This is a genomic window from Anaerosalibacter massiliensis (genome assembly GCF_024623155.1).
Taxonomy (GTDB): domain Bacteria; phylum Bacillota; class Clostridia; order Tissierellales; family Sporanaerobacteraceae; genus Anaerosalibacter; species Anaerosalibacter massiliensis.
In genome coordinates this window covers 1-57,105 of sequence record NZ_JANJZL010000014.1, presented here as the reverse complement: position 1 = coordinate 57,105, position 57,105 = coordinate 1, and the positions used below count along the sequence as shown (strand labels likewise).

Annotated in this window: 52 protein-coding genes, 3 tRNA genes, 1 rRNA gene, 1 pseudogene and 2 other annotated features; of the genes and pseudogenes, 51 read left to right on the top strand and 6 right to left on the bottom strand. The window is 30.4% G+C overall.

What is annotated here, in order from left to right:
* Positions 1 to 554: 554 nt before the first annotated feature.
* Together NSA23_RS14415 and NSA23_RS14410 are read left to right on the top strand one after the other, a co-directional pair.
* Positions 555 to 1,889 carry a uracil-xanthine permease family protein gene (locus NSA23_RS14415; RefSeq protein ID WP_257490662.1) on the top strand — a complete coding sequence of 445 codons (1,335 nt, stop codon included), beginning with the start codon at positions 555 to 557 and terminating at the stop codon, positions 1,887 to 1,889.
* 395 nt (positions 1,890 to 2,284) lie between these two features.
* Positions 2,285 to 3,958: a PucR family transcriptional regulator gene (locus tag NSA23_RS14410; protein ID WP_042683280.1), complete on the top strand. Its 1,674-nt coding sequence runs from the start codon at positions 2,285 to 2,287 to the stop codon at positions 3,956 to 3,958.
* A 102-nt stretch (positions 3,959 to 4,060) separates the two neighbouring features.
* On the opposite strand, the gene NSA23_RS14405 is transcribed toward NSA23_RS14410, so the two are convergent.
* On the bottom strand, positions 4,061 to 4,756 hold the full coding sequence (locus tag NSA23_RS14405; protein ID WP_042683281.1) for a cyclase family protein: 696 nt from the start codon (positions 4,754 to 4,756) through the stop codon (positions 4,061 to 4,063).
* A gap of 307 nt (positions 4,757 to 5,063) precedes the next feature.
* Between NSA23_RS14405 and NSA23_RS14400 the strand changes: the two genes are divergently transcribed.
* From NSA23_RS14400 to NSA23_RS14315, 18 genes and pseudogenes are all read left to right on the top strand, one after another.
* Positions 5,064 to 6,662, top strand: coding sequence for a dihydroorotase (locus NSA23_RS14400; RefSeq protein WP_081915286.1), 1,599 nt, complete (start codon positions 5,064 to 5,066; stop codon positions 6,660 to 6,662).
* A gap of 67 nt (positions 6,663 to 6,729) precedes the next feature.
* Positions 6,730 to 7,332, top strand: coding sequence for a cysteine hydrolase family protein (locus tag NSA23_RS14395; protein WP_042683282.1), 603 nt, complete (start codon positions 6,730 to 6,732; stop codon positions 7,330 to 7,332).
* 87 nt (positions 7,333 to 7,419) lie between these two features.
* Positions 7,420 to 7,977, top strand: coding sequence for a UbiX family flavin prenyltransferase (locus NSA23_RS14390; protein WP_257490661.1), 558 nt, complete (start codon positions 7,420 to 7,422; stop codon positions 7,975 to 7,977).
* Positions 7,978 to 7,993: 16 nt separating this feature from the next.
* Positions 7,994 to 9,361 carry a UbiD family decarboxylase gene (locus tag NSA23_RS14385; RefSeq protein WP_050069897.1) on the top strand — a complete coding sequence of 456 codons (1,368 nt, stop codon included), beginning with the start codon at positions 7,994 to 7,996 and terminating at the stop codon, positions 9,359 to 9,361.
* Between the two features lies 1 nt (position 9,362).
* Positions 9,363 to 9,626, top strand: coding sequence for a BMC domain-containing protein (locus tag NSA23_RS14380; protein WP_042683284.1), 264 nt, complete (start codon positions 9,363 to 9,365; stop codon positions 9,624 to 9,626).
* Positions 9,627 to 9,646: 20 nt separating this feature from the next.
* Positions 9,647 to 9,976, top strand: a complete 330-nt coding sequence (locus NSA23_RS14375) for a hypothetical protein (protein ID WP_042683285.1) — start codon at positions 9,647 to 9,649, stop codon at positions 9,974 to 9,976.
* Between the two features lie 14 nt (positions 9,977 to 9,990).
* The gene (locus tag NSA23_RS14370) at positions 9,991 to 10,359 is read left to right on the top strand and encodes a BMC domain-containing protein (protein WP_042683286.1); all 369 of its coding nucleotides are present in this window, start codon (positions 9,991 to 9,993) and stop codon (positions 10,357 to 10,359) included.
* A gap of 2 nt (positions 10,360 to 10,361) precedes the next feature.
* Positions 10,362 to 10,640, top strand: a complete 279-nt coding sequence (locus NSA23_RS14365; protein ID WP_257490660.1) for a BMC domain-containing protein — start codon at positions 10,362 to 10,364, stop codon at positions 10,638 to 10,640.
* Positions 10,641 to 10,659: 19 nt separating this feature from the next.
* The gene (locus tag NSA23_RS14360; protein ID WP_257490659.1) at positions 10,660 to 11,430 is read left to right on the top strand and encodes a flavoprotein; all 771 of its coding nucleotides are present in this window, start codon (positions 10,660 to 10,662) and stop codon (positions 11,428 to 11,430) included.
* Between the two features lies 1 nt (position 11,431).
* The gene (locus NSA23_RS14355) at positions 11,432 to 11,701 is read left to right on the top strand and encodes a EutN/CcmL family microcompartment protein (protein WP_042683289.1); all 270 of its coding nucleotides are present in this window, start codon (positions 11,432 to 11,434) and stop codon (positions 11,699 to 11,701) included.
* 60 nt (positions 11,702 to 11,761) lie between these two features.
* A complete protein-coding gene (gene ade, locus NSA23_RS14350) occupies positions 11,762 to 13,573 on the top strand; it encodes an adenine deaminase (protein WP_042683290.1) in 1,812 nt (603 codons plus the stop codon).
* 134 nt (positions 13,574 to 13,707) lie between these two features.
* Positions 13,708 to 15,027 carry an NCS2 family permease gene (locus NSA23_RS14345; RefSeq protein ID WP_042683291.1) on the top strand — a complete coding sequence of 440 codons (1,320 nt, stop codon included), beginning with the start codon at positions 13,708 to 13,710 and terminating at the stop codon, positions 15,025 to 15,027.
* A 64-nt stretch (positions 15,028 to 15,091) separates the two neighbouring features.
* The gene (locus tag NSA23_RS14340; protein WP_257490658.1) at positions 15,092 to 15,967 is read left to right on the top strand and encodes an FAD binding domain-containing protein; all 876 of its coding nucleotides are present in this window, start codon (positions 15,092 to 15,094) and stop codon (positions 15,965 to 15,967) included.
* Entirely contained in the window at positions 15,964 to 16,440 is a 477-nt protein-coding gene (locus NSA23_RS14335; RefSeq protein ID WP_257490657.1) for a (2Fe-2S)-binding protein, read from the top strand. Before NSA23_RS14340 ends, NSA23_RS14335 begins: the two co-directional genes overlap by 4 nt.
* Positions 16,437 to 17,702 carry a xanthine dehydrogenase family protein molybdopterin-binding subunit gene (locus tag NSA23_RS14330; protein WP_257490656.1) on the top strand — a complete coding sequence of 422 codons (1,266 nt, stop codon included), beginning with the start codon at positions 16,437 to 16,439 and terminating at the stop codon, positions 17,700 to 17,702. The genes NSA23_RS14335 and NSA23_RS14330 overlap by 4 nt, the downstream gene beginning before the upstream one ends.
* A complete protein-coding gene (locus NSA23_RS14325; RefSeq protein WP_257490655.1) occupies positions 17,699 to 18,724 on the top strand; it encodes a xanthine dehydrogenase family protein molybdopterin-binding subunit in 1,026 nt (341 codons plus the stop codon). The genes NSA23_RS14330 and NSA23_RS14325 overlap by 4 nt, the downstream gene beginning before the upstream one ends.
* A gap of 156 nt (positions 18,725 to 18,880) precedes the next feature.
* Entirely contained in the window at positions 18,881 to 19,804 is a 924-nt protein-coding gene (gene ftcD, locus NSA23_RS14320; RefSeq protein ID WP_042683296.1) for a glutamate formimidoyltransferase, read from the top strand.
* A gap of 260 nt (positions 19,805 to 20,064) precedes the next feature.
* Positions 20,065 to 20,226, top strand: a pseudogene (locus tag NSA23_RS14315) (hypoxanthine phosphoribosyltransferase); the annotation flags it as partial.
* Between the two features lie 56 nt (positions 20,227 to 20,282).
* Here NSA23_RS14315 and dapB read toward each other — a convergent pair.
* Genes dapB through NSA23_RS14300 form a run of 3 tightly spaced genes read right to left on the bottom strand, consistent with a single transcriptional unit; the run spans position 20,283 to position 22,942 of the window.
* Positions 20,283 to 21,041: a 4-hydroxy-tetrahydrodipicolinate reductase gene (gene dapB, locus NSA23_RS14310; protein WP_042683297.1), complete on the bottom strand. Its 759-nt coding sequence runs from the start codon at positions 21,039 to 21,041 to the stop codon at positions 20,283 to 20,285.
* Between the two features lie 12 nt (positions 21,042 to 21,053).
* On the bottom strand, positions 21,054 to 21,932 hold the full coding sequence (gene dapA / locus NSA23_RS14305) for a 4-hydroxy-tetrahydrodipicolinate synthase (RefSeq protein WP_042683298.1): 879 nt from the start codon (positions 21,930 to 21,932) through the stop codon (positions 21,054 to 21,056).
* Between the two features lie 11 nt (positions 21,933 to 21,943).
* Positions 21,944 to 22,942, bottom strand: coding sequence for an aspartate-semialdehyde dehydrogenase (locus NSA23_RS14300; protein WP_042683299.1), 999 nt, complete (start codon positions 22,940 to 22,942; stop codon positions 21,944 to 21,946).
* Positions 22,943 to 23,073: 131 nt separating this feature from the next.
* Here NSA23_RS14300 and NSA23_RS14295 point away from each other — a divergent pair, with 131 nt between their 5' ends.
* The 13 genes from NSA23_RS14295 (at position 23,074) to thrS (ending at position 32,983) form a co-directional block, all read left to right on the top strand.
* Entirely contained in the window at positions 23,074 to 23,985 is a 912-nt protein-coding gene (locus tag NSA23_RS14295; RefSeq protein WP_050069898.1) for a type II CAAX endopeptidase family protein, read from the top strand.
* A gap of 56 nt (positions 23,986 to 24,041) precedes the next feature.
* The gene (locus NSA23_RS14290) at positions 24,042 to 24,242 is read left to right on the top strand and encodes an alpha/beta-type small acid-soluble spore protein (RefSeq protein WP_042683300.1); all 201 of its coding nucleotides are present in this window, start codon (positions 24,042 to 24,044) and stop codon (positions 24,240 to 24,242) included.
* A 37-nt stretch (positions 24,243 to 24,279) separates the two neighbouring features.
* A complete protein-coding gene (locus tag NSA23_RS14285; RefSeq protein ID WP_306419587.1) occupies positions 24,280 to 25,023 on the top strand; it encodes an SIR2 family NAD-dependent protein deacylase in 744 nt (247 codons plus the stop codon).
* 3 nt (positions 25,024 to 25,026) lie between these two features.
* The gene (locus NSA23_RS14280; RefSeq protein ID WP_042683301.1) at positions 25,027 to 25,767 is read left to right on the top strand and encodes a class I SAM-dependent DNA methyltransferase; all 741 of its coding nucleotides are present in this window, start codon (positions 25,027 to 25,029) and stop codon (positions 25,765 to 25,767) included.
* 140 nt (positions 25,768 to 25,907) lie between these two features.
* Entirely contained in the window at positions 25,908 to 26,108 is a 201-nt protein-coding gene (locus NSA23_RS14275) for a cold-shock protein (RefSeq protein ID WP_154484491.1), read from the top strand.
* Positions 26,109 to 26,205: 97 nt separating this feature from the next.
* Positions 26,206 to 27,075, top strand: a complete 870-nt coding sequence (gene hslO / locus NSA23_RS14270) for an Hsp33 family molecular chaperone HslO (protein WP_042683303.1) — start codon at positions 26,206 to 26,208, stop codon at positions 27,073 to 27,075.
* 50 nt (positions 27,076 to 27,125) lie between these two features.
* Positions 27,126 to 27,201 (top strand) — tRNA-Phe (locus NSA23_RS14265).
* 135 nt (positions 27,202 to 27,336) lie between these two features.
* Positions 27,337 to 27,411 (top strand) — tRNA-Gly (locus NSA23_RS14260).
* A gap of 135 nt (positions 27,412 to 27,546) precedes the next feature.
* Positions 27,547 to 27,620, top strand: a tRNA-Cys gene (locus NSA23_RS14255).
* Between the two features lie 54 nt (positions 27,621 to 27,674).
* Positions 27,675 to 28,421 (top strand): DUF6873 family GME fold protein, encoded by a 747-nt coding sequence (locus NSA23_RS14250; RefSeq protein ID WP_257490654.1) that lies wholly within the window; start codon positions 27,675 to 27,677, stop codon positions 28,419 to 28,421.
* Between the two features lie 80 nt (positions 28,422 to 28,501).
* A complete protein-coding gene (gene ytxC / locus NSA23_RS14245) occupies positions 28,502 to 29,338 on the top strand; it encodes a putative sporulation protein YtxC (RefSeq protein WP_257490653.1) in 837 nt (278 codons plus the stop codon).
* A 91-nt stretch (positions 29,339 to 29,429) separates the two neighbouring features.
* Positions 29,430 to 30,743 (top strand): histidine--tRNA ligase, encoded by a 1,314-nt coding sequence (gene hisS, locus NSA23_RS14240; RefSeq protein ID WP_257490652.1) that lies wholly within the window; start codon positions 29,430 to 29,432, stop codon positions 30,741 to 30,743.
* Positions 30,744 to 30,815: 72 nt separating this feature from the next.
* Positions 30,816 to 31,019, top strand: a binding site (T-box leader).
* A 53-nt stretch (positions 31,020 to 31,072) separates the two neighbouring features.
* Positions 31,073 to 32,983: a threonine--tRNA ligase gene (gene thrS, locus NSA23_RS14235; RefSeq protein WP_042683307.1), complete on the top strand. Its 1,911-nt coding sequence runs from the start codon at positions 31,073 to 31,075 to the stop codon at positions 32,981 to 32,983.
* Between the two features lie 30 nt (positions 32,984 to 33,013).
* Here thrS and NSA23_RS14230 read toward each other — a convergent pair whose 3' ends face one another.
* The gene (locus tag NSA23_RS14230) at positions 33,014 to 34,567 is read right to left on the bottom strand and encodes an ATP-dependent metallopeptidase FtsH/Yme1/Tma family protein (protein WP_042683308.1); all 1,554 of its coding nucleotides are present in this window, start codon (positions 34,565 to 34,567) and stop codon (positions 33,014 to 33,016) included.
* A gap of 167 nt (positions 34,568 to 34,734) precedes the next feature.
* Here NSA23_RS14230 and pepV point away from each other — a divergent pair, with 167 nt between their 5' ends.
* The 14 genes from pepV to NSA23_RS14160 all read left to right on the top strand — a co-directional run bounded on the left by pepV (position 34,735) and on the right by NSA23_RS14160 (position 52,489).
* The gene (gene pepV / locus NSA23_RS14225) at positions 34,735 to 36,132 is read left to right on the top strand and encodes a dipeptidase PepV (RefSeq protein ID WP_042683309.1); all 1,398 of its coding nucleotides are present in this window, start codon (positions 34,735 to 34,737) and stop codon (positions 36,130 to 36,132) included.
* Positions 36,133 to 36,336: 204 nt separating this feature from the next.
* Positions 36,337 to 36,891, top strand: coding sequence for a translation initiation factor IF-3 (gene infC, locus NSA23_RS14220; RefSeq protein WP_246119233.1), 555 nt, complete (start codon positions 36,337 to 36,339; stop codon positions 36,889 to 36,891).
* A gap of 18 nt (positions 36,892 to 36,909) precedes the next feature.
* Positions 36,910 to 37,104, top strand: coding sequence for a 50S ribosomal protein L35 (gene rpmI / locus NSA23_RS14215; protein WP_042683310.1), 195 nt, complete (start codon positions 36,910 to 36,912; stop codon positions 37,102 to 37,104).
* Positions 37,105 to 37,139: 35 nt separating this feature from the next.
* Positions 37,140 to 37,490, top strand: a complete 351-nt coding sequence (gene rplT, locus NSA23_RS14210) for a 50S ribosomal protein L20 (protein WP_042683311.1) — start codon at positions 37,140 to 37,142, stop codon at positions 37,488 to 37,490.
* A gap of 102 nt (positions 37,491 to 37,592) precedes the next feature.
* Positions 37,593 to 38,942: a TrkH family potassium uptake protein gene (locus NSA23_RS14205; RefSeq protein WP_042683312.1), complete on the top strand. Its 1,350-nt coding sequence runs from the start codon at positions 37,593 to 37,595 to the stop codon at positions 38,940 to 38,942.
* A gap of 15 nt (positions 38,943 to 38,957) precedes the next feature.
* A complete protein-coding gene (locus NSA23_RS14200; protein ID WP_042683313.1) occupies positions 38,958 to 39,614 on the top strand; it encodes a potassium channel family protein in 657 nt (218 codons plus the stop codon).
* Positions 39,615 to 39,618: 4 nt separating this feature from the next.
* A complete protein-coding gene (locus tag NSA23_RS14195) occupies positions 39,619 to 40,416 on the top strand; it encodes a TrmH family RNA methyltransferase (RefSeq protein WP_042683314.1) in 798 nt (265 codons plus the stop codon).
* 119 nt (positions 40,417 to 40,535) lie between these two features.
* Positions 40,536 to 41,558: a phenylalanine--tRNA ligase subunit alpha gene (pheS, locus tag NSA23_RS14190; protein ID WP_042683315.1), complete on the top strand. Its 1,023-nt coding sequence runs from the start codon at positions 40,536 to 40,538 to the stop codon at positions 41,556 to 41,558.
* 18 nt (positions 41,559 to 41,576) lie between these two features.
* The gene (gene pheT / locus NSA23_RS14185; protein WP_042683316.1) at positions 41,577 to 43,973 is read left to right on the top strand and encodes a phenylalanine--tRNA ligase subunit beta; all 2,397 of its coding nucleotides are present in this window, start codon (positions 41,577 to 41,579) and stop codon (positions 43,971 to 43,973) included.
* A 104-nt stretch (positions 43,974 to 44,077) separates the two neighbouring features.
* Positions 44,078 to 44,647 carry a cell division protein ZapA gene (locus tag NSA23_RS14180; protein ID WP_050069899.1) on the top strand — a complete coding sequence of 190 codons (570 nt, stop codon included), beginning with the start codon at positions 44,078 to 44,080 and terminating at the stop codon, positions 44,645 to 44,647.
* A gap of 5 nt (positions 44,648 to 44,652) precedes the next feature.
* Complete coding sequence (locus NSA23_RS14175) at positions 44,653 to 47,091, top strand: U32 family peptidase (protein ID WP_042683317.1); 2,439 nt, start codon at positions 44,653 to 44,655, stop codon at positions 47,089 to 47,091.
* A gap of 39 nt (positions 47,092 to 47,130) precedes the next feature.
* Entirely contained in the window at positions 47,131 to 49,509 is a 2,379-nt protein-coding gene (locus NSA23_RS14170) for an endonuclease MutS2 (RefSeq protein WP_042683318.1), read from the top strand.
* Positions 49,510 to 49,565: 56 nt separating this feature from the next.
* Positions 49,566 to 49,767 (top strand) — a binding site (T-box leader).
* 40 nt (positions 49,768 to 49,807) lie between these two features.
* Entirely contained in the window at positions 49,808 to 51,508 is a 1,701-nt protein-coding gene (gene argS / locus NSA23_RS14165) for an arginine--tRNA ligase (protein ID WP_042683319.1), read from the top strand.
* A gap of 12 nt (positions 51,509 to 51,520) precedes the next feature.
* Positions 51,521 to 52,489, top strand: coding sequence for a hypothetical protein (locus NSA23_RS14160; protein WP_042683320.1), 969 nt, complete (start codon positions 51,521 to 51,523; stop codon positions 52,487 to 52,489).
* A 20-nt stretch (positions 52,490 to 52,509) separates the two neighbouring features.
* Here the strand turns inward: NSA23_RS14160 and NSA23_RS14155 are convergent, their stop codons facing one another.
* Positions 52,510 to 52,704 (bottom strand): hypothetical protein, encoded by a 195-nt coding sequence (locus tag NSA23_RS14155; protein ID WP_042683321.1) that lies wholly within the window; start codon positions 52,702 to 52,704, stop codon positions 52,510 to 52,512.
* 178 nt (positions 52,705 to 52,882) lie between these two features.
* Here NSA23_RS14155 and NSA23_RS14150 point away from each other — a divergent pair, with 178 nt between their 5' ends.
* The 4 genes from NSA23_RS14150 to NSA23_RS14135 form a co-directional block, all read left to right on the top strand.
* Complete coding sequence (locus tag NSA23_RS14150) at positions 52,883 to 54,649, top strand: B12-binding domain-containing radical SAM protein (RefSeq protein ID WP_042683322.1); 1,767 nt, start codon at positions 52,883 to 52,885, stop codon at positions 54,647 to 54,649.
* Between the two features lie 14 nt (positions 54,650 to 54,663).
* Positions 54,664 to 55,422, top strand: a complete 759-nt coding sequence (locus NSA23_RS14145; RefSeq protein ID WP_042683323.1) for a hypothetical protein — start codon at positions 54,664 to 54,666, stop codon at positions 55,420 to 55,422.
* 13 nt (positions 55,423 to 55,435) lie between these two features.
* On the top strand, positions 55,436 to 56,557 hold the full coding sequence (locus NSA23_RS14140; RefSeq protein WP_042683324.1) for a tetratricopeptide repeat protein: 1,122 nt from the start codon (positions 55,436 to 55,438) through the stop codon (positions 56,555 to 56,557).
* Between the two features lie 479 nt (positions 56,558 to 57,036).
* Positions 57,037 to 57,105 (top strand): 16S ribosomal RNA (locus NSA23_RS14135); the annotation flags it as partial.

Genomic DNA, 57,105 nt, shown 5'->3' with positions numbered 1-57,105 from the left:
TGCTTTATAATTAATTTTAGTATGTGATTTCATTGCAGATAAATTATACTAAAAAACAGGTCGAAGAGCTACCGCTCTTCGGCCTGTTTTACTTTTATGGGCTTTTTATTTTGAAACAGCCCCTTTTATGTCATAATTATTTTTATATTGATGAGTTTATAGTGATAATGATTTGGACAATGTAAAAGGCTATGAGCGGTAGTAGGGTATTAAGTTTTGCTAAGCTAATCAATCATTGTTTCAAGCAAAGCAGCTAATCCTTTTGGCTTTAGCTGCTTTGTTTAGAATAAGTTACTAACTTATTGCCGGCATAGATTATTTGCTTTTTTAAGAATGTGAAAATGTTCACCATCTCTTGTGTAATCTTTGCAATCATGTTAAGCCCATTATAACTTATAAAACTAACATCTCGTATAATTAATTCAAACAATAAAGTATAAATAAGATATTTAGTATAAGGTTTTTTATTAGAACTTTGTATGAAAAGCACAAAGGTATTTATACTATTTTGTGAAAATATAGAGGAGCGTATATAAAAATAAGGAGGGGTTTTCATGACTATTAATAATGTTAATGAAAAGGTAGAAAAAACACAGAAGTCTGAATTAATCTATGATATTAATGACAAGCCACCATTGAATCTGGCAATACCTTTAGCTATTCAAAATATTATGGCAGCTTTTAGTGGTATTATAGCAGTACCCCTTGTGGTGGGACAGGCTATTGGAATGTCCGTGGATGAAATGGCTTTTATGGTTAGTGCTACATTGTTTATATCAGGATTAGCTACATTCATTCAATCCCGTGGAGTTGGGCCCGTAGGTGCAAGACTTCCTTGTATTATGGGTACAGATTTTACTTTTGTAGGTCCCGGCATTGCAGTGGCTAGTTCTTTTGGATTGCCAGGATATTTTGCTGCAACCACTGTGGGGGCAATTCTTGAAATAATTTTAAGTCGTTTTATTAAACCTCTTAGAAAATACTTCCCACCAGTAGTTACAGGGGTAGTAGTAACATTAATAGGTCTTACGATGATTCCAGTGTCCGTTGATTGGGTAGCAGGAGGAGCTGGGAATCCACAGTATGGTAATCCTAAATTTATATTGTTAGCTTTTATTGTTATGACAATTATAATTTTATTAAATCAAAAGGGAAAAGGATTTGTAAGCTCTGGTGCCATACTTATAGGCATTATATGTGGTTACATTATTTCTATACCTATGGAATTGTTAGACATTACACCAGTAAAGGAAGCGGCTTGGCTCTCTTTACCAAAACCCTTTAGATATGGAATGGAATTTCACTTATCTGCTATTTTAGCATTTTTGCCTGCCTATATCGTTACAGCAATAGAAACTATGGGAGATTTGATATCTGTAGCCAATGCTAGTGAACATGAGATAACTGGGGAGGAATTATCTAGGGGAATACTATCAGATGGTGTGGGAAGTTTTATAGCTGGAATATTTGGCGCTGGTCCCCATACATCTTTTAGTCAAAATGTAGGAATAATTCCTATTACAGGTGTAGCTAGTAGATTTGTAATTATTGTTGCTGGTATTATCCTGATGTTAGCAGGCATATTTCCCAAAATAGGTGCATTAGTATCTATAATGCCAAATCCTGTATTAGGAGGAGCCGGAATTATGATGTTTGGTATGATAGCTGTTGGTGGATTTAAGTTATTAAAGGAAGTGGATTTAAATAAAAGAAATAGCCTATTGGTAGCAGTATCCATAGGATTAGGATTAGCCGTAGTATATAGACCTGAAGTATTAAGTAATTTTCATCCAAATATTCAAACTATATTTCAATCTGGAATGACTACAGGAACTATTACTGCCATTATATTAAACCTTATCCTTCCAGGAAGAGAAATAGAAGCATAGGTATGGATGCAGTATAAAGTTTAAAGATAAAAGACCTCATATTGTACAAGATGTATTAGCCTTATTTAAATGTTGAGAGGAAAAGATGAGAGATGAAAGATTTACCATAGAAGATAATTGGAATAATCCAATATTTACAAAAATATAATTTAATATAAAATTGGAAATTCGATTTTAAGACTTCTTTGGGCAGGGGAATTGTATCTATTTTTATGACCTAATGGCATTTTAAGATTCCATTTATTAAAATAAACTCAAAAGGAAACAAATTTAGTAAAAAGAAAATTATTATTAAAAATCTAAATCTCTGAGATTGAAGAACCTAAGTAGACAGAATATATTGGCTATGCTATAATTTCAATAAAAGGTATAAAATGACAAGGGGTAGATGGAATATGTCTAGGCAAAATGGAATTAGTGTAGAAGATATGTTGGGTTTAGAGGTGATGGAAGGCTGTAAGTTAATTGCAGGTTTTAAAGGTGTTAGAAATACTATATCAAGAGTCAATATTATGGCGGATCCAGATATATTGGATTGGGTATATGAGGGGGAATTTTTATTAACCACTGCTTATTTTTTCGAAAAGGATAATATAGAAGTCCAAAAAAAATTAATAAGGGTATGTTCAGATAAAAAACTTGCTGGCATTGGAATAAAGGTGATGCCTTATTTAGATTCAATGCCAGAGGAAGTTTTAAATTTAGCAAATGAATTAAATTTTCCTTTGATTGATATTCGCTATTCTATATCCTTATCAGATATTATGACATCCACTTTTAAGGAAATATTTAATAAGCAGGCATCCTTATTGGAAAGAATAGAAAATGTTCATGAACGATTTATGGCTGTCATGTTAGAAGGAAAAGGCATTGAAGAAGTAACCCAAGTAGTTCATGAAAATATAAAAAATCCAGTAGTAATAAATTTGAATTTTTCTCGCCAGGTTTTTGAACAATTAGGGGATGTAAATGAACATTTAGTAAAAGAGATTTTACAAGATGTAAGGGATTTTTATAACCCAAATAATGGCAGAAGTGAGTTAAAAAAATTAGATGAAGATAAGGTTTTAATGGATGGTAAATTTATTAAGAGAATGATTATGCCTATTGTATTAAAGGGCAATGTATATGGCCATATATTTGCTTGGTCTACTAATACACCTTTAGGAGGCTTTGATCTATCAATAATTGAATCAGCTTCAACTACTATAGCTTTAGCTGTATTACAAGAGCTTTCCGTTAAAGAAGTAGAAATAAGATATAGGTCTGAATTCTTTGAGGATTTAATATCTACTGATGTCAAGAGAAAGAGAAAAGCTCTAGAAAGAGCCCATTTTTTCAATTTAAAGCCAAGTGATTATTATATTATTGAGGTAATGAGTTTTAAATTAAAATTTGCAGATGAGAAAGATGATGAATACTTTTTTGAATACCTGCAAGATCATGTTAATACGACAGTTACTATAGTAGAAGATATTATGAATTATTTAGGATTAGATGGTATAGTGGCTACAAAATTAAATGGAATTCAAATTTTATTAGGCTTTGATGAAGTAAATTCTATAGATGATAGACTTATGGAATTTAACGATAGGGTAATTAAAGCTTTAGAAGAAAAGCTTAAAAATATGAATATAAAAATAGGGGTGGGTAGAGCTTATAAAGGGCTGAATAATGTAAGTAAAAGTTTTTCTGATGCAGTTAAAACCATAAGGACAGGTAGAGTACTTATGGATAAGAAAATTATTACTTTTAATGAATTAGGTATATTCAAAATATTGTGCCAAGATTTTTTAACAGAGGAGTTAGAGGATTTCTACAATACCACTTTGAAATCTTTGGTAGATTATGATAATAAAAAATCTACAGAATTGGTTAAAACCTTAGAAGCCTATTTTAAATTTAATGGAAATTTAACTCGTATGTCTGAACATTTGTATACCCACTACAATACTATTTTATATAGGATCAATAGAATAAATAGCATAACAGGTATGGATTTAGATGATTCAAATGATAGACTAAATTTAGAAATTGCATTAAAGATTAGAGAACTTATGATAAAATAAATTTTCCGTCAATTGGAGCTAGGTTTTATAATTAGGAGTGCCATTACACTATCTTCAGAATGACTACCCTGTCATTCTGAAGATAGCCAGTGGCTCTCTTTTTTATTCTTCTACTAAGGCAACGGCTCTTATAGGGGAACCAGAACCGTCCCTTATTTTTAAAGGTAATCCAATATATAAAAATCTTTTATTAAGTACTTTGTCTAAGTTACATAAATTTTCCGTATTGGTTATATTATATTTTCCGCAAACTAAATGACCAGAAAAGTTAATATCATCTGGAGTTAAATCTATAGCTGGTGCGTCTACCCCAATATTCATTACCCCTTGTTTAACTAGCCATTTAGCTCCTTCATAGCTTAGTCCAGTATAATCTGTTTGAAACTTATCTGTACCATAAGTCCTGTCATGATGTCCCGTATACAGTAGGACTATATCTCCTTTTTTGATTTCTTGTCCCGATTTTCTTACGGCTTCTTCTAAATCCTTTGGTTCAATATAATTGGGATATCTTACATAGCTTACATCAATACAAATGGCAGAACCCCAAAAATGTTCTAAGGACATTTTATCAATAGTAGATCCTCCTGGTTTAAATTCAGATACTCCATCACTATGGGTTCCACAATGTTCACTTAAAAGAAGATTTCTTGCAGAAAATCCTAAGGTAGTGCTTCCTGTCATTTCCATATTTTCTTCATGGGTCATATTGGTCATAATGAAGGTTTTTTGATGCATAGGAAATACGGACATACCTTGAAAGATTTCTTGAGATAAATCAATGAGTTTTAAGGCCAAAATTATAACCTCCTTATAAATTTTATTTTACATAAATATTATATTGATTTTTATTATACCTATAATAATATAGAAACCTATATATAAACTATACAAATCCTTAGAAAAAGGATTGGCCTATACTATTATATGGAAAAACCTAAGAATAGAATTTTGATTTTACTTAGAATTATTAGATTTTAATGAAATTTTCAATAGTTTTTAGGATTTAATAAAATATTTTCATAGGAATCTAACAAGGATTGTTAAATAATATTGTGTTAATATAGAAAAAATGGATTTGTTATAGAAACAAGGAGGTTATAAAATGTATGATGTCATAATCAAAAATGCTAGAATTCCACAAGGAGATGATACGGTTCTAACAAATATCCTAGTAAAAGATGAAAAGATTTCTGGCTTTTTAGATAATGTAGATGGGATAGAGGCAAAGGAAATCATCGATGCTGGCGGTCATTTAACATTACCTGGATGTATAGATTCTCATACCCATTTTATGTATCAAGGGTTTCCACATAGGGAAAATTTCTTAACGGGTTCAGCAGCAGCAGCAAGAGGAGGAGTAACTACAGTTATAGACATGCCTTGTTGCTCAGTTCCATCAGCAAGAAGTGTCGAACAATTAAAATTAAAACTAGGTTTAGTAGCACCTCAATCTTTAGTTGACTATGCTATGTGGGGCGGAGTTACAGGAGAAGACGTAAGAGAAGGATGGCTACACAATGTTCAAGAACAAGCTGATTTTGGTGCAATTGCTTTTAAGGCTTATATGACACCATCAGTTCCAACATACCCAAGAGTCACAGATCCAGAAATGTACGAAGCTTTTAAAGCTGTAGCTGAAACTGGTCTTCCTATTGGAATTCATGCTGAAAATTTTGCTATGTGTGATTTTTATGTTAAGAAGTTCCAAAAAGAAGGACGTATGGATGGACCAGCTTGGGCAGAAGCAAGATTGGAATTGGCAGAAAAAGTTGCTATTCAATTAGGCATTAATTTTGCAGAAGATACAGGGGCAAGATTGCACATAGTTCATATGAGTACTGGGATCGGAGCTAAATTAGTAGGAGAAGCAAAACAAAAAGGTTTAAATGTAACTAGTGAAACTTGTCCCCATTATTTAACTTTAAATTACAAAGATGCTATGGGTAAATATGGTCCATTAGCTAAGATTGCACCTCCTTTAAGAGAAGAAAAAGATAATAAAATGCTTTGGGAAGGATTAACAAATGGTAGTGTAGATTTCATAGCTACAGACCATGCTCCTTATGAAATTGAAAGTGAAAAACATAGAGAAGGAATGAATATCTGGACATCTTTCCCAGGAATACCTGGTGTTGAAACGATGGTTACTATATTAGTAAGTGAAGGATATAATAAAGGCAGAATTTCATTAAGTAAATTAGTGGATATACTATCAACTAATGCTGCAAAACATTATGGCCTATATCCTAAGAAAGGTGCTATGTATATAGGTTCAGATGCTGACTTTACTATAATAGACCTTGATAAGAGATGGATTATAGATCCTAAGAAACAAGCTTCAATGTGTGGATATAATCCTCTAGAAGGTATGGAATTGAAAGGTAAAGTAGTTAAGACTGTAGTTCGTGGACATTTAGTATTTGAAGATGTGGAAGAAAGTACTTTAGGAGCAATGACTGACAAAGAATTACAAGAAATTATTCACAACTATCCAGAGGGAATTGAAGAAAAATATGCAGAAATATTCAAGGAATTTCCACATCTACACAGTAAAGAATATGAAAATAGCTATAGAATTAACCATCCAGAAGTAATAGATAAACATATAAGAGGAATTAAAGGTATTAAGGTAAAACCAGGATTTGGAAGATTTGTAAAGAGACAAAGCATACAAGTTTTACCTAGAACTATAAGATATTAATTGGGATGTAAGGTATACTTATGCTCCACTAAATAAATTAAATTTGAAAAAAAGGGAGTGGAATTATATGTCAAGACATGCAATACTTATTATAGATATGTTAAACGATTTTGCTAATGACAAAGGTTCACTTTATTGTCTAGGAGCTGCAAGAATAACTAAAAACCTTCAAAGACTAATGAAATGGGTTAGGAAAAGGGAAGGAGACGATATTCAATTAGTACACATTCAAGAAGCTCATAGAAAAAATGATGCAGACTTTAGAGTTAGACCGGTTCATGCTGTTGCAGGAACTTGGGGTTCAGATTTTATAGAAGAACTTTATCCAGAAGGTGATGAGTATATAGTTCCAAAGAGAAGACATAGTGGTTTTGCTTATACAGATTTGGACCTATATTTAAGAGAAGAAAACATAGATACAGTAGTAGTAACAGGAGTATGGACTAATGTATGTGTAAGAAGTACAGCTACTGATGCGTTAGCTAGAGCATATAAAGTAATTACTTTAAGCGATGGATGTGATTCCAAGACAGAAGAAATGCATGAATATGGACTTAAAGATTTAAGTATATTTGCAAAAGTAATGACTATTGACGAATATATAGACGCTTGGGAAAAAGGCTTAGACCCATGGGAAGGTGGAGGAGACAAAGAAAACAAGGTTAAGTAATACAATTGGACAATTGTAGGGGCGACCTTTGGTCGCCTGAATAATACCTAGTGAATGGTGTATTGTTTGAGAAAGTGAGGAACTCATATGAAAGTAGTAGTTGGCATATCAGGGGGAAGTGGATCTATATATGCCATTTCCCTTCTAAAAGTATTAAAAGAATTAAATATTGAAACCCATTTAGTAGTAACTACTATGGGAGAATATGTAATTGAGCACGAATGTGGTATGAAGTTAGAGGAATTAAAAGGTCTAGCTACTTATTTTCATGATAATAAAAATTTTGCAGCTCCTATAGCTAGTGGTTCTTTTAAAGCAGATAGTATGGTGGTTCTTCCTTGCTCGATGAAAACATTATCGTGTGTTGCCAATGGATTTTCTGATAGTCTTTTGGCTAGGGCTTGTGATGTAACTATTAAAGAAGGAAGAAAGCTAATATTAGTACCTAGAGAAACTCCACTAAGTCCTATACATTTGGAAAATATGCTAAAACTGTCTAGAATTGGGGTTACTATATTTCCACCTAGCCCTGGATTTTATAACCATCCAGAGACCTTGGAGGAGATAGTTTTAAATATGACAGGAAGAATACTTGATATGATGGGAGTAGAAAACAATTTAGTCAATAGATGGAAAGGTTTATAGGAAAGGAGGGGAAATGTTGGAGAAGCAAATGTTAAGACATACTCTAGAGGAAATGGATAGGATGGGAGAACTTCTCCTATGTGAAAGAGAAGTAAATCCAGAATACGAACTAGGTGCAGTTCTCAAATATTTTAGAAATAAAAAACCTATTTTATTTAATAAGGTTAGAGGAAGTTCAGTAAAGGTTGCTGGAGGCCTTTATGGTGCTAGAGAAATTATTTATAATTTACTTTATATGAATCATGAAAATAGATTGTTTAAATTTATGGATGCCATTGCAAATCCTGAACCTTACAAGGTAGTAGTAAATGGACCTATAAAAGAAAATATAATTAGAAAAAATATTGACTTATTAAGAATTCTCCCTATTCCTAAGTTTCAAGAAAAGGATTCTAGTCAGTTTATTACAGCTGGAATATTGGTAATAAAGGATCCAGAAACAGGGAGATATTTCACATCTATTAGAAGATTTCAAATAAATAAGAGGAATGAATTATCAGCTCTCATAGCATCACCAAAACTTACTAATGATTTTTTAGAATTAGAAAGAATGAGAAAACCTTTAGAAGTAGCTATAGTATTAGGATATGATGCACCATTTTTAATGGCTAGTCAAATTAGCTCTGCTACTTATGGAGTGGATAAATATGAAGTAGATAGTGCTTTAAGGGGAGAACCTTTAGAACTAGTACCTTGCGAATCTGTAGATCTTTTAGTACCGGCTTATTCAGAAATAGTCCTTGAAGGTAGAATGGTACCAGGAAAAAGAGAATTAGAAGGACCTTTTGGTGAGTTGATGGGTTATTATGGAGAACAGGCACTTCACCCAATAATAGAAATAGATACTATTATGCATAGGAATAATTCAATATTTCAAGCTGCATTCCCTTGTAGGGAAGAACATGTGTCTAATGGACTTATTAGAGAAGTGGAATTATATAACTATTTAAAAAATCAAGTGAATGTAATTGATGTAAATGTTACGGAAGGTGGAGGATATAGGTTCAATGCTTTTGCATCCATAAATAAGCAAAAAGAAGGAGATGGCAAATCAGCAATTATAGCAGCTTTAGGCTCTAATAAGGACTTAAAACAGATAGTTATAGTAGATGAGGATGTAGATATATTTGATTTACAGGATATAGAATGGGCTATTACCACGAGAGCACAGGCAAGTCAAGATTTGGTCACTATACCTAGAGCTTTAGGTTCATCTTTAGATCCATCTCATGGTTTAAAAGGAGTAACAGACAAGGTAGGTATAGATGCTACAAAACCTCTAGGTGAAATAGGAGTTAAATTTGAAAGGGCTATAATTCCTGGATTTGAGAATATAGATATAAACAAGTATTTCTCAAATATTAATAAAGAGAAGGTGAGGTAATATGAGAGAGACTATAGGCATGGTTGAAACAAGATCTCTTGTAGCCGCTATTGAAGCGGCAGATACTATGTTAAAAGCTGCAAATGTAAAAATAATGGATTTCCAAATAGTAGGCTCTGGACTAGTATCAGTCACTGTTGCAGGCGATGTAGGGGCAGTGAAGGTAGCTGTAGAAAGCGGGCAGGATAGAGCAGCTCAAGTGGCAGAAGTAGTTTCGGCTAATGTTATCCCAAGATCTCATGATGAAGTGGATAAAATATTTTAGTCTTATGGTGGTGAAATTTTATGGTTAATCCATTAGCTAGGGTGGCTATGAACAATATAGTTAAAAAGACTAACCTTGGTAGTCACAATGGTTTAAAAGACAGGGCGAACAAATTAAATCTGAAAGAACTAGATGTAGTTGTCAATGCAATGAAAGAAGATAAAAAAGAGAGAAAATTTAATTCTACCAATGACATTAGTTCAGAAAAAAAGGTTAATAATTTAACTCATAAGGAGCAGGATTTAATTATTGACGTAATAAAGGGAGAAACGAAAATCAAGGAAGGAAAACATACAGTTACTATGTTAACTTTAGATGAAGTAGTAGAAAGGATTAAAGGTAGCCGGTAAAGGGAGGTCGTATGATGAATAAGGCATTGGGACTTATTGAAACCATAGGGCTTACTACTGCTGTAGCTGCTTTAGATGCAGCTAGTAAGGCAGCTAATGTAACCTTAATAGGAGTGGAAAAGATAATAGGAATAGAAAAAGCAGTTGGAGTAAATATTCAGATAGCTGGCGAGGTTGCAGCAGTAAAAGCAGCAGTAGATGCAGGAGTTGAAGCAGGCAATAGGGTAGGAGTTGTTGCTGCTAGCCGTGTAATTCCAAGACCTCATGATGAGGTGGATAAATTAATTGGGAAATTCTCCAAAAATTTGAGGGCAAATGAGGAGAATAAGGAAGTCAAAGAAGAAGCAAAGAAAAATAAGAAAAAATCTGACAAGGAGGAATAAGTATGAGTCAAGCGCTAGGATTAGTTGAAACAAAAGGGTTGGTAGGTTCTATTGAAGCTGCAGATGCTATGGTAAAGGCAGCTAATGTAACATTAATAGGCTACGAGAAGATAGGTTTTGGGCTAGTAACTGTAATGGTTAGAGGAGATGTAGGGGCAATAAAAGCAGCAGTAGATGCTGGAGCAGAAGCTGCAAGAGCAGTTGGAGAGCTTCACTCTGTTCACGTAATACCAAGACCACATTCAGAGGTTGAAAGAGTTATATTAAAGCAATATGAATAATTTAATTGGAGTGTTTTAAATGGCTAAAAACAAAATAACCTTGAATGTTTTAGCAGACATAACTAAAAGAATTAACGGAGGAAATTTCTCTAATTCTAAGGAAAAGGCGTTGATAGTCTTTACTGGTTCAAATATAGAGATTAATAAAAAAGTTCAGGAGTTAAAAAGACTAAAGAAAAATAATATTCAAGTTTCCTTAGCCTTTTCCTTTATGGCAAAAAGGATTTTAGATACCTATAGCTTTATTGATGCTTTTGAGCCATATAAAGTCTACGGAGAAGAGGATATATTTGATCTTGAAAATATCCTTAAAAATTATTGTTATGTAATAGGACCAAACATTACTATAAATACACTTTCAAAAGTATCTTTAGGCATGATAGATAGCTTTGTACCTAATATTATATGGACTTATCTATACATGGGAAAAAAAGTATATCTAGATTTCACCTCTGTTAAAAATTATTTTGGTGAACCACCTAAGAATGGGGAGATAAGAGATATTATAGAAAATCATATTAATGCCCTAAAAAAGATGGGAGTTATAGAAATAGAAGAAGGTAATTATATAGAAAAAATAGTCAATAAATCAAAATCTCCTATTTTTAACAAGGATGCCAGTGAAAGCACTATTTTCAATAAGGTAATAACAGAAAGGGATGTAATGAATTATTCCTCAAATAGTAAATCTATTGTCTTACCAAAGGGAACTATCATAACCCCTTTAGCAAAGGAGCGAATTAAGGAATTAGGGATTAAAATAGAGTTGGAAAGATCGGGAGGCAGGTAAAATGTATATAGGCAAAGTAATTGGAACAGTAGTAGCAACGAGAAAAGATGAAAAATTAGTAGGAACTAAACTTATGATTATCCAGCCTCTCAATATGGAACTGAAACCTATAGGAGAACATTTAATTGCTGTAGATACTGTAGGGGCAGGCATAGGTGAATTGGTTATATTTGCAAAGGGAACAGCTGCTAGAATTGCAGCTAGGAAGATGGATTCTCCCATTGATATATCTATAGTAGGAATAATTGATGAAATGGATGTACATGAATGACAGTTCACAATGCATGATTCATAGTAAATTGTGCATTGAAAAAGAGAGGAGGTAGTAGAATTGGACACCAAATATATAAAGATGGCAATGGAGTATAGGAATTTAATAGATGTGCTTATGGGCGATAAGGATTTTGCTGATATTGTCTTATATAACGGAGAGGTTGTAAACGTTATTACAAGAGAAATTTACACAGCTGATATTGCCATCAAAGGTAAATATATATTATTACTAGGAGATTGCAAGGACTTAATAGGACCAGATACTTTAGTAATTGATGTTAGAGGAAAATATTTATCACCTGGTTTCATAGATTCTCACATGCATTTTGAATCCAGTATGTTAACTATTACAGAATTCTCTAGACTATCCATTCTGTCGGGTACTACTACGCTAGTAGCAGACCCACATGAAATAGGAAATGCTTTGGGACCTGTTGGTATGAAGGCTATGGCTGATGAAATAGACTTAGTTCCAAACAATGTGTATTTAGTAGTACCAGCACTAACTCCTGATTGTCCAGATTTGGAAACAGCTGGGGTTGATGTAACATCTAAGGATATGGAAGAACTATTAAACTATAAAAACATAATTGGAATAGGTGAACTTCAAGGATTTAGCAATGCCAAACATGTTTATAGGAATACACCTGAAGTTATTACGGATTTACTTGCTTCAACTATGTATGCTAGGTCTAAAAATATGGTAGTTGATGGTAATGCACCAGAACTATTTGGTAGTGAACTAGCAGCCCATATAATCTCCACTGGAGGAAAATGTTCTTGTCATGAAACTACAACTAAAGAAGAAGCTATGGAGAAGTTAAGACAAGGAGTTTATCTATTTATGAGAGAAGGCTCTACTCAAAGGAATATGGCTGAATGTGTTAGAGCTGTTACGGAAGAAGGCATGGATTCGAGAAGGTGTATATTAGCTACCGATGATATGGTGGCAGCGGATTTAGAAACTCTAGGTCATATGAACGAAATAGTAAAGAGAACTATTAAGGAAGGGGTAAACCCTGTAGAAGCCATTCAAATGGTTACCATAAACCCAGCTACCTATTTTGGATTAAACCATGTGGGAGTTTTAGCTCCAGGAAAGATGGCAGATATAGTAGTTATAGATGATTTAAATGAAATGACTGTAGAAGGAGTATTCATAGATGGTAAATTAGTGGTTTCAAAAGGTAGATTATTAATAGATTTACCTAAGTATACTTATCCACCAGAAGTTAAGAATTCCGTCAAAATTGGGCCTATTAGTGAAAAGGATCTACAGATTGAGGCAGAGGGACCTACAGTTAGGGTTAGATGTATAGACGTTATTCCAGATCAAAACTTAACAGCCAAATTAGAAGAGACTGTAAAGGTACATGGTGGAGTAGCTGTGCCAGATGTGACCACAGATACCTTGGAAATAGCCTGTATAGAAAGATACAGTAGGACAGGAAATATTGGTAAAGCTTTTGTTAAAGGTTTTGGTATGAGAGAGGGAGCTTTTGCAGAATCAGTAGCCCATGATACTCATAATATTTTAGTTGTGGGAACCAATTTAAGGGACATGACTTTGGCAGTTAATAGGGTTATAGAACTAGGCGGAGGTATAGCTATAGCCAATAGAGGAAGAATACTTTCCGATATGAGATTGCCAGTAGGCGGTTTAATAACTGATGAACTAGATGGATATGAAGTTAGTGAAAAAATAGCTGAACTAGAAGAAAAAGTTAAGAAAAATTTAGGCTGTAAGATACATGCGCCATTTATGCATCTATCATTTTTAGCTTTATCAACATCTCCAGCTTGGAAGATTACGGATAAGGGGCTTATAGATGTAAACAATTTTAAAATTCTTTCCCCAATAGTTGAATGATATATGATTTTGAAATGATTTTTGACAAAAGTTTCCGTAGAATTGCTATATTTGAAAGAAACTTTTGTTATTATATTAATCATTAAATAAAGGAGGGTACAGTTTTATATAAATTTAATTTAAGGGGGAGCTCTATGTCAAGTCAATCAGCAACCAATAGCGGATTTTTAGAGAGACAGTTTAAACTTAAGGAACATAATACTGATGTAAAAACTGAAATTTTTGCAGGTATTACTAGTTTTATGACTATGGCTTATATTCTAGTTGTAAATCCAGACCTTTTGTCACAGGCAGGTATGGATAAGGGTGGAGTATTTACAGCTACAGCATTATCAGCAGTTATTGCAACTTTAATAATGGCTTTTTATGCTGATTATCCTTTTGTTTTAGCGCCAGGAATGGGGTTAAATGCATTCTTCACATTTACAGTAGTCTTAGGACCTATGCAAAAATCATGGCAATTTGCCCTGACTGCAGTGTTTATAGAGGGGATTATTTTTATAATATTATCTTTATTTAAGGTAAGAGAAGCTATATTTGATGCAATTCCAATAAACTTGAAAAAAGCAGTTTCTGTAGGAATTGGATTATTTATAGCATTTATAGGTCTTGTATCAGCAGGGATAGTTGAACAAGGTGGAGCTATTCTTCAGTTAGGTGATTTGACTCAGTCAGCACCATTACTTGCACTAATAGGGCTATTGATAATGGGAATGTTATTGGCTAAAAATGTTAAAGGAGCATTGCTAATAGGTATCATACTTACGACTATAATAGGAATACCTATGGGTGTAACTCCTACTCCAACTGGGCTAATATCTCTTCCACCATCATTAAAAGATGTAGCATTTAAATTTGAATGGCAACATATTTTTTCATGGGATATGTTAATTGTTGTATTTACTTTCTTATTTGTAGACGTGTTTGATACTGTAGGAACATTAGTAGGAGTAGCTTCAAAGGCAGAGATGTTAGATGAAGAAGGAAGGCTTCCAAAGGTTAGTCAAGCATTATTTGCTGATGCCGTTGGTACTGTATTTGGAGCTTGTTTAGGAACTAGTACAGTAACTACTTTTGTAGAATCTGCTTCTGGAGTAGCGGAAGGTGGTAGGACTGGACTTACTGCTCTTTCAGCTGCTTGTATGTTTGCTTTATCCTTATTATTTGCACCTATATTCACCATAGTTCCAAAAGCAGCAACTGCACCAGCATTAATCCTTGTTGGACTTTTTATGATGAGCCCAATAAAGGACATAGATCTAGACGATTTCACAGAGGCAATACCAGCTTTCTTAACAATAATAATGATGCCATTAGCATATAGTATTGCAGAAGGTATAGTATTTGGTATGGTATCTTATGTGTTCTTAAAAGTACTAACTGGAAAACATAAAGATGTATCCGTTGTAATGTATATTTTGGCCATATTATTTATATTAAAAACCCTACTCTAATAGGATGCCGTCTTCCATTGGAAGGCGGCATTTCTAAACAAAATTAGTTAAGGGAGGTAAGAAAATGGTATTGGAGGGAGTTTATAAAGTTAGAAGCATAGATGAAGTTGTGGAATTATTGGAAAAATACAGAGAAAATGCAAAGATAATTGCTGGGGGAACAGATATAGTTATCGCATTGAGAAATGAAAAAATTACTCCTAAAGTATTAATCGATATTTCTAGTATAGATGAGCTTAAATCTATAAAAGATGAAGGAGAGTTTATAAAAATAGGAGCTGGGGTAACTTTTACCAAAATAGTTGAAAGCTCATTGTTTCAGAAAAACTTATGGGGATTATACAAAGCTTGTAGACTAGTAGGTTCTCCTCAAATAAGGAATAAAGGCACCATAGGAGGAAATATTGCTAATGGTTCTTCTGCTGCAGATTCTATCCCTCCTTTAATCTGTTTGGGTAGCACTATTACTCTAGCTAGTAAAAACGGGAAACGAAAAGTGCTTTTAGAAGAATATTATAAGGATAAAGCTAATTATGGAATGAAGGAAGATGAATTACTAGTAAGTATTGATTTTAAAAAGCCAACAGAAAATCGAGTTTTAAGCTTTGCCAAATTAGGTCTTAGGAAAGCATTAGCCATTTCAAGGATTTCTATAGCTACTTTTCTAGAATTGGACAAAAAGGGACAGGTAACAACAATAAGAGTAGCTAGTGGTTCTTTAGGTAAATATCCTATGAGAGAACTAGAAGTAGAGGAATTTTTATGTGGGAAAAAATTAAACGAAAGAACTATAGATGAAGCTATAAAGGTAGTGCAACAATCTATGGATGAAAGATTAAAAGGAAGATCAACTCTACCTTATAAAAGAGTAGCTGTAGAAAGTATGCTTAGAGAATCAATAGGAGATGGGATTAAATTTCTAGATGGGGTGAGGGCATGAAGGATATAAAATTAAATGTTAATGGAAAGGATTATACTTTAAATGTAGATGAAAATATAAAGCTTTTAGGTTTACTCCGAGATGAGCTAGGATTAACTGGAGCTAAGGAAGGCTGTGGAGAAGGAGAATGTGGAGCTTGTACAGTAATAATGGATGGAGAGACAGTTAACTCTTGTTTAGTTATGGCTTTTCAAGCTGATGGTAGCAATATTTTGACCATAGAAGGATTAGAACAAAATGGAGAACTTCACCCAATCCAACAGGCCTTTATAGATGTGGGAGCAGTTCAATGTGGATACTGTACCCCGGGGATGATAATGTCTGTAAAAGCACTATTAGATAAGAATACTAATCCTACAAGGGAGGAAATAAGGGAAGGGATTTCTGGAAATCTATGTAGATGTACGGGATATAACAAGATTGTAGATGCAGTAGAACTATCCATAAAATATTTAGAGGAGGGAAGAAGATGAGATTAGATGTAGTCGGTAAAAACCTTATAAGGGTAGATGCTTATAGTAAGGTTACAGGAAAAGCTTTATACCCTCAAGATATATATATGGATGGAATGGCCTATGGCAAAACCCTTAGATCTGAAAAGCCTCATGCCTATATAAAGGTTGATACTAGAGAGGCGGAAAAGTTAGAGGGGATAATTAAGATATTCACCTATAAGGATGTGCCTAAAAATAGCCATGGAGTAGTCTTTAAAGACCATGAGGTTTTCTGTGAGAAAAAAGTGCGAAGAATTGGAGATCCAATTGCTTTTGTTGTTGGAGAGTCTGAAAGGGTTTGTGAATTAGCCTTAAAAAAGATAGTGGTTCATTATGATGAATTAGAAGGTGTATTTGACCCATTATTAGCTATGGACGAAAATTCACCAAAAGTTCATGAAAGTGGCAATATTATGTATTATTATAAGATTAGAAAAGGAAATATAAAAGAAGGCTTCAAAAATAGCCATGCAATTGTTGAAAACACCTATAAGACCCATATGGTAGACCATGCTTTTTTACAACCAGAGGCAGGGGTGTCCTTCATAGATGATAAAGGTAGAATAACCATCATGGTTGCTACTCAATATCCTCATTATGATAGGGAGGAAGTTGCTGCAAACCTTAATTTGCCACAGGACCAAATTAGGATAATAAATACCAATGTGGGAGGGGCTTTTGGTGGTAGGGAGGATATAAGCCTTCAAACTCATTTAGCTTTAGCAGTATATACTCTTAAGATACCTGTAAAAGTAATCTATTCAAGGGAAGAATCCTTCATTGCCCATTCTAAAAGACATTCTATGATTATGAAATGTAAAACTGGAGCTGACAAAGATGGTAAGCTATTGGCTATGAAGGCTGTGATCATTGGAGATACAGGAGCCTATGCTTCTTGGGGCACAAATGTTTTGAGGAAAGCAGGAGTCCATATAACTGGACCTTATTATATACCTAATGTAGTAGTGGATAGTTATGCAGTCTATACCAACAATCCTTTTGCAGGAGCTATGAGAGGATTTGGAGTAACTCAGGTACCTATAGCCCACGAACAACAAATGGATATTCTGGCAGAGGAACTAGGTATGGACCCAGTATCCATAAGGATGATTAATATGTTTGGAAAAGGTTCCGTTACTGCTACAGGACAAGTCTTAACAGAATCAGTACCTTTAGAAGAATGTTTGGAAAAAGTAGTTGAAGGAATGGACTTTTATCATAGAGGGGAGGAGGCTAAATGAAAAAGAGAGGAAAAGGAATTGGAATATCTTTTTACGGAACAGGCTACGGAAATGGATTCCCTGATGTATCAAAAGCAAAGTTAAGATTACATGATAATGGTAAGATAGGAATATATGTTGGAGCTACTGAAGTAGGTCAAGGTGCTAAAACAGCTCTCCTTCAAATAGGTGCCGAAATTTTAAATCTTTCAACAGAGAATTTATTATTCATATCCGAGGATACTAGTCTTATGCCAGACTCAGGCACAGCTGCAGCTAGTCGTCAAACTTATAATACTGGAAATGCTATTAAAATAGCTTGTGAAAACTTCAAAGATAAATTAATAGAGATTTCAAAAGAAGAGCTAGGATTAAACAGTACTCATGGGTTAATGGTGGAAAAGGGGGAAATATATTTAGGATTTTTCCCAGAAAAGCGGATTTCCTTCAAAGAATTGGTTAATAAATATGGAGATGGCACAATTGAAGCAGAAGGAGAATTTATAGCTCAAACTGTTGAGATGGATCCAGAAACTGGACAAGGAGCTCCTTATTGGCCTTATACCTTTAATGCCTGTGGAGTTGAATTAGAAGTAGATACTCTTACAGGAAGAGTAGAAATCCTAAATGTAAGATTTGCCCAAGATGTAGGCCGGGCAGTAAATCCTCGCTTAGTAGAGGGGCAAATGGATGGCGGTTTTGCTATGGCTTTAGGATATGCTTTGTTTGAAGATTTAAACTTAGTCAAAGGACAGATTAAAAGCAATAAATTTTCTCGATATTTAATACCTACAGCTATGGACATGATAGATGTAGAAAAAATTTTAATAGAGGATCCAGAACCTACGGCTCCTTATGGTGCTAAGGGAATTGGCGAGCCAGTTATGATACCAGTAGCTCCTGCCATATTAAATGCTATATACGATGCAACGGGAGTAAGGATTTTAGAATTACCAGTTACGCCAGAAAGGTTAAGAAAGGCTATGGATACGAAGAAAAATGAGGAGAATTTTAATATGGAGCTTAATGCCTTGAAAAGATAATTCAGAATCAATTTACAAAAGATAAAATAGATGAACTTCTACAAAATACTATAAGATACTAAGTTGATAGCCGGGGAAAATTATAGAATATATACAATGAATTGATAAAAAATTTATGCTATCATGTTATTGATTATTTAGTAGAGGGGGATCCATATGAGTAAAAAATATATTTTAGCAGTGCCAAATTTTAGTGAAGGTAGAAGAAAAGATGTTATTGAAGCTATAGCTAATGAAATAAAGGGTAGAGAAGGTGTAAAGTTAGTAAGTGTAGAACCAGAACATGATTTTAATAGAACGGTACTCACAATTATAGGAGAACCAGAACCATTAAAGAAAGCCTTAATTGCCATGGCAGGGAAATCCTATGAACTAATTGATATGAGGGAACAAAAAGGTACTCACCCAAGAATAGGTGCTCAAGATACTATTCCTCTATTCCCACTTAGAAATATTAGCTTAGAAGAATGTGTGGAATTAGCAGAGGAAATAGGAAAAGAATTATTTGAAAAACATCAAGTACCAATCTATTTCTCAGCAGCAAATGCAAGGACAGAAGATAAAAAGAGTATATCCTTCATAAGAAAAGGCCAATATGAAGGACTAAAAGTCCTATTAGAAGACAAAAGTAACCCAGATTACGAAAACAGAAAACCAGATTTATCAGTAGACGGAAAGCTAAGCGATAGATATGGAGCAACAATAGTAAGTGCAGATATGGAAGGATTAACAGCATATAATGTATTCTTGGCAACAGAAGATTTAAGTATAGCAAAATCTATAGCTAAAGCAGTAAGAGGACCAAGTGGCGGATTTTCAACAGTAAGAGCAGTAGGAATTAAATTCCCTGAAAGAGAAGGAACAGTAGTATCTATGAATATGTTTGATTGTGCAGCTACACCGCTATATAGGGCCTTTGAATTAGTAAAACAAGAAGCAAGTAAATATGGAGTAGCGGTAACAGGTTCAGAATTAATAGGTCCAATAAAATTAAATTATCTATTAAATAATTTAGAGCATTATTTAGGGTTACAAGGCTTTAGAAAAGAACAAATACTAGAATCCCATCTAATGGAATAACAATAACCTGCCATTTTGACAGGCTATTTATAATAAAACTCTAGAAGCTTTCCCTTCTATATTTTTAAAAACAGTTGGAAGATCAGGAAAATACTTATCTATACATCGATGGATTTTATTTTCTATTGAACTTAATTTTGCATATATACCTTCAGAAATAACAGGTTCTTAATACCTACCATCTTTCACTAATTGAGCTATTACCTTAGCATCTTTTAAATAATTGACATTTAATAGCTGGTCTTTTGATTTAGTCATTGAGTATAAAAGTTTGTGCTATGTTAGACAAACCTAGTAGGACAAAAATAGATTTAAAGCCAGATTATGTAGAATTTACTACGCCAGATGTATTTACAGTAGGTTATGGGCTTAATTATGGAAATTATTATAGAAATATACCTTATATTTTTACTTTTTATTAGAAATAAATAACCTTGTATATCTTTTAAAAGATATACAAGGTTATTTGTTATAAATACTAACTATTAATTAGATCTTCCATATTGTAGAGTCCACTTTCTTTGTTATATAGAAATTTAGCGGCTTTAATTGCTCCTTGTGCAAATATTTTTTTAGATGATGCACTGTGGCTTATCTCTATAACTTCATCACATCCAGCAAAAATTACTGTATGCTCTCCTACTATGGTGCCCCCTCTTATTGCATGTATTCCTATTTCATCTTTTTTTCTCTTGTCAGTTTTTGTATCTCTTCCATATATATATTTTTTGGAGTTATCTAATTCTTTGTTTATTTCATTTGCAATCATATAGGCTGTACCACTTGGAGCATCAATTTTTTTATTATGATGTTTTTCGATTATTTCAATATCAAAAGAATCTTCCAGTACTGGGGAAATACTTTTTACCATAGATATTAAAACATTTATACCTAATGACATATTGGCAGAATAGAATATAGGGATTATTTTTGAAGCTTCTTTGATTTTTTCTATATCATCAGGGCTAAGTCCAGTAGTTCCTATAACTATAGGGATATTTTTTTCTATTCCATATTCTAATAGGTTGAGTAAAGAACTAGGATGAGAGAAATCTATTATTATATCAATATTTTCATTACAATGATGTATATTATTATATATTTTAAAATTACTATTATTATCTAGTGCATTTTTATCTACACCAGCTTTTAATTCCATTTCACTATCCTTTTTAATTTCTTCAGACACTACTTTTCCCATTTGACCATGACATCCGTTTATAAGGACTTTAATCATATGTCTACCTCCTTATACTAATCCATAGGATTTTATTTCATTTACTAATATTTCATGATTTTTAGATTCCATAGTTGTAAGCGGAAGTCTTGCAGGACCTACATTCATACCAAGGTAGTTCATAGCTTCTTTTACTGGAATAGGATTAACTTCTATAAACAATGAATCAATTAGAGGTTTCATTTTTAGCTGCAATTCCCTAGATTTATCTATATCACCTTCAAGATAAGAATATACCATCTGATGGGTATCTCTTGGAATAATATTTGCTACTACTGATATAACTCCAACTCCACCTAAAGAAAGAAGAGGTACTACCATATCATCATTTCCAGAATAAATATCAAAGTTATCCTTGCAAAGTCTGGCAACTTCTGCTACTTGAGCAATATTTCCGCTAGCTTCTTTTACACCACGGATATTAGGATGTTTAGATAATTTTTCTAAAGTTTTAGGTAAAATATTAAGTCCAGTTCTTCCTGGTACATTATATACAATAATAGGAATATTTACGCTGTCCGCTATAGTTAAATAATGTTCTACAAGGCCTTTTTGAGTAGTTTTATTATAATATGGTGTTACAATTAAAAGACTATCAGCACCAACTTTTTCTGCATACTTACTAAGCTCTATTGAGCTTTTTGTATCATTACCTCCTGTTCCCGCTATTACAGGTATACGCTTATTTACTTTTTCTACCGCAAATTTAATAACTTCTTTTTTCTCTTCATTAGATAAAGTAGCAGATTCTCCGGTAGTACCACATATAACTATAGCATCTGTTTTTTCGCTGATATGCCATTCAAGAAGTTCTCCTAACTTTTCGTAGTTTACCTCTTCACCCTTAAATGGTGTTACTATAGCAACACCTGAACCCTTAAAAATACTCATTATAAAACCTCCTATATTTTATTCTTATTAATTAAAAGCTCAGCTATTTGGATAGTATTTGTAGCTGCTCCTTTTCTTGTATTGTCAGCGACTATCCATATATTAATACCATTTTTAACACTGAAATCCCTTCTTATTCTGCCTACATATACCTCATCTTTTCCTTTTACATTTATAGGCATAGGATAATTATTTTTTTGTATATCATCAAATACTACGATGCCTTTATAATTTCTTAAAATATCATATACATTTTCTAATTCAAAATTATTTTCAAATTCAATATTAGCAGATACACAGTGTCCAAAATACACAGGGACTCTTACTGTAGTAGAAGTTATCCTTATATTTTGATCATTTAATATTTTTTTAGTTTCTTCAATCATTTTTATTTCTTCTTTTGTATAACCATTGTCTGTAAACTCATCTATATGAGGCAAACAGTTAAATGCAATGGGATGAGGATAATTTTTAGGATCTAAATATTTTAAACCATTATCTAAATCTTCCATGCCAGCTACTCCAGAACCAGATACTGCTTGATAGGTTGAAAATATAACTCTTTTTATTTTAAAGGCTTCATGAAGTGGCTTTAGTGGCACTACAGATTGAATTGTGGAACAATTAGGATTAGCAATTATGCCATTATGCCATTCTATATCTTGAGGATTTACTTCAGGAACTACTAAAGGTACTTCTCTATCCATTCTCCATGCACTACTATTATCAACTACAGTGATACCTTTTTTCTTAGCTATAGGAGCAAATTTTTTACTAATATTTCCTCCTGCAGAGAAAAGTAAAAGGTCTATAGGTTTGTCAAAAGAGTTTTCTGTTAATTCTTCTACTTTATACTCTTCTTTTTTAAATACTATTTTTTTACCATTTGATTTACTAGATGCAAATAGATAAAGATTCTTAACAGGAAAGTTTCTTTCTTCCATTATACGAAGGAAATTTCTTCCCACCATTCCAGTTGCACCGACTATTCCTACATTTAATTTTTCCATATTTTCACCTCAGATTTTATTAATATATTATATTATACTATATTATATTTGTTTCTGTGTGATTAGAACAATCTATTTGATTTGATGCAAGAAAAAAGATACAATTAAGTAAAAGAGTTTAGGAGGTAAATATGGATAGAAAAAGAGAAAAAGTTAGTATTTTAGAAGCAAATATTCTTTATTTAATTCTAGGAATTTTATTAATATTCTTAGGGGGTTTTGTACAATCAAAAGAAATATATACTGGTCTATTAATTACCCAGTATATAATAATTTTTCTTCCAACAGTATTGTATTTAAAAGTAAAGGGATATAGTCTAAAGAAAGTTCTTAAATTAAATAAAATTTCTATAAAGCAAATAGCACTTGTACCGCTAATAGTTATTTTTGCATATCCAGTAGGGGCATTCTTAAATTATATATTTATTCTTTTACTAAGCAGTTTTATAGAAATAAAACCATTACCTATACCTATACCCGAAAGTTCACCAGAGTTTATTTTAGGCTTGATAGTTATATCTTTATCACCAGGAATATGTGAAGAGATATTGTTTAGAGGTATGATAATGTCTTCATATGATAAATTAGGAAAGAAAAAGGCAATAATTATATCCTCTATATTATTTGGAGTATATCATTTTAATCTTCAAAATCTTTTAGGGCCTATTTTTTTAGGAATTGTATTTGGACTTATAGTATATAAAACAGATTCTATTTATTCTTCTATGATTGGCCATGGGTTTAACAATGCTATTGCATTAGCTATTGGATATTTCTTATTAGAAAAAGCAGATAATATACCTACTGAAGCCATTGATATGCCAACTGATTTTTTCACTAATATTTTAGCCATAATTGTTGGACTTGTATTTTCCATTATTTGTGGAACTATATCATATAAATTATATAAGGCATTACCTGAAAGTGAAAAGGAAGCAGAGGAAGTTTTAGAGGAGCATAATTCTACAATATTAGATTATATGCCACTGCTAGGTATATCATTACTTTTTATATTCTATAATTATATACTTTTCTTTAAATAGATAATAATGGAATAAAAAAAATCTTCCCTACCATACTAAATAGGGGAGGGGTTTAAATGTCAAAAAAGAAGAAAAAAATAGAAACATTAGAAGATAAGCTTAAATATGAAATAGCTAATGAATTAGGTCTTATGGAAAAGATAGAAGAGGTAGGTTGGGGAGGACTTACAGCCAAGGAGTCTGGAAGAATAGGAGGACTTATTACTGTAAAGAAAAGAGAAATGTTAAAGAAGAATACTTTAAAAAATAAAAAATAATATAGTGAAATTTTAAAATAAATAGGGGGAATTGTTAATGGATATGGACAAGATTAAAAAGGCAAGTGAATTAATAGAAGAATCTTCTAAAACTATGGTATTGACAGGAGCAGGAATTTCCACAGAAAGTGGAATACCAGATTTTAGAAGTCCAGGTACAGGGCTTTGGGAAAATGTAGATCCTATGGAGCTCTTATCGACTTCAGTCCTATACAATAATCCAGAAAAATTTTATGATAAAGGTTATAAAATGCTTTTAAATATGACAGATGCAGAGCCAAATAGAGCTCATTTCGCTTTAGCAGAAATGGAAAAGAGAGGTTTTATAAAAGGCATAATAACTCAAAATATAGATAATCTACATCATAAAGCTGGTTCAAAGTATATTTTAGAGGTCCATGGAAACACAAGGGAAGCTAGCTGTATGAATTGTGGAAATACAGTACCATTAGATGTAGTAACGGAGAAAGTTAATAATGGGCAAATACCTCCAAAGTGTGACAGGTGTCAAGGAATATTAAGACCAGATGTAATATTTTTTGGCGATATGCTTCCTGAAGATTTTAATATAGCTTCTAATGAAGTAAGTAGTAGTGATTTACTTATAGTAGTAGGTTCCAGCTTAGCAGTGTCTCCAGTTAATTATTTGCCACAAATGGCTAAAAATCTAATTATTATAAATAAAGGTACTTCTGTAATGGATCACTATAGTGATGTACTTCTAAATGGCTCAGCTGGAGATATATTAGAGTCAATATTAGAAAACTTATTAGGGGAATAGAATATGAGTTGTTATAGTGAGTTTGCTATGTATTATGATGAACTTATGGATGATGTAGATTATGAAAGTTGGTTTTTATATATTAAGGAGATATTTAAAAGATTCTCTGTAGATCCTAAAGAAATATTGGAAATGGCTTCTGGTACTGGAAGTTTAACTTATTATTTATGTAAAGAAGGATATAGTGTGACTGGTTTTGATAGATCAGAAGAAATGCTTTCCATAGCCTATAATAAGCTTTTGCAATTTAAAAATGTACATTTATTAAAACAAGATATGGTAGACTTTAATATAGGTAAGAAGTTTGATAGTATACTATGCATATGTGATAGTATCAACTATATTACTGATGAATTGGAGCTTTTGCAGATATTTAAAAATGTATATGATCATTTAAAAGATAATGGCATATTTATATTTGACATCAACTCTTATTATAAATTGAGTCAGATTATAGGAAATAATATTTTTATTGAAGATAGGGAAAATATATATTATGTATGGGAAAACTATTTTGATAAGAATAGTAAATTAACTCAATTTAATTTAAACTTTTTTATTAAGGCCAGTGAGGAAGGGTATATAAGATTTGATGAAGAACATATAGAGAGGGCCTATAATATTAAAGAGATAGAGGATCTTTTAAGAAAATCAGGATTCAATAAAATAACAATATATGATGCATTTACATTTAATAAACCTAATAAAAATAGTGAAAGAATTAATTTTATAGTGAAAAAATAGTTTGATATTTATATGAATAATTAGATATTTTTAAGAGAATACTATTTGACAACGGTATTTAACTGTGATAATATTAGGGAAAGTAGAGGGTATTACATACTCATCTATATTAAATTAGTTGTATTGGAGGAATGTTTTAAATGGTTAATGGAACAGTAAAGTGGTTTAATGCTACAAAAGGTTATGGTTTTATTTCCACTGAAGATGGTGAAGATGTTTTCGTACATTATTCAGCAATTGAAGAAGATGGATTCAAAACTTTAGAAGAAGGACAACAAGTTGAATTTGAAATAGTTGAAGGTGAAAAAGGTCCTCAAGCTACAAGCGTTAAAAAACTATAATTGAATATAATGATTTTTTAATAAATTGTAGCAAACTAGCCCCTAATAGTGTAGGGGCTTTAAATATCTCTAGAACAATATAGAAAAGGAGTTAGCTATGAAGGATTATGTTATTAGAGCTATAGATGAAAAAGGAAGTATAAGGATATTTATTGCCAATACTACTAATTTAGTAGAAGAAGCAAGAAGCATCCATAAAACAATGCCTACAGGAACAGCTGCACTGGGGAGAACTTTAACAGCGGCTAGTATTATGGGAAGAATGATGAAAGGTGATAACGATTCTATATCTATTCAAATTCGTGGTGATGGACCTATTGGGAATGTAGTAGCTTCATCTAATTCAAAAGGTGAAGTTAGGGGTTATGTGGGAAACCCTATGGTAGATTTGCCATTGAAGAATAATGGAAAATTAGATGTAGGTAGAGCAATAGGAAGAAATGGAAGAGTTATTGTAATAAAGGATTTTGGACTTAAAGAACCTTATATTGGACAGTCAAATATAGTTTCAGGAGAAATAGCAGAGGACTTAACTTATTATTTTGCACATTCTGAACAGCAGCCTTCGGCAGTTAATTTAGGAGTATTAGTGGATAAAGATTTATCTGTGAAAGCTTCAGGAGGATATATTGTTCAATTGCTCCCAGATGCATCAGATGAAGATATTGATATACTAGAAGAATCTATAAAAAATTCAGAACCTATATCTACATTGATAGATAAAGGTTTTACACCAGAGGACATCCTTAAAGAAGTATTTGGAAAGTTTAATATGAGTATTCTTAAAAAAGAGGAAGTAGAATTTAAATGTAACTGTTCAAGGGATAGAATAGAAAAAGCTCTTAAAAGTTTAGGAGAAAAAGAAATTAAAGATATTATAGAAGAGGATGGAAAGGCAGAGATTGTATGCCATTTCTGTAATAAAAAATATAATTTCTCAAAAAAAGATCTAGAATCTTTAATTTAGGTATTGACTTTATTTAATTAGTAATGTATACTATCAATTGTGGCTAAGTTGCCCAGATAGCTCAGTCGGTAGAGCAGGGGACTGAAAATCCCCGTGTCGGTGGTTCGATTCCGCCTCTGGGCACCATTATTTCTAAGTAATATGCGGAAGTGGCTCAGTGGTATAAGCAGGGAACCCAAATCTATGATTTGGTGTTCATCGCTTAGTGGTAGAGCTAAACTATGAATCTATTCATAATGAAAAACAAATGTTAAATGATGTGCGGAAGTGGCTCAGTGGTAGAGCATCGCCTTGCCAAGGCGAGGGTCGCGGGTTCGAATCCCGTCTTCCGCTCCAGATTAGATATAGGCGGCATAGCCAAGTGGTAAGGCATAAGTAGAGAACCAAAACGTGCTTTTCGTTTTGTGTGAATCACTTAGTTGGAAAAGTTCTTTAGAACTACTGTTTTAAAGTAATAATCAAATTGAATATGGCGGCATAGCCAAGTGGTAAGGCAGAGGTCTGCAAAACCTTTATCCCCAGTTCAAATCTGGGTGCCGCCTCCATAAAAAACCTTCTATAAAAAAAATAGAAGGTTTTTTATTTAAGGAGGAGTTTAGATGACAAAAGAAAATCCATTCATACCATATAGAAAGGGCAATTTAGTTATTATAGATGGTAGAGTAAATGAAAATATAATTAATTTTTTAGAAAGAATGGATATAATGGCTATAAAAACTATTAAATGTGAAGAAGTTCATGAATCAATATCTTATCATCCTGATATTGTAATGCATCCAATAAATTACAATACTTTAATTGTAGCACCAAATGTTTTTGAATATTATGAAGAAAAGCTTTCTAGAACGGGTATACATCTTATAAAGGGTGAAAAGATCTTATCAAAGGACTATCCAGAAGATATTGCATATAATGTAGGAAGAGTTTATGGTTATGGAGTACATAATTTAAAATATACAGATGAAAAACTTCTTTTTTATTTAAAAAAAGAAGGAATAGATTTGATTCATGTAAATCAAGGATATACAAAATGCTCTATGGCAATTGTAGATGAAACAGCAATTATTACTTCTGACTACCCTATGTATAAAAAAATGATGGATTATGGTATTGACACATTATTAATTAAACCAGGATATATAGACTTGGAAGGGTTTAATTATGGATTTATAGGAGGTTGTTTTGGAAATTTATCCAATAAAGATATATTTATTTCAGGAAAATTAAGTAAACATCCTGATAAGGAGAGAATTTATAGTTTTTTAAAAAAATACAAAAAAAACCTAATTTTTTTAAGCGATGAAAAAATTATTGATATTGGTACAATAATTAGTTTATATTGTTAATATTGTAACTTTATTAAGAGTATATACTTATGTCAAAAACGTATACTACTAGTATTGTAAGAAAGAGAGGAGGGTTATAATTGTTATCTATTGGATTAAAAGAGAATAAAGTTCATATAGAAGATATAGTTAATAATTATGATTTTGGAGAAAATATTGAAATTAAAGAAGAAAAAATTAATGATAGATTTTTTCTGAAATTTTATAATGAGTATAAAGATGAAAATTTTTATAATAACTTATCTATATTTATAACTGAAATAATTATTGAATACTATTTAAAAGATATGATATTAAAAGAAGTTTTTATGAATTATGTTAATTTTAATAGGGAAGAAAAAATTGAAATTGTTCAGTTAGCTTATAAAAATTTATATAGTGAAGAGGGCATTACAAAGGAGAGAGAGTTAATCTTTAAAGAAGTATATGATTATATATCTGTTACTAACATGATGCTAATAGATGGTTTTGTAAGCTTTAGGTTGAAGTCTATGGATGAAATGATAAACCAAATTATAAAAAGAAGCATAGATGAGTTTTCAGCTGTTAAGGAATACAGGGAATTTATAAATATACTTCAGTATTTTGTAGATATTCAAGAACCTAAAATTGATTTGGTAAATGTGCTTATAGAAAATGGAGAATATAAATTATATGATAAGGATAATAATAAAATAGATGGCGATTTTTTAAAAGATATTATTAATGAATTGTCAGAAGATGGAATCAATAAAGAAGATATTTTAATAAGTTCTTTGATTACGATAGCACCAAAGCATATAATTATTCATGTAACTGAAGAACATAAGAATGATGAAATAGTAGATATAATCCAAAATGTATTTATGGAAAATGTTGATTTTTGTAAAGGATGTGAATTATGTAATATAACAGTTCCTCTCAATAAGAAAAAGTAAATAAAATTAGAATTTCACTTATATGCTTTGAAAGATTCAAAAAAAATGATATTATAAATATTAGTATAATAGATGTTTAGGGGGGAATACAATGGATAAAGAGAGAGTAAAACCTTCCATATTGCCAGGATTTATGGAACTATTACCTTCAGATCAAATTTTATTCAATGAAATGTTAGATATTATTAGAAAAAATTATGAGAAATTTGGTTTCTTGCCAATAAATACACCAATAATTGAAAAATCAGAAATACTATTAGCAAAAGGCGGAGGAGAAACAGAAAAACAAATATACAGATTTGAAAAGGGAAGTAATGACTTGTCTTTACGTTTTGATTTAACAGTGCCTTTAGCAAGGTATGTAGCTCAATACTTTCCTGAGTTAAATTTTCCTTTTAAAAGATATCAGATAGGAAAGGTTTATAGAGGAGAAAGAAATCAAAGGGGAAGATTTAGAGAGTTTTATCAATGTGATATAGATATTGTAGGTAATGGAAAATTAGATATTATAAATGATGCAGAAATTCCAAGTATTATGTATTCTACTTTTAAAGATTTAGATTTTGGTGATTTCACTATCAAAATAAATAATAGAAAGATACTAAATGGATTTTTTGAATGGCTAAATATAGAAGATAGAACTGGAGTTTTAAGGGCTATAGATAAAATCGAAAAAATAGGAACTGGAGGCGTCAAGAAGGAGCTATCTGAAATAGGTATAAATATGGAGGCTATAGATAAAATAATTGAATTCATACAGATAGAAGGAAAAAATGGAGATATATTACATAGCTTAAGGGATATGAATATTGATAATGAAGAATTTCAATTAGGGTTAGAAGAGCTTTCCTTAGTTGCGGATTATGTAAAATATTTTGGAGTACCTGATGAGAATATGGCTATAGATTTAACTATTGCAAGAGGTTTAGATTATTATACAGGGACTGTATATGAAACATTCTTAGACAATCATCCGGATATAGGCAGTATTTGTTCTGGTGGAAGATATGATAATTTATCTAAATACTATACAAAACAAAATTTACCTGGTGTTGGAATGTCTATAGGTCTTACTAGACTTTTTTATCAACTTAAGGAAGCAAAAATTATTGAAAGTAAAAAGGAGAGTTTGGTAAAAGCACTTATAATACCTATGGGAGATTGCTTAAAGGAAGGAATAGCAATCGCTAATAAGTTAAGAGATGAAGGAATTAATATACAAGTATATCTAGAAGAAAGTAAAATGGGTAAAAAATTTAACTATGCAGATAAATTAGAAATTCCTTATGTAATAATATTAGGGCCTGACGAGTTAAAAGATGAAAAAATAACAATAAAGAATATGAAATCAGGAGAACAAAAAATGTTTGAAATTGAAGAAGGTATAAGTTTTTTAAAAAGATAAGAAATAATGTTAAAATATATTGACAAAACATTAAATAATAGCTATAATATTTGATTAAGTAAAACTGTATATTTAAAAGCTATGAAGGGAAGAGTAGGCTAAATAATCTTTTAAGAGAGGGATTGCCTTGGCTGGAAGCAATTCTAAAGTATTATTAACTGAAAACCAACCCGAAGCTGAATCCTAACCTAGTAGGAAAGGATTTCCGCAATTTGCGTTATTTAACTTAAGCACCAATTAGGGTGGAACCACGTGAATAAACCTCTCGTCCCTATATTTTATAGGATGAGGGGGTTTTTTGTATTTAAAATAGAAATAGGAGGGAAATCATGGAAAATATAATTATTACTTTGCCAGATGGTTCAAATAAAGAATATGAAAAAGGTGTAACTGTATATGAAATAGCTAAAGATATAAGTCAAGGTTTAGCAAGAGTTGCTCTTGGAGCAGAAGTAAATGGAAAAACTTTAGGACTTAATGATACTATAGATGAAGATGCCAAAATAAATATTGTAAAATTTGAAGATAAAGAAGGAAAAGAGATATTTAGACATACTAGTTCTCATATATTAGCTCAAGCTGTCAAAAGATTGTATCCAGATACTAAATTAGCGATTGGTCCAGCCATAGATAATGGATTTTATTATGATTTTGATACAAAACATAGATTTACTCCAGAAGATTTAGAAAAAATAGAGAAGGAAATGAAAAAAATAGTTAAGGAAAACTATGAATTGGAAAGATTTGTTCTTCCTAGAGATGAAGCTATTGAATTTTTGAAAGAAAAAGATGAGCCTTATAAAGTTGAATTAGTAGAAGATTTACCTGAAGATGCGGTTATTTCTTTTTATAAACAAGGAGATTTTGTAGACCTTTGTGCAGGACCTCATTTAACTAATACAAAGCCAGTAAAAGCTCTTAAACTTTTAAATATAGCAGGAGCTTATTGGCGTGGGGATGAAAATAATAAAATGTTACAAAGAATTTATGGAACTAGTTTTACTAAAAAGAAGGATTTAGATGAATATTTAGATAGATTAGAAGAAGCAAAAAAGAGAGATCATAGAAAATTAGGAAAAGAACTAGGGTTATTTAGTATTCATGATGAAGGGCCTGGATTTCCATTTTTCCATCCAAAAGGAATGGTTCTTAGGAATATATTGGAAGATTTTTGGAGGGAAGAACATAGAAAGAGGGGTTATGGAGAAGTTAAAACTCCTTTAATACTAAATGAAGAGTTATGGCATAGGTCAGGTCATTGGGATCATTATAGAGAAAATATGTATTTTACAGAAATAGATGATAATGATTATGCTATAAAGCCTATGAATTGTCCTGGTGCAATGATCATATACAAGACAAATATGTTTAGTTATAGAGATTTTCCCTTTAGATGGGCTGAGCTAGGATTAGTTCACAGACATGAACTTTCTGGTACATTGCATGGTCTTATGAGAGTAAGAAGTTTCACTCAAGATGATGCCCATTTATTCATGTTACCTAGCCAAGTGAAAGATGAGTTAGTTGGTGTAATTGATTTAGCAGATTATATTTATAATGTATTTGGATTTAAATATCATGTTGAACTTTCTACTCGACCAGAAAATTCAATGGGAACAGAAGAACAATGGGAAATGGCAACTAATAGTTTAATTGAAGCTTTAAATGAAAGAAAGATAAACTATATAGTTAATGAAGGTGATGGGGCATTTTATGGACCTAAAATAGATTTTCATTTAGAAGATGCCATAGGTAGAACTTGGCAATGTGGTACTATACAATTAGATTTTCAAATGCCAGAAAGATTTGATTTGGCTTATATAGATAAAGATAATGAGAAAAAGCGTCCTGTTATGGTTCATAGAACTATACTTGGAAGTATAGAGAGATTTATGGGAATTCTTATAGAACATTATGCTGGAAGATTTCCAACATGGTTATCTCCAGTTCAAATTTCTATTCTTCCTATATCAGATAAATTTAATGATTATGCTTATGAACTTGAAAAATTATTTAAAGAAAATAATTTAAGAGTTGAAGTAGATGACAGAACTGAAAAAATAGGATATAAAATAAGAGAAGCTCAACTACAAAAGATTCCTTTTATGTTAATAGTGGGAGAAAAAGAAGTAGAAGGAAAGACTGTTTCTGTAAGGAAGAGAGACGAGGGAGACCTTGGTCAAATGAATATAGAAGACTTTGTTAAAAAGATAAAAGAAGAAGTAGAAAACAAAAAATAATTAAAATAGAGACCACTAGTGGTCTCTATTTTAAGTTGCATAATCTAATTTAGTCTTATACTCTTCAAATATTTTATCTAGTTCTTTGTTGTTAATAGTCTCTTGTTTCATAAGTAGATCGGATATTTGGAATAATATTATCTTGTTGTCTTCTACTATTTTGAGAGCATTTTTAAAACATTTATCCATTATTTTTTTTATTTCTCTTCTTATAATATCATAGTTATTTTTAATATAGTATTCATCTATGGAGATATTTCCTAATGTGCTCATTCCATAGCTACAAACCATTTCTTGTGCAATTTCTGTAGCTTTAGTTAAATCATCTTTTGCACCAGTAGTTATGTCTTTAAAGATTATTTGTTCTGCAGCTCTTCCTGCTAAAAGACCGGTGATTTTACCCATAAGCTCTTTCTGTGTATACAAGTATCTTTCTTCTTCTGGGAACTTTAAAACATACCCTAGTGCTTGACCTCTAGGTACTATAGATACTTTTTGTACCATGTCAGTTTTGAGTATTTTACTCACTAGAGCGTGACCTGCTTCATGAATAGCTATAGTCTTTTTTTCTTTTAGTAATACAGAAGGATTCTTAATTTCTAATCCAGCTAGAACTCTTTCAATAGCTTGATTGAAGTCTTTATTATCAATTTTATTTTTTTTATTTCTTACTGCAATTATAGCAGCCTCATTGGCTATATTAGCAAGTTGAGCTCCAGAAAGTCCATGCGTCTTATTTGCCAATTCTTTTACAGATACATTATTGTGAAGAGGCTTATTTTTAGTGTGGACTTCAAGTATTTTTTCTCTTGCATTTATATTGGGGTTACCAACATAAATATGTCTGTCAAATCTACCTGGGCGGAGCAATGCTTCATCAAGTAAATCTAATCTATTAGTTGCTCCGATAACTACTACTGTTTCGCTAGTATTAAACCCATCCATTTCTGATAAGAGTTGATTTAATGTTTGATCTTTTTCGTTGTTTGAATCCAAATTTCTTCTTGCTCCTATAGCGTCTATCTCATCAATAAAAATAATGCTAGGTGAATCTTTCTTTGCTTTTTCAAATAAACTTCTTACTCTTTTAGCTCCTACTCCTACATATTTTTCAACAAACTCAGAACCACTAGCATATAGAAATGTAGAGTTTGTTTCTCCTGCTACAGCTTTTGCAAGAAGAGTTTTACCAGTTCCAGGAGGGCCATAAAAAAGTATTCCCTTTGGTATTTTAGCACCCATCTTTGTATATTTCTGTGAATTATTAATAAAATCAATAGTTTCTTTAAGCTCTTCTTTAATTTCCTCCAAACCAGCTACATTTTTAAATGAAATATCAGTTTTGTTATTATTTTTTTTACTTCCTTCCTTATCGCTACTTAATGCTAAGGGAGCTAATTGTGGGTCTGAATCTAATTTTAGATAATAAATAATAATAATAGTTGTAACTGTCCATACTATGAATCTATCTCCATTTGTAATTCTTTCAAATCCAGATGCAGAGAAATATTTATCATAAAAAAGGATTGTTGAAAGAATTACGCTTAAAATAGCTACTAAAAGTATTATTTTTTTCTTTTGCAAACTATCCCCACCTTTTATATTTTGCTAATAATAGTTTAACCATTTAGCTTTTTTATATAAAAAAATTTACTCTATTGTTGAAGGAAATATTTTGAAAAGGTATAATTGTTATAAGAAGTTTAATTTTTAATAAAAAACGTAAAATAAAGAATTGGGAGGGATTTTTTATGGATTTTATTGAATTGGTTGAAGGCTATAAGGATGATATAGTCAAATCAACACAAGAATTAGTTAGTATAAAAAGTGTTGAAGGTGAACCCAAACTAGGAATGCCTTTTGGAGAAGGTCCATATCAGGCTCTTAAACATGTACTAGATACAGCTAATAAGATGGGATTTAAAACAAAAAATTTAGATGGATATGCAGGTCATGCAGATTTAGGTGAAGGAGATGAAACTGTAGGAATATTAGTCCATGTAGATGTAGTTCCAGAGGGAGATGGATGGACATATCCACCTTATGGTGGGGAAATTCATGATGGAAAAATTTTTGCGAGAGGAACATTAGATGACAAAGGACCTGCTATAGCAAGTTTATATGCAATGAAAGCATTGAAAGACGCTAATGTTTCATTAAATAAAAAAATTAGAATAATATTTGGAACTAATGAAGAGACAGGATGGGGTTGTATGAAATATTATTTTAAGCATGAAAAGGCTCCTGAGATGGCTTTTACACCAGATGCAGATTTTCCAGTAATACATGGAGAAAAAGGTATTATAGCTTTTGATCTTGTAAAGAAAATAAAAAACGATAGTTGCGAAGGTATATCTATAAAAAGCATAAATGGTGGTAATGCAGTTAATATGGTTCCAGACTATTGTGAAGCGGTGATTGAAACAAAAAATCTAGATAATATAGAAACTAAACTTGAGGAATTTAAGAAAAAAACTGACTATAACATTTCTATAGAAAAAAAGGATGGAACGATTGTAGTAAAGTCTAAAGGAGTTTCAGCTCATGGTAGTACTCCAGAAAAGGGAGAAAATGCTATTACTTATTTAATGTTGTTTTTGGAGGAAATAGTTGATTGTAATTGTGATATTTGTGATTTCATAAAAATATATAATGAAAAAATAGCATTGAAGCATCATGGAGAAAGTATAGGATGTGGACTAGAAGATGAAGTTTCAGGAAAACTTAATTTTAATCCTGGAGTTATAAAAGTTGAAGATGACGAAATTAAATTATCAATTAATGTAAGATATCCTATAAAATCTAGTGCGAAAGATGTGTATAACGGAATTAGAGAAGAGTTAGAGGGAACTGGAATAAAACTTTTAGAAGATGAAGGAGAAATGAAACCCATCTATGTACCGAAGAATGATCCACTAGTTGAAAAACTTATGAAGGTTTATAGAGAAGAAACTGGGGACTTGGATAGTGAACCTATTACTATTGGTGGTGGAACTTATGCTAGAGCTATGGACAATGCAGTAGCTTTTGGACCAGTATTTCCAGGTCAAAAAGAAGTTGCTCACCAAAAAGATGAATATATCTCTATTGAACATTTAATGAAGATGACAAAAATATATGCAAAAGCATTATATGAGCTAGCAAAATAAAATAAAAAACTAATTGACAAAGTAGACGAATTAACCTATACTATTAATTAGTAAACTTAATGTTATGTAAATTCAAGAAGAAGTATCCGCTTCTCACCTTATAGCTAAAGCTCATAGGGTTACAATTTAGTTATTAGTAGGTATGTTTATACTTATTTTAATATTTTGTATTTTTATTTTGAAAGAAAAGCGGATATCTGTATTGTGTATCCGCTTTTTATTGTTTTAAATTTTAGGAGGTGGCGTAATATTAAAGAGCTTCAAATTAATGAACAAATAAGAGAGAGAGAAGTTAGACTCATCGATGTAGATGGTGGGCAGGTGGGAGTAGTTCCTATTAAGAAAGCAATAGACATGGCTTATGATAAAAAGCTAGATTTAGTCAAAGTAGCTCCTAATGCAAAACCACCAGTATGTAGGATAATGGATTATGGCAAATATAAATATGAAATGGCAAAGAAGGAAAAAGAAGCTAAAAAGAATCAAAAAGTGATCAATGTGAAAGAAATAAGACTAAGTCCTAGTATTGAAGATCACGATTTGAATGTAAAAGCAAGGCAAGCAATAGGATTTTTAAAAGATGGAGACAAAGTTAAGGTGAGTGTTAGATTTAGAGGAAGAGAAATGGGCCATAAGGATATGGGTAGAGAAGTTCTAGGAAAGTTTACAGAAATAGTTTCAGAAGTTGGAGCTGTAGATAAAAAGCCTAGGATGGAAGGTAGAAATATGGTTATGTTTCTAGTTCCGAAGACAGAATAGATAAAGGAGGTAATTTATATGCCAAAAATGAAAACTCATAGAGGAGCAGCAAAGAGATTTAAAAAAACTGGAACAGGTAAATTAAAGAGACATAAAGCTTATAAAAGTCATAAGACTGGAAAGAAATCACCAAAGAGGATAAGAAATTTAAGAAAACCTGCAATAGTAAGTGATGGAGATTATAAGAGAATCAAGAACTTATTACCTTACTAAAATAAATTTATATAGGAAGCAAGGAGGTAGCTGACATGGCAAGAGTAAAGAGAGCAGTAAATGCAAAAAAGAAACATAAAAAAGTTTTGAAACAAGCAAAAGGATATTATGGTGCTAAAAGCAAATTATATAGACCAGCTAATGAAGCAGTAATGAAATCATTAGACTATGCATATACAGGTAGAAAACTAAGAAAAAGAGATTTTAGAAAGATGTGGATTTCAAGAATAAATGCTGCTGCAAGACTAAATGGAATGAACTATAGTACATTTATAAGTGGATTAAAGAAAGCTAATATAGATATAAATAGAAAAATGCTATCCGAAATGGCTATAAACGATCCAGAAGGATTTTCAAAACTAGTAGAAATTGCAAAAGGTATGTAAAATAAAAGTTCCGATTTCGGAGCTTTTATTTTTTCTTAACTAGTAGCTATTAATTGTATTTAAAATAATATTTTTAGTACCTTATTTTCAGGAGATGGTTAAATGAACATTTTGAAAAAGAGGCTTAAAGAATTAGAACTTAATCCTCCAAGGGTTTTAGCCTTAGGATTTGCTGGATTAATCCTAATTGGCGCTTTATTATTGAACCTACCTATTGCTTCAAAATCAGGAGAAAGCATAGGATTTGTGAATGCTTTATTTACATCTGCTTCATCTGTATGCGTAACTGGACTTGTTGTAGTGAATACAGGAGAGTATTGGTCACTATTTGGTCATATTGTAATAATATTTTTAATACAAATGGGTGGATTAGGTTTTATGACTTTAGCTACACTAGTAGCATTGATACTAGGTAAAAAAATTACTCTAAAGGAAAGACTAATAATTAGAGAACAACTTAATCAGGAAACTATGTCTGGTTTAGTTAAACTTACTAGGTATGTGATTTTTTCTACATTTGCAATAGAAGGAATAGGAGCCCTTGTGCTTTCAACACGTTTCATTCCAATATATGGGCTTGGTAGAGGAATATGGTTTTCTATATTTCATTCTATTTCTGCATTTTGTAATGCAGGATTTGATATTATGGGTAATAGTATAGTACCTTTTGTAGGAGATATAACAATAAATTTAACTATAGCTTTCCTTATAATTATTGGAGGATTAGGTTTTTCTGTATATATAGATATATCTAGAAATAAAAGATTTAAAAGATTCTCCTTACATTCAAAGCTTGTATTAGTAACTACTTTTATACTTATAATAGTAGGGATGATATTATTTTATTTAATTGAGTGGAACAATCCAGAAACTTTACAGACATTAAATACAAAGGAAAAAGTTATTTCATCTTTCTTCCAATCTGTAGTTACAAGAACTGCAGGATTTAATTCTGTAAATATGTCAAAGATAAGAGATACTACAACATTTATTATGATAGTGTTAATGTTCATTGGAGGTTCACCAGGCTCAACAGGAGGAGGTATAAAAACTACAACTTTTGGTGCAATATTTTTAACAACTTTTTCAGTAATAAGAGGAAGGAATGATGTAGTAGCTTTTAAGAAAAGAATTCCTCAAGAAATAATATATAGAGCTTTATCTATAGCAAGTATAGGACTATTTTTGATAGTTATTGTTTCAATGATATTAACTATCTCTGAAGAGGCAAATTTTCTAGATTTATTGTTTGAAACTACATCTGCATTTGCAACAGTAGGTCTTACAAGAGGAATAACCCCAGATTTAACTAGTTTTGGAAAAGTGCTTATAACAATTATGATGTATTTAGGTAGGGTAGGTCCTTTGACAATGGCATTTGCTTTTGCTAAAAGACAGAAGAATATAAAAGAAAATTATAGATATTCAGAAGAAAATATATTTGTAGGTTAGAAGGGAGATAATAAAATGAAACAATATGCAGTTATTGGATGTGGACGTTTTGGTGTAAGTGTCGCAAAAACCTTATATGATCTTGGCAATGATGTATTGGCAATAGATAGAAACGAAGAAAGAGTTCAAGAAGCTTCTGAATTTGTAACCCACGCTGTTCAAGCTGATATAATGGATGAAAATGTATTAAAAGAATTAGGTATTAGAAATTTTGATGTAGTAATAGTAGCAATTGGTTCTGATTTAGAAGCTTCTATATTAGCTACTTTAATTGCAAAAGAGTTGGGAGTTGGATTAGTTATAGCTAAAGCCCAAAGTGAATTGCATGGTAAGGTACTATTAAAAATAGGTGCAGATAAAATAATTTTTCCAGAAAGAGATATGGGTATAAGAGTTGGACATAATTTAGTTGCATCAAATATTTTAGATTTCATAGAACTTTCTCCAGACTATAGTATTATGGAGATAACTGCAATTCCTAAATGGGAAAATAAAACATTAAAACAGCTTAAATTGCCTACAAACTATGGACTAAACATTATGGCTATTAAGAGAGGAGATTATATTAATGTTTCTCCCTATGCAGATGATAAGATTTTAAAGAATGATATATTAGTAGTTATTGGTAGTACTGAAGATATAAAGAAGATAGAAAAAAGTTCGGGTGAATGATTAAATGAAAAATATAAGTAGTTCTTCAAATCCAATTATTAAAAATGCAAAAAGCTTATATAGAAAAAAGGAAAGATGGAATAAGAAGCTTTTTTTAATTGAGGGAGTAAAGATAGTTGGAGAATGTATAGAATCAGGTATTGAACCTATTTATATCTTGTTTTCTGATGTATTGTTTTCAACTACTGGTGGTGAAAGATTATTTAATAAGATAAAAAGGTATGATGAGAAATTAGTAAGACTTCCTAACAAATTATTAAAAGATATTTCAGATACAGAAAATCCTCAGGGAATATTAGCTATTGTGAAATTTAATATTTTAGAATTAGATATACTTTTTAAAATGAAAGATAAATTTTTTATTATGTTGGATGAATTACAAGACCCAGGGAATATGGGAACAATAATAAGGACTGCTGATGCTTTTGGAGCAAGTGGAGTAGTTGTGACTTCAAATTGTGTAGATATATACAATCCAAAAGTTGTACGTTCAACTATGGGATCTTTATTCCATGTTCCTATAGTCTATATAGAAGATAAATTGCAAATTATAAATAAGCTTAAATCTAAAAAGATACAGGTATATGCAACGTCTTTAGAATCAGCAAATTATATTTATGATGTGAATTTTAAAAGGGATTTTGCTTTGATAATTGGAAATGAATCTAAAGGAGTATCAGAAGAGATATTAGCTTTAGCAGATGGAACTATTAAAATTCCTATTATAGGTAATGCAGAGTCTTTAAATGCAGCTATAGCATCGTCTATAATAATGTATGAGGCAGTTAGACAGAGAAGCTAATATTTCTTGTATTTTATGATATCTAATGCTATAATTTAATAAAACAGTTGAAATTTATGACCTTACCTTATTGGAATAGGTCTTATTTTTATATAATTAGTAGTGAAAGGAGTTAAGTTATGAAAGATAAAATAGATCAGATTAAAGAAAAGGCTATGGAAGAGATAAAATCGTTAAATAATATGGAAGAATTAGAACAAGCTAGAGTTAAGTTTTTAGGTAAAAAAGGAGAATTGACTAAAGTCCTTAGAGGTATGGGTAAGCTTTCCAAAGAAGAAAGACCTGTAATTGGGCAATTAGCCAATGAAGTAAGACAGGATATAGAAAAAGAATTAAATAATACAAAAGAAAATTTTAGAAGAGAAATTCAAAAAAGAAAGTTAGAAAAAGAAAGAATAGACATATCTATACCTGGAAAAGACATTGTTTTAGGACATAGACATCCTTTAGTAAAAACTATGGAAGAATTAGAAAATATATTTATGAATATGGGATTTAGTGTAGTTTATGGACCAGAAGTTGAAACTGTTGAAAATAATTTTGACGAATTGAACTCTCCTGAAAATCATCCTTCTAGAGATTTAACAGATACTTTCTACATAAATAAAAACTTACTCTTGAGAACTCACACATCACCAGTTCAAATAAGAGTTATGAAAGAAAACAAACCTCCATTAAGAATAGTATCAGCAGGGAGAACTTTTAGATTTGATGATGTAGATGACACTCACTCTCCTATGTTCCATCAATTAGAAGGGCTTGTAGTTGATGAAAATATAACTATGGCCAATTTAAAAGAAACTATAAATACTTTTATAAAAGTACTATTCGGTGAAGATATGCATACTAGATTTAGGCCCCATTATTTTCCTTTTACCGAACCAAGTGCAGAAGTTGATGTATCTTGTTTTAGTTGTAAAGGGAAAGGCTGTGATGATTGCAATGGTACTGGTTGGAGTATGGAGCTTTTAGGTTGCGGCATGGTAAATCCAAAAGTACTTCAAAATTGTGGAATAGATCCAGATAAATATAGTGGATTTGCTTTTGGATTAGGAATAGATAGAATAGCTATGGTAAAGTATGGAATAGATGATATTAGACTATTATTTGAAAATGATATGAGATTTTTAGAACAATTTTAAGGACTGGAGGAAGAAAAGATGTTATTACCTGTGAAATGGTTAAGAGATTATGTAAATTTAGATATAGATTCAAAAGAGTTTTCCGATAAGTTAACTTTAACTGGGTCTCATGTAGAATCCATTATTTCATTAGATAAGGGTGTTGATAAGGTAGTAGTAGGAAAAATTTTAAATATAGAAAAGCATCCTAATGCAGATAAACTAGTAATAACTAAAGTTGATATAGGAGAAGAAGAACTTAAGATAGTAACTGGTGCCCCAAATGTAAATGAAGGAGACTATGTACCAGTAGCATTAGTTGGTGCAAGGCTTCCAGGTGGAGTTAAGATAAAGAAAAGCAAATTGAGAGGGGAAGAATCCTTTGGAATGCTTTGTTCTTTTGATGAGTTAGGAGTAAGTGAAAATGTGATTCCAAAAGAACAAAAGGATGGTATACTTATTTTAGATAAAAAGTATACATTAGGTACAGATATAAAGGATATATTAGGGCTTAGTGATGATGTAATAGAACTTGAAATAACCCCAAATAGGCCAGATTGCTTAAGCATTATAGGCATGGCAAGAGAAGCTTGTGCTACTTTTAATAGGGATATAATATATCCTGAAATTTCAATTAAAAATGAAGAAGAAGATATAAAAAACTACATTAGAGACATAGAGATAGTAGATAAAGATTTGTGCAATAGATATTATGCTAGAGTTATAAAAGATGTTAAAATAGAATCTTCACCTCTATGGTTACAGACCCGACTTATGGAAGCTGGAGTACGTCCTATAAACAATATTGTAGATGTGACTAATTATGTAATGCTAGAATTTGGAGAACCCCTCCATGCTTTTGATTTAGATAAAATAGAAGATAGGAAAATTTTTATAAGAAGGGCAGTAGATTTAGAAAAAATAACTACTATCGATAAAGTAGAAAGAAATCTGAATGACTCTAATTTAGTTATAGCAGATAGTGAAAAGCCTGTGGGTATAGCAGGAGTAATGGGAGGATTTGATTCAGAAGTTACAAAGGATACAAAAACTATCTTAATAGAAGCTGCTAATTTTAATAGCAAAAGTGTAAGACTAACATCGAAGGAATTAAACCTTAGAACTGAAGCTTCAACAAGATTTGAAAAAGGAATAGATTCAAATTTATGTGAAATTGCATGTGATAGGGTATGTCAATTAATAGAAGAAATAGGTGCAGGAAAAATAGTTGGTGGATATATAGATAACTATATAGAAGAATCAGAGGAAAAAAATATTCATTTAAGACCTGAGAAGGTAAATGGATTATTAGGGACTGATATAGATGAATGTGAAATGATTGATATACTGGAAAGGTTAGAATTAAAGGTAGAGAAAAAGGAGAAATGTCTAGAGGTTTTAGTTCCTACTTTTAGATTAGATTTAAAAGAAGAAGTAGATTTAATTGAGGAAATTGGAAGAATATATGGATTCCACAATATAGAAAATAAGCCTTTAGTAGGTGCTTTAGTTAGAGGAGAAAAACCTTATGATAAAATAATTGAGGATAAGGCTAAATCAGCACTTAAGGGTATGGGAGTAAATGAGGTAATTACTTATTCATTTGTAAGCCCTAAAGTATATGATAAAATAAATCTAAGGGAAGATAGTGTTAAAAGAAATTACGTAAAAATAATGAATCCTTTAGGAGAAGACTATAGTGTTATGAGAACTACTCTTATTCCAAATATGATGGAAGTTTTAGCAAGAAACTATAATTATGGAGTTAAGAGAAGTTTTATCTATGAAATAGGTAATATATTTATACCAAGAGAAATTCCAATTGAAAATCTGCCAATTGAAAGAAAGATATTGTCTATTGGCATGTATGGAGATTCAGATTATTTTTATATAAAGGGAGTAGTGGATACACTTCTTGAAAGATTAGGGATACAAAAATGTAAATATTTAAGAGAAGAAAACCATCCTTCATTCCATCCTGGTAGAACAGCTAATATTATATATGAAGATAAAGTTTTAGGAGTTATTGGAGAGGTTCATCCAGATGTTTTAGAGAATTATCATATGAAAGAAAGAGTATATATAGCAGAAATGGATTTCCATACAATAATGGAATTTGCAAATTTAGAAAGAGAATATAATCCATTACCTAAGTATCCAGCTATTGTTCGGGATTTAGCTATAGTATTAGATAGAGATATATTAGTTAAGGATATTGAAGAAAAGATTTTAGAAAATGGAGAAGGGCTAATAGAGAAAGTTGAGTTGTTTGATATTTATACAGGAGAACAAATTCCAGAAGATAAAAAGAGTGTAGCTTATTCAATTACTTATAGATCATATGAAAGAACATTGAAAGATGAAGAAGTGTCTAGAGTTCATAGCAATATAATTAACGAATTAGAAAAAAGTTTTGCAGCTAATCTTAGGAGTTAAAGGGGTAGATAGTTCTACTCCTTTAATTAAATTTTAAAATAAAGGGAAAACAATATTTAGGGAGAATACTTATATATGAACTAAATAAAGGGAGAGGGTAAGTTATGACAGAGAAGAGAAAAGTAGAAGTTAATATAGTTGGTCGTAACTTTACAGTTTTAGGAAATGAGTCTGAAGAGTATGTAAAAGGTATTGCTGCTTTCGTAGATGAAAAAATAAAAGAAGTAAGCTCTAAAAATGAGAAACTTAATGATTTAATGGCGACTCTTCTTGCAGCATTTAATATGGCTGATGAATACTATAGAACTTATGCAGAATTAGAAAAATTAAAAGAAGAAGTTAAGGAACCTATGGAAAACTATGAAGGTCTTATAAAAGAATTAGAAGAGAGTAAATTAAAGATAAAAAAATTAGAAGAAGAATGCAATATTTGCAAAGGCGAATTATTAGAAACTAAAAGAAATAATGAAAGTATAAATAAATCTATTAAAAAATATGAACAATCAATATATTTCAAGGAAAGTGAATTAAAGCAAAATCAGAAAACTATAAAAGAATTACAAGACAAACTATATAGGAATCAAATGGAGCTAATCCATACCAAAAAAGAATTAGAAGAAACAGTAAAGGCTCTTGACAAAAATAGCAATATGTTTAGTAAGGAGGAATTTTAATACAGGTGGAAAAAGAGAAAGAAAAAGTAGAATTATTAGCTCCTGTAGGCAGTATTGAATCACTTTATGCTGCAGTACAAAATGGTGCTGAGGCAGTTTATTTAGGAGGAAAGCTTTTTAGTGCAAGACAATATGCTTCTAATTTTGATTTAGAAGAATTGAAAGTAGCTGTGAGATATGCTCATTTAAGAGGAGTAAAGGTATATGTAACTGTCAATACTTTACTAAGAAATGATGAAATAGAGGAAATTGTCCATTATATAAAATCATTATATGAAATAGATATAGATGCTTTAATTATTCAAGATATAGGATTAGCTTCTTTAATAAGAAGCATATTTCCTGAATTTGAGATTCATGGAAGTACTCAAATGACTGTAAATAATCTATATGGAGCTCTTTTTTTGGAAAATATGGGTTTTAAGAGAGTAGTCTTGGCCAGGGAGCTTTCAATTGAAGAAATTAAATATATAAAGAATAGGAGTAATATTGAACTGGAAGCATTTATCCATGGAGCATTATGTGTTTGCTATTCTGGTCAATGTCTTATGAGTAGTATTATAGGAGGCAGAAGTGGAAATAGAGGAAGATGTGCTCAACCTTGTAGAATGCCATATTCTATTGTGAATCTAGAAGATGAATATTATGGATTTGAAGCTTATGATAAAAAGTATATTCTAAGTCCAAAAGATTTAAATACTATAGACGATATAGATAAAGTAATAGAAAGTGGTATTATTTCTCTAAAAATAGAAGGTAGAATGAAAAAACCAGAATATGTAGCTACTATAGTAAATAAATATAGAAAGGCTTTAGATATAGGCAATCATAATATATCAAATGTTGATAAAAAAGAAATTAAAGAAATTTTTAATAGAGGTTTTACAAAAGGCTATTTATTCGGAGATTTTGGAACAAATTTCATTTCTTTAGATAAACCAAATAATAGAGGAATGTATATAGGCAAAGTCATAAATGTAGACAGAAATTATATATACATTAAATTGGAGGAAAACCTTAATTCTAAAGACGGAATCCAGCTTGTTACAGATAATGGAGAATATATAGGTTTTGTTATAAATAATTCAGCTAAAGAAGGAAATATATTAGAACTTGATAAGGTAAAGGGAGTAAATATAAATTCGCCAGTATATAGAACTTCTAACAGTCTTTTATTAGAAAAAGCAAAACAGTCTTTTCAAAATGCAGAGAATATAAAATTTCCTATAGATATGGAAGTCTATATATCTGTAGGAAAGGTACCAGTCCTTATTATAAAAGATGGAAAACATATTATAGAAATAAAGGGTAAGAATCCAGTAGAAATGGCTAAAAAAGTTTCTTTAACAGAAGAAAGGGTAAAAAAACAATTAGATAAATTATCAGATGAGCCCTATTATATAAACAATTTAGATATAGAATTAGGTGAAAACTCATTTCTTTCTTTAAGTGAGTTAAATAGTTTAAGACGAGAAGGAATAGGATTATTAAATGAAAAGAGAATGAAAATTAACAAAAGAGAAAAGGTTTCTGATTATTTATTTAAAGAAAGAATAGATGAATTTTTGAAATTGAATAAAAAGGAAGAAGAAGAGAAAATAAGTAAGAAATTAAATATCAAAGTGAAAAGTATTTCACAATTTGAATCTTTAGATTTAGAAAAATTAGATAGAGTATATTTAGATTTCAATGAAGATATATTAAATTCTGTTAAGGAAGCAAATAAAAAAGGGAAAGAAGTATATATATCTACTGGCAAAATACTTGGTATGAAAGAATTAAAGGATTTGGAAAATAAACTGGAATTAGTTATAGATTATATAGATGGAGTATCTGTGTCTAATTTAGGAACTCTTCAATTTATAAAAGATAAATTTGATTTAAATATTCATGGAGATATAGGATTAAACATATTTAATAGCTTTGCTTCAAAGTTTTTATGTGAAATAGGACTGAATAGTATTTCATTGTCTCCTGAATTAAATCTAAATCAGATAGAAGAGGTATGTAGAAAAGGGAACATAAGCTATGAAACTATTGGATATGGATATTTACCTATTATGGTTCTTAAATATTGTCCTATGTCATTAGTAAAAGGTTGTGATAATAGTTTAAATTGCAACAAATGTTCCTTCAGAAAGGGATATGGATTGAAGGATAGAAAAAACAAGATATTTCCATTTTTAAGAGAGAATGAGACGACTACTTTGTACAATACTGTTCCTATTATGGTACTAGAAGAAATAGAGTCTATTTACAATAGTGGTGTAGATATGATAAGATTAGATTTTTCTTTTGAAGAAAAGGGAATTGATATTATTCAAAAAGCTTTTTATGACTATAAAAATGGAATGGTAGATAGGGAAGAAATAAAGGAAGTAGTAAATTCTTATAAAGAAAGAACTGGAATAACTAGAGGTCATTATTTTAGAGGAGTTTTATAATTTTTATACAAACTTCTAAGTTTTGAGGTGATAAATTTTATGAATGAACGAACGCTGAAAGTATTAGAATACTATAAGATAATTGATAAATTAAAAGATAAAACAGAATCACATTTAGGAAGAAATATGGTAGAAAACCTAAGACCTTCTACTGATATTGAAGAAGTAAAATATATGCAAAGAGAAACTAGTGAAGCTGTAGCTCTTCTTATAAAAAAAGGAGAACCTCCACTATATGGAATAAAAGATTTAATGGTAGAAATTAAAAGAGCAGAAATGGGTGGCTCTCTTAGCCCGGGAAGTTTATTAAAAGTTTCAGATTCTTTAAGGGTATCTAGAAATCTTAAGAACTATATAAAGAAAACTAGAGAAGATAAGGATTCTAATTATCCAATTTTAGAGGGACTTATAGATTCATTAAGAATGTTTAAAAGGATAGAAGATAGTATAAACAATGCCATAATAAGTGAAGAAGAAATTTCTGATAATGCTAGTGCCAATCTTAAAAATATTAGAAGGCAGATAAATGTAAAAAATGGATCTATAAGGAATAAATTAAATTCTATAGTTAATTCTTCAACCCACAAAAAATATTTGCAGGATGCTATTGTAACCATTAGAGATGGACGATATGTGGTGCCTGTAAAACAAGAGTACAGGGCTAAATTTCCAGGACTAGTACATGACCAATCTTCTAGTGGAGCTACATTATTTATAGAACCTATAGCGGTTGTAGAATTGAACAATGAGTTAAAAGAGTTGCAGATAAAAGAGAAAAAGGAAATAGAAAAAATACTTCTAAAATTAACAGAGCTTGTAGCAGAAGAAAGTCAAAGTATTAGACAAAATCAAAAGATATTAGAAAAAGTAGATTTTATATTTTCAAAGGGAAAATTAGCTCTAGATATGAAAGCTTCAGAACCTATGTTAAATAAAGATGGTTATATAAATATAAAAAAGGGAAGACATCCTCTTTTAAAAGTAGAAGAAGTAGTTCCTATAGATATATATATTGGAAAGGATTTTAATACTCTAGTTATTACTGGTCCTAATACTGGAGGTAAGACTGTAACTTTAAAAACTACAGGTTTATTAACTCTAATGGCTCAATCAGGTCTTCATATACCTGCTGACTATAATTCGGAAATAGCTATATTCAATCATGTTTTTTCTGATATAGGTGATGAACAGAGCATTGAACAAAGTTTAAGCACATTTTCTTCTCATATGACTAATATAATTAATATACTAGAAAATATTAATGATAATAGTCTGGTGTTATTTGACGAATTAGGTGCAGGAACAGATCCAACAGAAGGAGCAGCTTTAGCGATGTCTATTTTAGACTATTTACATGGAATGAATATAAGAACTATAGCTACTACCCATTATAGTGAACTTAAAATTTATGCACTTACTAAAGAAGGAGTAAAAAATGCTTCTGTTGAATTTGACCTAGAAACGCTAAGTCCAACCTATAGACTTTCAATTGGAGTTCCTGGAAAGTCTAACGCTTTTGAAATATCTAAACGTCTTGGTTTAGATAATTATATAATAGATCATGCTAGAACCCTTATATCAAAAGAAAATGTAGAATTTGAAGATGTGCTTCAAACTATAGAAGAGGATAGAAAAATAGTAGAAGCCAATAAGATGGAAACTGAAAGATTAAAGCAGGAGATAAAAAGATTAAGAGAAGAATCAGATAGGGAAAAAGAAAAGATATCTGAAAGAAGAGAAAAGATAATTAGAAATGCAAAAGAAGAAGCAAGGGGCATTTTAAAAAGTGCAAAAGAAGAATCTGATACCATTGTATCGGATTTGAGAAAAATTTCATCAGATATAGAAAAAGAAAAGAATAGAAAAATACAAGAAGCACAAAATAAATTGAAAGAAAGTTTAGGAGATGTAGAGGGAGATTTGTCCAGTAGTGTATTAAATGTGAAAAGTAATAAACCACCTAAAAATTTAAAAATTGGAGAAACAGTAGAAGTTTTATCTTTAGAACAACAGGGAACAGTATTATCTACTCCAGATGAAAATGGAAATGTAAATATTCAGGTGGGAATAATGAAAGTAAATGTTCATATATCTACATTGAAAAGAGCTAAACATAAGAAAGTGGATCAATCTCAAATCAGTGCAAAAAATATAATTAAATCTAAAGCAAGAACTGTTAGTAAAGAATTGGATTTAAGGGGAGAAAGACTAGATGAGGCTCTTTTGGATATGGATAAATATTTAGATGATGCGTATATAGCTGGTCTAAAAGAAGTAATAATAATACATGGGAAAGGTACAGGAGTCTTAAGAGAGGGAATATCTAGTCTTTTAAAAAGTCATAGACATGTAAAATCATATAGATTAGGTAATTATGGTGAAGGTGGTACTGGAGTAACAGTAGTTGAATTAAAATGATTTCTTGAAATTTTAAGTATTATATTATATATTAATAATTAAACAAATTAATAAAGGAAAATTCTATGAAGAGGAGAGTAGAATATAATTTTGTTAAAGAGAACTAGGGATGGTGGGAGCTTAGTACAAATTTATATTTGAAAAGAACCTTGGAGAATACATCTGAAATGAGTAGGATGATACGTTTATAGCGTTATGAAAACAAGTGGGCAATTTGCCAATAAGAGTGGTAACACGGAGTTAACCTTCGTCTCTATATAGAGACGAAGGTTTTTTAAATATGAAGGGAGGATTTAATATGATTAATTTTAAAAATGAAGTAGCAAAATTAATTTCAGAATTAGATAATAATCTAGACAGAAAAGAAATAATGTCCCTAATTGAAGTACCTCCATCCTATGAAATGGGAGATTATGCTTTTCCATGTTTCAAGTTGGCTAAGGTATTTAGGAAAGCACCGAATCTTATTGCAGAGGATATAGTTTGCAAGATAGGAGAAAATGATTATTTTGATAAGATAGAAAGTAAAGGGCCTTATGTAAACTTTTTTATTGATAGGACAATTTTTACAGAAACTGTCCTTAAAGAAATAAAGAATAAAAAAGAAAACTATGGTTCTTCAGATATAGGTAAAGAAAAAACTGTTATAGTAGAATATTCATCACCTAATATAGCTAAACCTTTCCATATTGGTCATATAAGGACTACAATTATAGGTCATGCTCTTTATAGAATATATAGTTTCTTAGGATATGATACAGTGGCCATAAATCACTTAGGAGATTATGGAACTCAATTTGGAAAACTAATTGTGGCTTATAAAAAATGGGGCGATAGGACTACTGTAGAGAAAGATCCTATTAATGAACTATTAAAATTATATGTTAAATTTCATGAGGAAGCAGAGAAAGAAGTTAACCTTGATGATGAAGCTAGAAGATGGTTTAAGAAATTAGAAGATGGTGATGAAGAGGCATTTGAACTATGGAAATGGATGAGAGATATAAGCTTAAGAGAATTCAATAAAGTATATGATATGTTAGGAATTGAATTTGATTCTTTTACAGGAGAGAGTTTCTATTCAGATAAAATGCCAAAAGTAGTTGAAGATCTTCAGGATAAAGGTCTTTTAATTAAATCACAAGGCGCTGATATAGTAGATTTAGAACCTTTTAATATGCCACCAGCTTTAATAAGGAAAAGTGATGGCTCTACATTATATATAACTAGAGATATAGCTGCAGCTATTTATAGAAAGGAACATTATGATTTTTATAAAAATATTTATGTAGTAGGTTCAGAGCAAAATCTTCATTTTAAACAATGGAGGAAAATTATAGATTTAATGGGATATGATTGGGCAGATGATTGTATACATGTAACCTTTGGAATGGTAAGTTTAGAAGATGGTACTTTGTCCACTAGAAAAGGCAAAGTAGTCTTCTTAGAAGATGTATTTAAGAAAGCAGTAGAAAAAACGAGAGATATTATAGAAGAAAGAAATCCAAATTTAGAAAATAAAGAAGAAGTAGCAAAACAGGTAGGTATAGGGGCTATTGTATTTCAAGAATTATTTAATGGTAGAATAAAAGATTATACTTTCTCATGGGATAAAACTTTAAGCTTTGAAGGGGAGACAGGTCCCTATGTTCAATATGCCCATGCTAGGGCAAATAGCTTATTGGAAAAAGGAAATTTTTTGGTAGAAGATGAAATTGACTATTCATTATTAAAAAGGGATGAAGAAATAGATATTATAAGGCTTTTATATGATTTTCCTAATGTAATAATAGATAGTGCAGAAAAAAATGAACCATCTTTCATAACAAGACATATAGCAGAAATTGCAAAGTCATTCAATAGATTTTATCACAATTGTCCAATACTTAATGAAGAAGAAAGTCTAAGAAAATCAAGACTTCACTTAGTCTACGCCACAAAATTAGTAATAAATACAGGGCTTTCGTTATTAGGAATAGAAGCTCCTAACAAAATGTAAAGGAGAATACGAATGGAAGAAAAGAAGGTTATAAACTTTCTTTTAAATATATTTAATATGATTGATGAAGATGAAGAAAAAAAATATATATCAGAAATAACAGTTTTAACTATAAAAAGTCTTATGCCATCAAAAAAAGTAGTAGGAACTAAAGTAGATTATAAAAGATTTCATGAAGAAATGAGACTTTGGTATTATTATAGAAATGGAGAAAACCCATCTATCTTAAATAGTATAGAATTATCTGATACAGATATATATTTGAATGGTATAGATTATAGCCTTTATATTAGATTGGCTCCTATAGTATTTTCTAATAGCCAATGGGAGATTATTAAGAATGAAGTATTGAAAAATATATTATATACTACAGGTAATATAAAGATGATATTAGAGGGAGTATTATTATCTAAAATATTATTTTTAACAGCAAATAATAGTGAAGATATTGTTTTGGAATTGAAAGATGAGATAATATCTTTTTCTCAAGTGGATTTTTTAGATAGATACTCTAGATTTTTCAGAGTGCCGCCAGATGAATATTATAAAAAATTTGCTATAGACTTTGAGAGAAACAGAATAGAAATAATAAATTTACTTAATGGCATATCTTCAAATAGTTTTAATATTTTAGAAGAAGCCTTATTAGTAATTAAAGAAAATACTATAGAAGATAAATTTCATATTTTTTCTAAAGGATTATATTTTATGAAAAACAATATTTATATTGACAGCAAAGAAAGTTTAAAATTTCAACAAGATTTATGTCACTATATTTGGAGTTTAAATAAAGGAAGGATTGATCCTAAACTTTTAAGTATTGAAAAATATTATTTACCAGATATATTTTCATTTAATGAAGGTGAGGAATTCTTTCATTCTTTACTAAATAGATGTAAGGTTCTTAAAAAAGAAAAAATATCAGGAAAAATGAAAGTTTATATTTCCACAAAATCAGGCATATATATATTTAAAAAATAAAGACCCTCTATTATGAGGGTCTATTTTTCTAAATAGTTTAGGAATTCTTCTTCACTACTGTCTGCAAGTAAACTTAGTTCCTTTATTATATTATTTTTTAAAGTTAAAAAATCTGTTTGATTAGTTTTTTCTCCAGTATATTCAAGTGCTTCAAGAATTATTAACATATCTTTTTTAGACATTTCGGCAATAGAAATTTTATCAAATTCGTGCATATAGTTCATTCCTCCCCTAAATATTAATCATACTCTTCCTAATTAAGTAATATTCTATATAGTTTAACAAAATCCTTTTTTATAGTAAAAAAAGCTACAAAATGCTTTTATTTTTATAAATAGTTTTAAAGGTCTTGTGCTATAATGTAATTAATCAAAAGAAAAGGAAGGATAGATAATGAAAACAATAATAACTACTTTGAATTCTAAATTTATACACTCGTCATTATCCGTTAGATACTTAAAAAGCATATGTAGGGATATTCCAAATATAGAGGTGTATGAGTTTACAATAAATCAAAATAAAGATTATATAGCTGGGGAAATTTATAAAACAAAACCAGATATTGTAGCTTTTTCTTGTTATATTTGGAATCTAGAAGAAACTTTAAATATATGTGAAGTACTGAAAATTGTAAATCCTAGCATAAAGATAGTACTAGGAGGCCCAGAAGTTTCCTTTGACGGAGAGAATATACTTAAAAAATATAGTTTTATAGATTTTATAATATATGGAGAGGGAGAGCTAACTTTTAGGGAACTTATTATTAGGCTTATAGATAAAAAAGAGAAGTATATGGATATAAAAGGTTTAATATATAGGGAAAAGGAGAAAGTAATAATAAATGAGCCTAGACCTCTAATTAAAAATTTAGATACAATTCCTTCACCATATGAAGAATTGTCTGGATTAAAAAATAAAATAGTATACTATGAAAGCTCAAGAGGATGCCCTTTTAACTGCCAGTTCTGTCTTTCTTCAACTATAAAAGGAGTAAGATTTTTTAGTTTAGATAGGGTAAAAGAAGATTTAGGAAAACTCATAGATGCCAAGGTAAGACAAGTTAAATTTGTAGATAGAACTTTTAATACTAAAAAAGAATATGCAATGGAAATAATGAAATTTATTATGGATAAAGATCCTAAAAATATGAATTTTCATTTTGAAGTAACAGCCCATTTATTAGATAAAGAAATGTTAGATTTTTTAAGTAAAGCTAAAGAAGGACTTTTCCAATTTGAAATTGGAATCCAATCAACAAATCCAGAAACTATAAAGGCAATAGGTAGGACTACGGATATAGAAAAGGCAAAAGAAGTAACTAAAATTATAAAAAGCTATAAAAACATACATCAACATTTAGATTTGATTGCAGGTCTTCCGTATGAAGACTATAATACTTTTAGAGATTCTTTTAATGAGATATATGAATTAAGGCCAGAAAAACTTCAGTTAGGGTTTTTAAAACTGCTTAAAGGATCTGGTTTAAGAAAAAATAAAGAGAAATATGGATTTAAATTTTTGGATAGACCTCCTTATGAGGTTTTAGCAACAGAATATATTTCTTATGATGAAATGCTAAAACTAAAGACGATAGAAGATTTGTTAGAAAAATACGGAAATGAAAGTAGTTTTGAAAATTCACTTCAGTATATTATAAAAAATTATTATGATAGTCCTTTTTGTTTTTATGAAAAATTTGCTTGTTATTGGGAAGAAAAAGAATATCATAAATTATCTCATAGTAAAAAAAAGCTTTATAAAATATTATATGAATTTTATAAGGATGTAGTTAGAAAGAATTTAAATATATTTAATGAAATATTAAAATTTGATTATATTACAAATAATGTGGATTTTAATATTCCTAATTATATAAATAGAGTAGATGTAGATAAATTAAGAAGTGAAAGACATGATTTTTTACAGAACTATGAGAATTTATTAGAGTATCTACCTAGTTATAAAAATATATCTCCAAGAAAAATTATTAATGAAGTACATTTTGAGACATTTAATTTTAATATTATTGACTTTATTGATAACAATTATAGAGTTAAAGAATTAAGGAAAATGAAAACAACTTTATTATTTATTTATAAAAATAATAAAGCTTTAAATAAATGTGAAGTAAGAGATGTTACAGATAAATTTAATTCATAGAAGGAGGAATAATATTGGACTTATTTAGGGACATATTTCTTATAAATTTATCAGCATCAAAAAAGGCTTCTAAAGGGTTTTATAAAAACTGGCTTATTGTATTTACAGGGCTTGCATATACTTTTTTGAATATAATAATTTTTAGCATTACTGGTTTATTATTTAAAGGTGTATTAAGCATGTTAGCTGGGATTATAGTAGCTATAGTAACTAGTAGTTTAATTTCTAACTACTTTTATCTTTTATACAATGTAATTAAATATAATAAATTTACTTTCCAAGATTTTAAAGATGGATTTGGCCATTTTCTTTGGAAAGTATATGGAATATTTTTTATAGCATGGTTGGTAAGTTTTTTATTAGGGGGATTAAGGGGAATATTATCTGGTTCAGTTAGTAGATTAAATGCAATCATCAATATTTTAATACTAGTAATATTTAATCCATTACCAGAAATAATCTATCAAAAATCTTTATCTCCATGGGAATCTATAGTTTATTCTTTTGAATTTATGAAAGAAAATTGGGCTAATTGGTTATTACCAAATGTAATATTCTTTTTTATAATGTATAAGTTTACTGGAAATGCATTAACAGATATATTTACAACTCATTTAAACTATAATTTAGATATTAGCATTTTGGGATTATTAAAATATCTATTGGGACAAGTGCTATTTTCCTTTATAATGATATATAGAGGTTTCTTATTTGAGATTTTGAGTACTAGCACTAGGAGAAAAAGATTTTATATGAAAAAATTTTATGATTAGTAGGTGATAAATTATGGAATTAAATGATTATTTTAAAGAAAAAACTGAAAATCTGTCTTTTATTGAGTTGAAGGCAAATTCTTATATAGAAATAAATGATTATAAAATTAAAGATTATATACCATTACCAATTATTACAGATACCCTTATTGATGAAATCAAAGCTGGAGAAATGGATGAAGATATAAAGGTTTCCAATTTGATTGAAGGTATAATATATACTTTAGGGGTAGATCCACAGTTTAAATATGTAAATGAATATAAAGATATACTTTTTGCTTATAATTCTAGAATTAAAGAATATATATTCCATATTGGCGTAAAAAATTTAATGGAAGAAAAAATAGATAAAGCTATGATTTGTTTTAGAGCATTATTAATCATTGATAAAGATAATGTAGAGGGATTATTTAACTATGGAATTTCTTTAGAAGAAAAAGCTAAAGAATTTTTCAAATTAGAAAATAAAGAGAAAGGAGATGTATTTTTAAAAGAAGCAGTTAAAAGAGTAGAAACAATACTAGATATTTCACCAGAATATTCTTTAGCATATTATAAATTAGGATATTATTATAAATATTATGGACAATTTTTAAAAGCTAGGCTTATATGGGAAAAGTTTATGGTTTTAGATAAAGATGGAGAGAGAAAACAGGAAATAAGGGAAGAACTAGATATTATAGAAGATGATTCAGATTATGAAGAAGGATGTAATTTACTTTTTTCAGGAAGGCATAAAGAAGCAATTGAAAAATTTATAAATCTAAAAGGTGGACATGATTGTTGGAATTTAAATTATATGATAGGTCTTTCTTATAAGGGTATTGGTGATATAAATAAGGCCATAGAGTATTTTGTGAAAGCATTAGAATTAAACGAAAATGAAGTAAATATATATAATGAATTAGGAATATGTTTATTTTCTATTGGAAACTTTGAAGAAGCTATAGAAATATTTACAAGAGGAGCTGAAATAGACAGAAAGGATTATAAAATAATATGTAATCGAGGAATTGCTTATTTCCAATTAGGAATGATAGAAAAAGCTATTGAAGACATAGATAAGGCTTATAAGATAAATCCTCAAGATGAAGCGGTTAATAGATTTAGAAATGAGTTAAAATATGATGCTTAAGATATATTATTTGTAAAATATAGTAGAATAGTAAATATATTTTGAAGAAAAAGTAGGAAAAACAAAGAAATATAGAGGTAAAATGAATTAAGAAGATAAAATCTCCTGAAAATCAATATAAACGAAGTTGAACTGTTTTTAAAAACATGTTAAGTTATTAACTGTCCTTTGAAATAGGAAAATATAAAATTAAAGATATAAAGCTTAAGAAAAAAATGAAGATTTTTTAAAAAGACTATTGACAAGGATAGAAAAACATGATAAAATTTTAAATTGTTGCTTGAAATATTAATTAGATTTACTAAATAAATAATTTAAAAAAACAGTTGACAAACATTACAGAATATGCTATATTAGATAAGCAACTCAAAAGAACCTAGAAAATTGAACAGTGTAAAAAGTCCTTAAGTTAATAACTTTAAATTAAAACTTAAGTTCATATGAAAATATGAAAGTAAGTAATTCTGAGATTAAACTTTTATTATGAGAGTTTGATCCTGGCTCAGGATGAACGCTGGCGGCGTGCCTAACACATGCAAGTCGAGCGA

What these genes read in the sequence shown, in the direction of transcription:
- NSA23_RS14205 (WP_042683312.1), top strand. Translation starts at nt 37,593, where the DNA reads ATGAACATTTTGAAAAAGAGGCTTAAAGAATTAGAACTTAATCCTCCA.
- NSA23_RS14415 (WP_257490662.1), top strand. Translation starts at nt 555, where the DNA reads ATGACTATTAATAATGTTAATGAAAAGGTAGAAAAAACACAGAAGTCT.
- ftcD (WP_042683296.1), top strand. Translation starts at nt 18,881, where the DNA reads ATGAGTAAAAAATATATTTTAGCAGTGCCAAATTTTAGTGAAGGTAGA.
- NSA23_RS14285 (WP_306419587.1), top strand. Translation starts at nt 24,280, where the DNA reads ATGGATATGGACAAGATTAAAAAGGCAAGTGAATTAATAGAAGAATCT.
- NSA23_RS14325 (WP_257490655.1), top strand. Translation starts at nt 17,699, where the DNA reads ATGAAAAAGAGAGGAAAAGGAATTGGAATATCTTTTTACGGAACAGGC.
- rpmI (WP_042683310.1), top strand. Translation starts at nt 36,910, where the DNA reads ATGCCAAAAATGAAAACTCATAGAGGAGCAGCAAAGAGATTTAAAAAA.
- hslO (WP_042683303.1), top strand. Translation starts at nt 26,206, where the DNA reads ATGAAGGATTATGTTATTAGAGCTATAGATGAAAAAGGAAGTATAAGG.
- NSA23_RS14275 (WP_154484491.1), top strand. Translation starts at nt 25,908, where the DNA reads ATGGTTAATGGAACAGTAAAGTGGTTTAATGCTACAAAAGGTTATGGT.
- argS (WP_042683319.1), top strand. Translation starts at nt 49,808, where the DNA reads ATGATTAATTTTAAAAATGAAGTAGCAAAATTAATTTCAGAATTAGAT.
- thrS (WP_042683307.1), top strand. Translation starts at nt 31,073, where the DNA reads ATGGAAAATATAATTATTACTTTGCCAGATGGTTCAAATAAAGAATAT.
- NSA23_RS14150 (WP_042683322.1), top strand. Translation starts at nt 52,883, where the DNA reads ATGAAAACAATAATAACTACTTTGAATTCTAAATTTATACACTCGTCA.
- NSA23_RS14300 (WP_042683299.1), bottom strand. Translation starts at nt 22,942, where the DNA reads ATGGAAAAATTAAATGTAGGAATAGTCGGTGCAACTGGAATGGTGGGA.
- NSA23_RS14250 (WP_257490654.1), top strand. Translation starts at nt 27,675, where the DNA reads ATGACAAAAGAAAATCCATTCATACCATATAGAAAGGGCAATTTAGTT.
- NSA23_RS14360 (WP_257490659.1), top strand. Translation starts at nt 10,660, where the DNA reads ATGGCTAAAAACAAAATAACCTTGAATGTTTTAGCAGACATAACTAAA.
- NSA23_RS14375 (WP_042683285.1), top strand. Translation starts at nt 9,647, where the DNA reads ATGGTTAATCCATTAGCTAGGGTGGCTATGAACAATATAGTTAAAAAG.
- NSA23_RS14200 (WP_042683313.1), top strand. Translation starts at nt 38,958, where the DNA reads ATGAAACAATATGCAGTTATTGGATGTGGACGTTTTGGTGTAAGTGTC.
- NSA23_RS14290 (WP_042683300.1), top strand. Translation starts at nt 24,042, where the DNA reads ATGTCAAAAAAGAAGAAAAAAATAGAAACATTAGAAGATAAGCTTAAA.
- NSA23_RS14160 (WP_042683320.1), top strand. Translation starts at nt 51,521, where the DNA reads ATGGAAGAAAAGAAGGTTATAAACTTTCTTTTAAATATATTTAATATG.
- NSA23_RS14370 (WP_042683286.1), top strand. Translation starts at nt 9,991, where the DNA reads ATGAATAAGGCATTGGGACTTATTGAAACCATAGGGCTTACTACTGCT.
- NSA23_RS14390 (WP_257490661.1), top strand. Translation starts at nt 7,420, where the DNA reads ATGAAAGTAGTAGTTGGCATATCAGGGGGAAGTGGATCTATATATGCC.
- NSA23_RS14295 (WP_050069898.1), top strand. Translation starts at nt 23,074, where the DNA reads ATGGATAGAAAAAGAGAAAAAGTTAGTATTTTAGAAGCAAATATTCTT.
- hisS (WP_257490652.1), top strand. Translation starts at nt 29,430, where the DNA reads ATGGATAAAGAGAGAGTAAAACCTTCCATATTGCCAGGATTTATGGAA.
- rplT (WP_042683311.1), top strand. Translation starts at nt 37,140, where the DNA reads ATGGCAAGAGTAAAGAGAGCAGTAAATGCAAAAAAGAAACATAAAAAA.
- NSA23_RS14410 (WP_042683280.1), top strand. Translation starts at nt 2,285, where the DNA reads ATGTCTAGGCAAAATGGAATTAGTGTAGAAGATATGTTGGGTTTAGAG.
- NSA23_RS14395 (WP_042683282.1), top strand. Translation starts at nt 6,730, where the DNA reads ATGTCAAGACATGCAATACTTATTATAGATATGTTAAACGATTTTGCT.
- NSA23_RS14330 (WP_257490656.1), top strand. Translation starts at nt 16,437, where the DNA reads ATGAGATTAGATGTAGTCGGTAAAAACCTTATAAGGGTAGATGCTTAT.
- pheT (WP_042683316.1), top strand. Translation starts at nt 41,577, where the DNA reads ATGTTATTACCTGTGAAATGGTTAAGAGATTATGTAAATTTAGATATA.
- pheS (WP_042683315.1), top strand. Translation starts at nt 40,536, where the DNA reads ATGAAAGATAAAATAGATCAGATTAAAGAAAAGGCTATGGAAGAGATA.
- dapA (WP_042683298.1), bottom strand. Translation starts at nt 21,932, where the DNA reads ATGAGTATTTTTAAGGGTTCAGGTGTTGCTATAGTAACACCATTTAAG.
- NSA23_RS14400 (WP_081915286.1), top strand. Translation starts at nt 5,064, where the DNA reads ATGTATGATGTCATAATCAAAAATGCTAGAATTCCACAAGGAGATGAT.
- NSA23_RS14365 (WP_257490660.1), top strand. Translation starts at nt 10,362, where the DNA reads ATGAGTCAAGCGCTAGGATTAGTTGAAACAAAAGGGTTGGTAGGTTCT.
- NSA23_RS14280 (WP_042683301.1), top strand. Translation starts at nt 25,027, where the DNA reads ATGAGTTGTTATAGTGAGTTTGCTATGTATTATGATGAACTTATGGAT.
- pepV (WP_042683309.1), top strand. Translation starts at nt 34,735, where the DNA reads ATGGATTTTATTGAATTGGTTGAAGGCTATAAGGATGATATAGTCAAA.
- NSA23_RS14380 (WP_042683284.1), top strand. Translation starts at nt 9,363, where the DNA reads ATGAGAGAGACTATAGGCATGGTTGAAACAAGATCTCTTGTAGCCGCT.
- NSA23_RS14140 (WP_042683324.1), top strand. Translation starts at nt 55,436, where the DNA reads ATGGAATTAAATGATTATTTTAAAGAAAAAACTGAAAATCTGTCTTTT.
- NSA23_RS14195 (WP_042683314.1), top strand. Translation starts at nt 39,619, where the DNA reads ATGAAAAATATAAGTAGTTCTTCAAATCCAATTATTAAAAATGCAAAA.
- NSA23_RS14345 (WP_042683291.1), top strand. Translation starts at nt 13,708, where the DNA reads ATGTCAAGTCAATCAGCAACCAATAGCGGATTTTTAGAGAGACAGTTT.
- NSA23_RS14355 (WP_042683289.1), top strand. Translation starts at nt 11,432, where the DNA reads ATGTATATAGGCAAAGTAATTGGAACAGTAGTAGCAACGAGAAAAGAT.
- dapB (WP_042683297.1), bottom strand. Translation starts at nt 21,041, where the DNA reads ATGATTAAAGTCCTTATAAACGGATGTCATGGTCAAATGGGAAAAGTA.
- NSA23_RS14155 (WP_042683321.1), bottom strand. Translation starts at nt 52,704, where the DNA reads ATGCACGAATTTGATAAAATTTCTATTGCCGAAATGTCTAAAAAAGAT.
- NSA23_RS14340 (WP_257490658.1), top strand. Translation starts at nt 15,092, where the DNA reads ATGGTATTGGAGGGAGTTTATAAAGTTAGAAGCATAGATGAAGTTGTG.
- NSA23_RS14180 (WP_050069899.1), top strand. Translation starts at nt 44,078, where the DNA reads ATGACAGAGAAGAGAAAAGTAGAAGTTAATATAGTTGGTCGTAACTTT.
- NSA23_RS14170 (WP_042683318.1), top strand. Translation starts at nt 47,131, where the DNA reads ATGAATGAACGAACGCTGAAAGTATTAGAATACTATAAGATAATTGAT.
- NSA23_RS14335 (WP_257490657.1), top strand. Translation starts at nt 15,964, where the DNA reads ATGAAGGATATAAAATTAAATGTTAATGGAAAGGATTATACTTTAAAT.